This window comes from Colwellia sp. SU-HH01217 (assembly GCF_057543495.1).
In genome coordinates this window covers 1-57,671 of sequence record NZ_BAAJLX010000008.1, presented here as the reverse complement: position 1 = coordinate 57,671, position 57,671 = coordinate 1, and the positions used below count along the sequence as shown (strand labels likewise).

Annotated in this window: 43 protein-coding genes, 10 tRNA genes and 1 riboswitch (1 of these 54 running past the window's edge); of the genes, 40 read left to right on the top strand and 13 right to left on the bottom strand. The window is 36.4% G+C overall.

Annotation, left to right across the window (positions count from 1 at the left end; all coding sequences use genetic code 11):
- Nucleotides 1-636: the 3' end of a DNA polymerase II gene (locus tag AC27G3_RS11310; RefSeq protein WP_487121624.1), read on the top strand. It extends 1,800 nt beyond the left edge of the window; only the last 636 of its 2,436 coding nucleotides appear in the window; its start codon lies beyond the left edge, outside the window; its stop codon occupies nucleotides 634-636.
- Between the two features lie 23 nt (nucleotides 637-659).
- On the opposite strand, the gene AC27G3_RS11305 is transcribed toward AC27G3_RS11310, so the two are convergent.
- Nucleotides 660-1,016, bottom strand: a complete 357-nt coding sequence (locus AC27G3_RS11305; RefSeq protein WP_487121622.1) for a hypothetical protein — start codon at nucleotides 1,014-1,016, stop codon at nucleotides 660-662.
- Nucleotides 1,017-1,573: 557 nt separating this feature from the next.
- On the opposite strand from AC27G3_RS11305, the gene AC27G3_RS11300 reads away from it, so the two are divergent.
- The gene (locus AC27G3_RS11300) at nucleotides 1,574-2,758 is read left to right on the top strand and encodes a cystathionine beta-lyase (protein ID WP_487121620.1); all 1,185 of its coding nucleotides are present in this window, start codon (nucleotides 1,574-1,576) and stop codon (nucleotides 2,756-2,758) included.
- A gap of 71 nt (nucleotides 2,759-2,829) precedes the next feature.
- Here the strand turns inward: AC27G3_RS11300 and AC27G3_RS11295 are convergent, their stop codons facing one another.
- A complete protein-coding gene (locus AC27G3_RS11295) occupies nucleotides 2,830-3,630 on the bottom strand; it encodes a THxN family PEP-CTERM protein (RefSeq protein ID WP_487121618.1) in 801 nt (266 codons plus the stop codon).
- Nucleotides 3,631-4,182: 552 nt separating this feature from the next.
- On the opposite strand from AC27G3_RS11295, the gene AC27G3_RS11290 reads away from it, so the two are divergent.
- Nucleotides 4,183-9,165, top strand: a complete 4,983-nt coding sequence (locus AC27G3_RS11290; RefSeq protein WP_487121616.1) for a tetratricopeptide repeat protein — start codon at nucleotides 4,183-4,185, stop codon at nucleotides 9,163-9,165.
- Nucleotides 9,166-9,389: 224 nt separating this feature from the next.
- On the opposite strand, the gene AC27G3_RS11285 is transcribed toward AC27G3_RS11290, so the two are convergent.
- The 4 genes from AC27G3_RS11285 to AC27G3_RS11270 all read right to left on the bottom strand — a co-directional run bounded on the left by AC27G3_RS11285 (nucleotide 9,390) and on the right by AC27G3_RS11270 (nucleotide 9,883).
- Nucleotides 9,390-9,466, bottom strand: a tRNA-Met gene (locus AC27G3_RS11285).
- A 62-nt stretch (nucleotides 9,467-9,528) separates the two neighbouring features.
- Nucleotides 9,529-9,605, bottom strand: a tRNA-Met gene (locus AC27G3_RS11280).
- A 62-nt stretch (nucleotides 9,606-9,667) separates the two neighbouring features.
- Nucleotides 9,668-9,744: transfer RNA gene (locus tag AC27G3_RS11275), tRNA-Met, on the bottom strand.
- 62 nt (nucleotides 9,745-9,806) lie between these two features.
- Nucleotides 9,807-9,883, bottom strand: a tRNA-Met gene (locus AC27G3_RS11270).
- A gap of 359 nt (nucleotides 9,884-10,242) precedes the next feature.
- Here AC27G3_RS11270 and rlmKL point away from each other — a divergent pair.
- The 5 genes from rlmKL (at nucleotide 10,243) to rmf (ending at nucleotide 16,981) form a co-directional block, all read left to right on the top strand.
- Nucleotides 10,243-12,390, top strand: coding sequence for a bifunctional 23S rRNA (guanine(2069)-N(7))-methyltransferase RlmK/23S rRNA (guanine(2445)-N(2))-methyltransferase RlmL (gene rlmKL, locus AC27G3_RS11265; RefSeq protein ID WP_487121614.1), 2,148 nt, complete (start codon nucleotides 10,243-10,245; stop codon nucleotides 12,388-12,390).
- 28 nt (nucleotides 12,391-12,418) lie between these two features.
- Nucleotides 12,419-12,661, top strand: coding sequence for a glutaredoxin family protein (locus tag AC27G3_RS11260; protein ID WP_487121613.1), 243 nt, complete (start codon nucleotides 12,419-12,421; stop codon nucleotides 12,659-12,661).
- An 82-nt stretch (nucleotides 12,662-12,743) separates the two neighbouring features.
- Nucleotides 12,744-14,657, top strand: coding sequence for an ATP-binding cassette ATPase Uup (gene uup, locus AC27G3_RS11255; RefSeq protein WP_487121611.1), 1,914 nt, complete (start codon nucleotides 12,744-12,746; stop codon nucleotides 14,655-14,657).
- 103 nt (nucleotides 14,658-14,760) lie between these two features.
- Complete coding sequence (locus AC27G3_RS11250) at nucleotides 14,761-16,551, top strand: DUF3466 family protein (protein ID WP_487121609.1); 1,791 nt, start codon at nucleotides 14,761-14,763, stop codon at nucleotides 16,549-16,551.
- Between the two features lie 256 nt (nucleotides 16,552-16,807).
- The gene (gene rmf, locus AC27G3_RS11245) at nucleotides 16,808-16,981 is read left to right on the top strand and encodes a ribosome modulation factor (protein ID WP_487121758.1); all 174 of its coding nucleotides are present in this window, start codon (nucleotides 16,808-16,810) and stop codon (nucleotides 16,979-16,981) included.
- Between the two features lie 76 nt (nucleotides 16,982-17,057).
- Here the strand turns inward: rmf and fabA are convergent, their stop codons facing one another.
- Complete coding sequence (gene fabA / locus AC27G3_RS11240; RefSeq protein WP_487121607.1) at nucleotides 17,058-17,573, bottom strand: 3-hydroxyacyl-[acyl-carrier-protein] dehydratase FabA; 516 nt, start codon at nucleotides 17,571-17,573, stop codon at nucleotides 17,058-17,060.
- Between the two features lie 249 nt (nucleotides 17,574-17,822).
- On the opposite strand from fabA, the gene AC27G3_RS11235 reads away from it, so the two are divergent.
- The 11 genes from AC27G3_RS11235 (at nucleotide 17,823) to putA (ending at nucleotide 26,882) form a co-directional block, all read left to right on the top strand.
- Complete coding sequence (locus tag AC27G3_RS11235) at nucleotides 17,823-18,077, top strand: hypothetical protein (RefSeq protein ID WP_487121606.1); 255 nt, start codon at nucleotides 17,823-17,825, stop codon at nucleotides 18,075-18,077.
- A 150-nt stretch (nucleotides 18,078-18,227) separates the two neighbouring features.
- Complete coding sequence (gene uvrY / locus AC27G3_RS11230; protein ID WP_487121604.1) at nucleotides 18,228-18,872, top strand: UvrY/SirA/GacA family response regulator transcription factor; 645 nt, start codon at nucleotides 18,228-18,230, stop codon at nucleotides 18,870-18,872.
- A gap of 53 nt (nucleotides 18,873-18,925) precedes the next feature.
- Complete coding sequence (uvrC, locus tag AC27G3_RS11225; protein ID WP_487121602.1) at nucleotides 18,926-20,806, top strand: excinuclease ABC subunit UvrC; 1,881 nt, start codon at nucleotides 18,926-18,928, stop codon at nucleotides 20,804-20,806.
- Nucleotides 20,807-20,936: 130 nt separating this feature from the next.
- Nucleotides 20,937-21,521 (top strand): CDP-diacylglycerol--glycerol-3-phosphate 3-phosphatidyltransferase, encoded by a 585-nt coding sequence (gene pgsA, locus AC27G3_RS11220; protein WP_487121600.1) that lies wholly within the window; start codon nucleotides 20,937-20,939, stop codon nucleotides 21,519-21,521.
- Nucleotides 21,522-21,663: 142 nt separating this feature from the next.
- Nucleotides 21,664-21,739, top strand: a tRNA-Gly gene (locus AC27G3_RS11215).
- Nucleotides 21,740-21,782: 43 nt separating this feature from the next.
- Nucleotides 21,783-21,856: transfer RNA gene (locus AC27G3_RS11210), tRNA-Cys, on the top strand.
- A gap of 86 nt (nucleotides 21,857-21,942) precedes the next feature.
- Nucleotides 21,943-22,028: transfer RNA gene (locus AC27G3_RS11205), tRNA-Leu, on the top strand.
- 84 nt (nucleotides 22,029-22,112) lie between these two features.
- Nucleotides 22,113-22,188: transfer RNA gene (locus AC27G3_RS11200), tRNA-Gly, on the top strand.
- Nucleotides 22,189-22,226: 38 nt separating this feature from the next.
- A tRNA-Gly gene (locus AC27G3_RS11195) sits at nucleotides 22,227-22,302 on the top strand.
- Nucleotides 22,303-22,366: 64 nt separating this feature from the next.
- A tRNA-Leu gene (locus AC27G3_RS11190) sits at nucleotides 22,367-22,452 on the top strand.
- Between the two features lie 605 nt (nucleotides 22,453-23,057).
- On the top strand, nucleotides 23,058-26,882 hold the full coding sequence (gene putA / locus AC27G3_RS11185; RefSeq protein ID WP_487121598.1) for a bifunctional proline dehydrogenase/L-glutamate gamma-semialdehyde dehydrogenase PutA: 3,825 nt from the start codon (nucleotides 23,058-23,060) through the stop codon (nucleotides 26,880-26,882).
- 69 nt (nucleotides 26,883-26,951) lie between these two features.
- On the opposite strand, the gene AC27G3_RS11180 is transcribed toward putA, so the two are convergent.
- Nucleotides 26,952-28,094, bottom strand: a complete 1,143-nt coding sequence (locus tag AC27G3_RS11180; RefSeq protein WP_487121596.1) for a cytochrome P450 — start codon at nucleotides 28,092-28,094, stop codon at nucleotides 26,952-26,954.
- Between the two features lie 357 nt (nucleotides 28,095-28,451).
- Here AC27G3_RS11180 and AC27G3_RS11175 point away from each other — a divergent pair, with 357 nt between their 5' ends.
- From AC27G3_RS11175 to AC27G3_RS11140, 8 genes are all read left to right on the top strand, one after another.
- Nucleotides 28,452-29,756: a methyl-accepting chemotaxis protein gene (locus AC27G3_RS11175; protein WP_487121594.1), complete on the top strand. Its 1,305-nt coding sequence runs from the start codon at nucleotides 28,452-28,454 to the stop codon at nucleotides 29,754-29,756.
- A 108-nt stretch (nucleotides 29,757-29,864) separates the two neighbouring features.
- Nucleotides 29,865-30,218, top strand: coding sequence for an HIT domain-containing protein (locus tag AC27G3_RS11170; RefSeq protein WP_487121592.1), 354 nt, complete (start codon nucleotides 29,865-29,867; stop codon nucleotides 30,216-30,218).
- Nucleotides 30,219-30,278: 60 nt separating this feature from the next.
- A riboswitch (TPP riboswitch) is annotated at nucleotides 30,279-30,402 on the top strand.
- 56 nt (nucleotides 30,403-30,458) lie between these two features.
- Complete coding sequence (locus tag AC27G3_RS11165; RefSeq protein WP_487121590.1) at nucleotides 30,459-32,573, top strand: TonB-dependent receptor; 2,115 nt, start codon at nucleotides 30,459-30,461, stop codon at nucleotides 32,571-32,573.
- 136 nt (nucleotides 32,574-32,709) lie between these two features.
- A complete protein-coding gene (locus AC27G3_RS11160) occupies nucleotides 32,710-32,997 on the top strand; it encodes a hypothetical protein (RefSeq protein ID WP_487121588.1) in 288 nt (95 codons plus the stop codon).
- Nucleotides 32,997-33,707: a nicotinamide riboside transporter PnuC gene (gene pnuC, locus AC27G3_RS11155; protein WP_487121586.1), complete on the top strand. Its 711-nt coding sequence runs from the start codon at nucleotides 32,997-32,999 to the stop codon at nucleotides 33,705-33,707. Before AC27G3_RS11160 ends, pnuC begins: the two co-directional genes overlap by 1 nt.
- A gap of 4 nt (nucleotides 33,708-33,711) precedes the next feature.
- Nucleotides 33,712-34,593, top strand: a complete 882-nt coding sequence (locus tag AC27G3_RS11150) for a phosphotransferase (protein ID WP_487121585.1) — start codon at nucleotides 33,712-33,714, stop codon at nucleotides 34,591-34,593.
- A 92-nt stretch (nucleotides 34,594-34,685) separates the two neighbouring features.
- Nucleotides 34,686-35,747 carry a sensor histidine kinase gene (locus tag AC27G3_RS11145; protein ID WP_487121583.1) on the top strand — a complete coding sequence of 354 codons (1,062 nt, stop codon included), beginning with the start codon at nucleotides 34,686-34,688 and terminating at the stop codon, nucleotides 35,745-35,747.
- A 32-nt stretch (nucleotides 35,748-35,779) separates the two neighbouring features.
- Complete coding sequence (locus AC27G3_RS11140; protein WP_487121581.1) at nucleotides 35,780-36,604, top strand: LytR/AlgR family response regulator transcription factor; 825 nt, start codon at nucleotides 35,780-35,782, stop codon at nucleotides 36,602-36,604.
- Between the two features lie 258 nt (nucleotides 36,605-36,862).
- On the opposite strand, the gene pyk is transcribed toward AC27G3_RS11140, so the two are convergent.
- Together pyk and AC27G3_RS11130 are read right to left on the bottom strand one after the other, a co-directional pair.
- Nucleotides 36,863-38,314, bottom strand: coding sequence for a pyruvate kinase (pyk, locus tag AC27G3_RS11135; RefSeq protein ID WP_487121579.1), 1,452 nt, complete (start codon nucleotides 38,312-38,314; stop codon nucleotides 36,863-36,865).
- Nucleotides 38,315-38,429: 115 nt separating this feature from the next.
- Nucleotides 38,430-39,278, bottom strand: coding sequence for a MurR/RpiR family transcriptional regulator (locus AC27G3_RS11130; protein WP_487121577.1), 849 nt, complete (start codon nucleotides 39,276-39,278; stop codon nucleotides 38,430-38,432).
- A 347-nt stretch (nucleotides 39,279-39,625) separates the two neighbouring features.
- Here AC27G3_RS11130 and zwf point away from each other — a divergent pair, with 347 nt between their 5' ends.
- Genes zwf through AC27G3_RS11105 form a run of 5 tightly spaced genes read left to right on the top strand, consistent with a single transcriptional unit; the run spans nucleotide 39,626 to nucleotide 45,349 of the window.
- Nucleotides 39,626-41,095 carry a glucose-6-phosphate dehydrogenase gene (gene zwf, locus AC27G3_RS11125; RefSeq protein WP_487121575.1) on the top strand — a complete coding sequence of 490 codons (1,470 nt, stop codon included), beginning with the start codon at nucleotides 39,626-39,628 and terminating at the stop codon, nucleotides 41,093-41,095.
- 2 nt (nucleotides 41,096-41,097) lie between these two features.
- The gene (gene pgl, locus AC27G3_RS11120; protein WP_487121573.1) at nucleotides 41,098-41,793 is read left to right on the top strand and encodes a 6-phosphogluconolactonase; all 696 of its coding nucleotides are present in this window, start codon (nucleotides 41,098-41,100) and stop codon (nucleotides 41,791-41,793) included.
- Nucleotides 41,794-41,821: 28 nt separating this feature from the next.
- Nucleotides 41,822-43,675, top strand: a complete 1,854-nt coding sequence (gene edd / locus AC27G3_RS11115; RefSeq protein ID WP_487121756.1) for a phosphogluconate dehydratase — start codon at nucleotides 41,822-41,824, stop codon at nucleotides 43,673-43,675.
- A complete protein-coding gene (locus AC27G3_RS11110; RefSeq protein ID WP_487121571.1) occupies nucleotides 43,675-44,691 on the top strand; it encodes a glucokinase in 1,017 nt (338 codons plus the stop codon). The genes edd and AC27G3_RS11110 overlap by 1 nt, the downstream gene beginning before the upstream one ends.
- A 10-nt stretch (nucleotides 44,692-44,701) precedes the next feature.
- Nucleotides 44,702-45,349 carry a bifunctional 4-hydroxy-2-oxoglutarate aldolase/2-dehydro-3-deoxy-phosphogluconate aldolase gene (locus tag AC27G3_RS11105; RefSeq protein ID WP_487121570.1) on the top strand — a complete coding sequence of 216 codons (648 nt, stop codon included), beginning with the start codon at nucleotides 44,702-44,704 and terminating at the stop codon, nucleotides 45,347-45,349.
- Between the two features lie 183 nt (nucleotides 45,350-45,532).
- On the opposite strand, the gene gap is transcribed toward AC27G3_RS11105, so the two are convergent.
- Nucleotides 45,533-46,537: a type I glyceraldehyde-3-phosphate dehydrogenase gene (gene gap / locus AC27G3_RS11100; RefSeq protein ID WP_487121568.1), complete on the bottom strand. Its 1,005-nt coding sequence runs from the start codon at nucleotides 46,535-46,537 to the stop codon at nucleotides 45,533-45,535.
- 271 nt (nucleotides 46,538-46,808) lie between these two features.
- Between gap and gndA the strand changes: the two genes are divergently transcribed.
- The 3 genes from gndA (at nucleotide 46,809) to AC27G3_RS11085 (ending at nucleotide 50,557) form a co-directional block, all read left to right on the top strand.
- Nucleotides 46,809-48,356, top strand: coding sequence for an NADP-dependent phosphogluconate dehydrogenase (gene gndA / locus AC27G3_RS11095; RefSeq protein ID WP_487121566.1), 1,548 nt, complete (start codon nucleotides 46,809-46,811; stop codon nucleotides 48,354-48,356).
- Between the two features lie 45 nt (nucleotides 48,357-48,401).
- Complete coding sequence (gene msrB, locus AC27G3_RS11090; RefSeq protein WP_487121564.1) at nucleotides 48,402-48,776, top strand: peptide-methionine (R)-S-oxide reductase MsrB; 375 nt, start codon at nucleotides 48,402-48,404, stop codon at nucleotides 48,774-48,776.
- 332 nt (nucleotides 48,777-49,108) lie between these two features.
- A complete protein-coding gene (locus AC27G3_RS11085; RefSeq protein ID WP_487121563.1) occupies nucleotides 49,109-50,557 on the top strand; it encodes a glyceraldehyde-3-phosphate dehydrogenase in 1,449 nt (482 codons plus the stop codon).
- A 69-nt stretch (nucleotides 50,558-50,626) separates the two neighbouring features.
- Here the strand turns inward: AC27G3_RS11085 and AC27G3_RS11080 are convergent, their stop codons facing one another.
- The gene (locus AC27G3_RS11080; RefSeq protein ID WP_487121561.1) at nucleotides 50,627-51,874 is read right to left on the bottom strand and encodes an MFS transporter; all 1,248 of its coding nucleotides are present in this window, start codon (nucleotides 51,872-51,874) and stop codon (nucleotides 50,627-50,629) included.
- A gap of 227 nt (nucleotides 51,875-52,101) precedes the next feature.
- Here AC27G3_RS11080 and AC27G3_RS11075 point away from each other — a divergent pair, with 227 nt between their 5' ends.
- The 5 genes from AC27G3_RS11075 to AC27G3_RS11055 all read left to right on the top strand — a co-directional run bounded on the left by AC27G3_RS11075 (nucleotide 52,102) and on the right by AC27G3_RS11055 (nucleotide 55,822).
- A complete protein-coding gene (locus tag AC27G3_RS11075) occupies nucleotides 52,102-52,917 on the top strand; it encodes an AAA family ATPase (RefSeq protein ID WP_487121559.1) in 816 nt (271 codons plus the stop codon).
- Between the two features lie 42 nt (nucleotides 52,918-52,959).
- Nucleotides 52,960-53,547 carry a cytochrome c oxidase subunit 3 family protein gene (locus AC27G3_RS11070; protein WP_487121557.1) on the top strand — a complete coding sequence of 196 codons (588 nt, stop codon included), beginning with the start codon at nucleotides 52,960-52,962 and terminating at the stop codon, nucleotides 53,545-53,547.
- A gap of 13 nt (nucleotides 53,548-53,560) precedes the next feature.
- Entirely contained in the window at nucleotides 53,561-53,803 is a 243-nt protein-coding gene (locus AC27G3_RS11065; protein ID WP_487121555.1) for a cytochrome C oxidase subunit IV family protein, read from the top strand.
- A 187-nt stretch (nucleotides 53,804-53,990) separates the two neighbouring features.
- A complete protein-coding gene (locus AC27G3_RS11060) occupies nucleotides 53,991-54,431 on the top strand; it encodes a c-type cytochrome (RefSeq protein ID WP_487121553.1) in 441 nt (146 codons plus the stop codon).
- 5 nt (nucleotides 54,432-54,436) lie between these two features.
- Nucleotides 54,437-55,822, top strand: coding sequence for a cbb3-type cytochrome c oxidase subunit I (locus tag AC27G3_RS11055; protein ID WP_487121551.1), 1,386 nt, complete (start codon nucleotides 54,437-54,439; stop codon nucleotides 55,820-55,822).
- 58 nt (nucleotides 55,823-55,880) lie between these two features.
- Here the strand turns inward: AC27G3_RS11055 and AC27G3_RS11050 are convergent, their stop codons facing one another.
- Nucleotides 55,881-56,843, bottom strand: coding sequence for an integron integrase (locus tag AC27G3_RS11050; RefSeq protein ID WP_487121549.1), 963 nt, complete (start codon nucleotides 56,841-56,843; stop codon nucleotides 55,881-55,883).
- Nucleotides 56,844-57,671 lie beyond the last annotated feature (828 nt).

Genomic DNA, 57,671 nt, shown 5'->3' with positions numbered 1-57,671 from the left:
GAATTAACACAAAGGTTTAATATTGAAAGTCAGTTGGAAATTGAATTTGAGACCCATTTTAAACGTTTTTTAATGCCTAAAGTTAGAGGAGGGAGCCTTGAGAATGGTGAATCTGTTGGTACTAAAAAACGTTATGCAGGCATCGTTATTAAAGATGAAAAACGGTCGCTTGTCTTTAAAGGGCTTGAAACGGTTAGGAGCGATTGGACGCAATTAAGTAAAGATTTTCAACAAGAGCTTTATAGGCGTATTTTTAATGAAGAGCCTATTGAACACTACATTTTATCTATTGTGTCTAAAACGTTAAACGGAGAGTTTGATGAGCGACTTATTTACCGGAAGCGTATTAGGCGGCAATTAAAAGATTACATTAAAAATGTACCGCCTCATGTTAAAGCAGCACGTATTGCTGATGAAATGAATGCTTCTTTAAATAAGCCACTGAAATATCAAAATAAAAGTTGGGTAGAGTATTTAATTACCGTTAATGGGCCTCAACCTAAAGAATATTTAACGTCAGCATTGGATTATGACTTTTATGTGGACAGGCAGCTTAAAACGGTTGCTAATGACATTTTACCCTTTATCGGTACAAGCTTTGAGAAAATTGTCGATAAACAGTTAGATTTATTCTAGTGATAAAGGTGTAATAAGTCATTTTAGGATTTAGACACGGATTTTACTATACCGTCTACAACGTAAACATATTCAGTTTTAATAAAGGTGCCTTGAATAGAAAGGTAAACAAATTTCTTTTTAGTATTGTTCCATGTAACGACTGTATTAATTTGTGAGTATTGATATTTTGTTTGCATCAGGCATTCTTCACTCATACCTACACGAGCTTCATCATTCGCGGCAACCCTACGGTATTTCCCACAAATTTTGGCCAGAGACTGCACTTTTTCTTCAAATTTCTTTTGCCATTCAGCTGTAGATAAACAACCAGTGGCTAGCGGAATAAGGGTAAATAATATGATTAAATTCAATATTTTCATTAATACGACAAACTTCATTTATAGGTATTAACGATTTCCCTTTTCGTTAACTTATTGGTTAAGCAACCGACTCATTAAAACCGATCATTCAATTCTTGTTTACATTAGCTACTGTAACTTAACGCTAATTACATCGGCTGAGTTTATATTGTGTAACTAAGTACTTTAACATAATTGCAATGTAAGTGGCTTGAGAGTATACCTAAAATCAATTTATCAGGCTAGAATTGAGCAAGTAATTTTAATCAATTATTGTATTTAATGGTAATTAAGCGTCGAAGGTATTACAGGTTTTAGGATTGAAAGCCGACTAACAGCCGGCTTTTTAGATCGGGTGACTTCCATGTCTGAATATCTTCAGTGTAATCTCTTTATTTTTAATGTCTGTTAGTGCTTTGTATTTGTTTGTTATCAAATTGTACTTAGTAGTGCTTTAAGGGAGTCTTTGGGGTTATATAACTATTGCTGAATGAATATATGAAATAGCTAAATAAAGGGTGCATCCAAATTAATTTAAGGTTATAAATAGTTATAGATGGCTAGATGCCTATTTTATTATTCAAAAGTGATGAGTTATGACTAAAAAAGACACAAAAATTGTAACCGCAGGTCGCAAAGCGCAATGGACAAATGGTGTTGTTAATCCAGCTGTTGTTCGAGCTTCAACGGTAGTTTTTGATACCGTTAAAGACATGAATCAGGCATTGGTTAATAAACATAATAATTCGATGGTTTATGGCAGAAGAGGCACAACAACAGCTTTTGCTTTTAGTGACGCAATGGTTGAACTAGAAGGGGGGGCAGGTTGTGCTTTATATCCTTCTGGCACAGCTGCTATTACCAATGCGATTTTATCATTTGTAAAAACGGGCGATCATATTTTAATGTTAGATAGCGCCTATGAGCCAACCCGTGATTATTGCGATAACATATTAGCCAATTTAGGTATTGAGACCACTTATTATGATCCAATGATCGGTGCGGGAATTGAAGCATTGATCCAACCTAACACGCGTATTGTTTTCTTAGAGTCGCCGGGTTCTATTACTATGGAAGTACAAGATGTGCCAGCCATAGCAAAGGTCGCTCATCAACACGATTGTATTGTTATGCTAGACAATACATGGGGAGCAGGGATTAACTTTGACCCCTATCAATATGGCGTTGATGTTTCAGTGCAAGCGGCGACTAAATACATAGTCGGGCATTCAGATGTAATGTTAGGAACGGCAACGGCGACTGAAAAGTACTGGCCACAATTAAGAGATAACAGCTATTTAATGGGGCAATGCACGTCACCAGACGATTTATACTTAGCTTTGCGTGGTGTCCGTACTATGGGCGTAAGGTTAAAGCAGCATCAGCAAAGTGCCATAAAAGTTGCCAAATGGCTGGACACTCGTCCAGAGGTTGAAACAATTCTTCATCCAGCTTTTGACTCTTGCCCTGGTCATGAATTTTTTAAACGTGATTTCACCGGTTCAAATGGATTATTTTCTTTTGTGTTAAACAAAGGTAATAAAGCGGCACTCAATGCATTACTCGATGGCATGTCTCATTTTAAAATGGGCTATTCATGGGGAGGATTTGAAAGTTTAATCTTAGGGATTTCTAATGTTCAATCACTTCGCAGCGTAACTACGTGGCAATATGATTACCCATTAATACGATTACATATTGGTCTTGAAGATGTTGATGATTTAATTGAGGATTTAGAGAAAGGGTTTGACCGCTTTAATCAAGTTTTAGCTAACAACTAAGTGTTAGCTAAAATAAATAATCCATCTTTGTAGAGATGGATTATTTAATATCGTTAAGGTTAATATAAAAGTTAATTTAACCTTCTCGTTAACGCTAATAAACCAATTGCTAGTATTGCTAATGTGCCAGGCTCAGGTACTTGAAAGGTTTCAGTAGTAATATCAAGTGCTATTTGAAAAGTATTGGTTGCCCCTTCTACTGTTGTTAAACCGATACAACCTGCAGCTGCTAATGCTGCTGCACAAGCACTATCTTCGAGTACATCTAAACCAGTAATAAATAACCGTGCATTGTAATTATTACCATCGTAAGCAAAGTTTTGATTTAACGTTTGGTTGATGGGGTTAAAGCCAGCACCAACGACATCAAGTACAAAAATATCATTACAAGGTGTAGGGGATCCTGCTACAGCACAGGGCGCTGAATTAGTTGTTTCGATAAAAAGAATATTAAATATTAGGTTTGGTGGAGCAAAACCTGCTCCAGGTACTGGTAGTTTTGGTGTTAAGAATATTCTATCACTTAGCGTAGCGCTAGTTAAGCCTGCTCCAGCTGCAATGGGGTTGTTGATATGAGTAAAACTAACCGTGTCAACTGACGCGCCATCGGTTTGCAAACTTCCTGTGACGTTTCCGTTGGTGGCTCCACCAACATCAATAGAGCTAGGTCCGCTTCCGCCACTCCCCCAAGAAAGTGTACTCGGTGCAGTCCAGTATCCGTTGTCATTCGACCCTGTTACGCTACCACCAGTAAAACTGGTAAAACCTGAATCTATTTCAAAGTCCCAATCAGTAACAAGTGCTGCTTTGGCTGGCAGTGTGGCAAGTGCGAATATACATAGTATGGACGTTATTTTTCTAAACGATTTCATAGTAAATCTCCTTTTTTAATTCAATTAAATTAAAAAAACGAGGTACATCAATCTCCTTATTTTTCTCATAGAAATAAAGCATATTAAATGCCAAATCGTTAGTTGTTGTTTTTTCGACCAATTTAAATTTGTTTTTTTTTTATTGTAAAAAATACTGACAATTGCGCTAGTTTCATCTAACCGTTAATAGAATATTTATAAATATCCTATTAACGGTTAGATGAACGATGACTTTTTCTTTTAAAATTCGAATTTATATTATAGAGTTTGCCAAATAGCGTTTTGTTCGTAGTATTGAAATACCGATCATAATTTTACTTATTGCTGTTTCTCTTTAAATTGGTGAAATAAATGATTACCTTTACTAACTGTATCGACCTCTTGTAATAATCATAACAATTCACAATTTAATGGATATTACAGAAATTAAAGGAGAGTGTTCTTCAATTTTTATATTACACTTTTGCAATCATCATAATAAATCAGAGGTGCTAAAGTTTTGCCTAAATCATTGTTATCATTTGTTAAATAAACTGATGGAATTATTTTTCAGTGCCTAATCTTAGTTTTGAAACTGTATCTGAAACAGTTCTTAAAGATGTTATTGACGACCTTTGTTTAAGAGGTTTATATACAGACGCATTAACAGAGGCAGAAAATGTTTGGGGTCCTATTCATAGGTGGAATAGCTACGATCAAATCATTATAGCCATTCGTTTGTATATGAACCTAGGTGGCGATAGGTATTCAGACTTTCTATTGTTAAAGCTTTGGAGAAAGCAAAAGCAAAATCCTAACTTATTAAATAAAGTGCTTTTTTATAAGCTTAATAAGCTAGGTCCTATATTAGCTGAAGAGTTTTTAACTCAACATGAGTCAACTATTATAGAAGAGCCACAACTTAAATCTGATTTACTAGGTTTTAAATCAATACTCCAGAAAATATTTAAGAATTACTCTGTAGCAGATAAACTCATTGATCAAGCTATTACGATAAACCCAGATGACAATTGGCTAACGTATTTAAAAATTCAATTGTTAAACGATCAAAATGAACTAATTCTCTCAAAAGAACTGGCAGAACAGCATTTTTCAAACTTTCCATCTCCTGATAATTTACGTGTTTTATCGGAGCTTTTTACACAGTTTTACGGCGTTAAAGCATCGATCACACTGTATGAGAAACACGCTAACAAATACCAGTCCGCTAACGTTTGGTTAGAATATGCTCAATTGCTAGCTAGCGTCCATGATTGGGCAAAGTGTGAGTATGCAATTGAAAGATTTGAAGAATTAAGGATTGTCAAAGATAAAGGAGATGAAAAATTTCTTTTATCTTGGAAAGGGCAAATTGCGATACATAATCAAGAGATAGATAAAGGAATTGCGCTTTTATCTAAAAGTAATAGCTTTTACTGGAAAACGGTAACTGAAAACCTTACCAATGCTAAGGGAAAATTAGAAAGGAAGGTGTTAGATGTACCTTTTTTACGTCAAGAGCATATGACTTGTGCCCCTACAACGTTAGCTGCGTTATGCCGGTACTGGGGGAAAAACTTCAATTCAACTCAAATAGCCGATGAAATTTGCTTTGATGGTACACCTGATACTAAAGAGCGTGAATGGTTAAGAGGTAATAATTTTTATTATCAGGAATTCGAATTGGCAAGTGATTTAGCTTATGCCTTAATTGATAAAAACATTCCTTTTGCTCTTGTCACTACCAGTGGTTTTTCAGCGCATCTTCAAGCAGTTATCGGTTATAATAAACAAATTGGCACCTTGTATGTTATGGACCCATCTCACTCTATAATGCAAGAAATGCTCACCAAAGAAACCATTAAAAGTGAAGCATTTAGTGGTGCTCGTTGTATTGCTTTTGTCCCAAAAGAACAGTCTGACTTATTAGCTGAATTCAACTTTCCTGCTGCAAGTCTTTATCCCTTATGGGATAACTATAGCTGTGCAAAGCAGCAAAGTGACTTTGTTGCTGCTAGAAGTGCGTTAACACAACTTAAACAAATAGATCCAAACCACCGAATTACGCTTCGGGTAGAGCGAGATTTTGCAATTTGGAATAGTGATACTTATAAAACTCTCGAGCTTAATAATAAATTGTTAGAAAGATTTCCCAATGAAACTGTATTACTTAATTCAAAATATTATTGTTTAAGAGATTTGGGTAGGCGTGAAGAGGGGCTAGCTCTATTAAATGATTATTTAAATTTTCATACGAACTTAGATTTGTTGGGAACACTATTTAGTGAAATTTATGACTCTAATGAACATAAAATATTAACACAGCATGTATTAATACAATTAAAAACATTTGGGGGTTACTCAGCTAACGCACATTGGTTGTTAGCTAATTATTACTGGTCGCAGCAAGTCTTCTCTATTGCAACCGAACATTATCTTTATGCCTATTGTTTAGATGAAACAAACAGTCAATATATTGAAAGTTTCTTCAATGCGTCTCGTTATTTAAATAAAGAACAAGAAGCTATAGCGTTTCTTATTGATCGCTTTAACAAATATAAAGTCCGATCTGCCTTACCTGCGATATCGTTATATAAAGCTTATGAATTACTCGATCAAGAACATGTAGGAATAGACTATTTAATTAAAGCATTGGAGCTTCATACAAGCGATAAAGTACTTATAAGTTATCTGTCTAGAAAACTTATCGATAACGGTTTAATTGAACAATTTACTGATATTGAAAAACAGATTGAAAATCATCTCGATAAAAGTGACTTTGAAGAACTTATTGCACGTAAAAATGAACAGATAGGCGATCTTGAATCTGCATTATTATACTTTCATCGAGTTTTTAGCAAAAACCCATTTATATATAAATATGCCAATGGTTATTTTAGACTGTTATTAAAAAGAGGGGATAATTGCCAAGTTAATGATATTTTAGAATCATTATTTCAACAACACCCATCGAATACACGAGTACTCGATTATATTGCCGATTGGCATAGTGATCCTGTTTTTCAAGAACAGGTCTTAATTCAATTTGTTGAATTAAGACCTGATTATGGTGTTATAAGAAGGCAGTTAATCGACGTAAGATTGCGTCTGGGTAAAAATGAAGAAGCATTAGTCCAAGCTCAAGAAACTTATAAAAATATCGTTGGCGAACACATAAATCAAAGTTATTTAGCTAAGTGCCATTTAAAATTAGGTAATCTTAAAGAAGCTATTATTCATTCTAAGCAAGTACTAAAAGTTGCTGTTGATAATGATTTAGCTTTTTCTACTTTAATGGAAGCAAGTATAAGCCGACTTGAAAAAGAGCTTTCGTTAGACTTTGTTTTCTCACAAATTCAAACGCAAATTACTTTTGGAGACTCTGCTTGGAATTATTGGTTTGAGGCTAAATCAATTTTAAGCCAAGACAAGCTTAAAGATTTTATCGATTATCTATTAACCCAGCAAAATCATCTGTGGTATACCTATAGCCTAAGCGCTAATTACTTTAAGCAATATGGTGATTTAACCAAAGCGAAAGAGTTATTGCTCGAGGGACAAAGCAAGTTTCCTTTAACACCACAAATTTATAATGATTTAGGGCAATTATACGAATTAGAAGGTGACATAACACAATCGATACAAGCGTATAGTCAAGCACTTGTGATGAATCCATCTTGGGCCAATGTGACAAGGAGGTTGAGTGATGTCCTTGAGAAAAATGGTGATATTGAAGAGGCAACAAACGTTTTAAGTAATGGGATTAAACATAACCCTAACGATGGTGTTTTACATGGTTATTTAGCCGATTTATTAATAAAACAAGGGCAAAACGAGAAAGCCATAGAGCCACTTAAATATGCGGTCATGAATAATACCAATTATCGATGGGCTTGGAACCAATTGATTAATATCGCAAACGAACAAGGCCAAACCAATTTACCATATAAAATTGCGATAAAACTTGTACAGCAAAGCCCGTATCTTCCTCATGTGTGGCGAGACCTTGCTTATGTAACGGATGATAAAACTGAAAAATTTGAGTTACTTGATAAAGCGATTCAATGTGACAAATATTACGCACCTGTTTATTTTGATAAAGCACAATATTTTGTCCACAAGGGCGAATATAAAAAAGCTCTAGGTGTACTTGATAATACCCCATGGAAAGAAGAACTGCCCGTTGAGCTTACCATTCAAAAGGTCGACTTATTAGTGGCTATTGGCCAAAATAATTTAGCGGCAAAGTATTTAAAACAGGTGTTATTTAGCGTCCATGGTCATGCTTATTTATGGAAAAAACTATTTGATCTCTTAGAATTAGGAGAAAATAAACAAGAGTATTTAGAATGTTGTTACAAAAGCGTAGAGCAAAATAGGTATGATGCTGAAATTCTATGCTACGTTGGTGAGAATATTCTCAAACATGGCAGTGATAACGAAAAAGAAACGGCGCAAAACTTTCTCAAAGAAGCTTTTAAGTTATCGCCTAACGATCAATATATTGTCCTGACCTATGTTGATAATTTAATTGAAACCAAAGATTTTTCAGCCGCTCTGTCAGCATTAAAAGTTTTTGAAGCTAATAAAGTTGTCAATTACGCAAAAGCGCGAGAGGTTAATGTATTATGCCAGCTTGGTAGGGCCGAAGAAGCACTTATTGTTTACCAAGAAGTTATTCTAAATAAAGAATCTGATTACTGGTGTCTAAATCAATCTTTCAACGCACTTAACACTTGCTATACTTTTGATGAGTTGGCTAAATTGTTTTTTAGTAAAATAAATGACTTAACCAGAGAGCAGGCATACTTTTATACGGATAAATGTCTCAATATAACCAATAAAATAAAATACCAACAAGTTTTAAATGATATTAAAAGTTACTCAAATAGTGCTGCTTGGGAAGGCGGTTTTTTAGCGCTCCTGGAGTACTGGAATGACAATAAAATGTCACCGTCAGTTAATATCGTGAACACCTATTTTAAACGGATCATTAAAAGTCCTATATTAATATCAAAGCTTGCCAACGGTTATATAAATGCCAAACTTTATCTTAATACGATTAAATTATTTGAGCATGTTCAGGATATAGAAGAACTTCCTGCCAATGCTTTTTATCATTACCGATTAGCTCTGCAAATGCTTGGCCGTTGGGAAGAAGCAACAAGCATTATTCGTCAAGGCGTTAAACAGCAGCCAGACAGCACAGTTCATAATATGCGAATTTGGTACGCTTACGAATTACATCGAACAAATAAAAACCTAACGTATGAAGATATTGAAGTTATTAATTACGAAGCACTTGATAACACAGAACAATATGTTTATTCGATGTTGATAGTTGTATTAGCTTTAGATAACCAAGTTTTTGAAAGTAAACAGGAAATTTTAGTCCCTTTACTTAAAAAGTGCCAAAAAGATTATCAAAGCGCTCACGTAAAAAAATTAGCGCTAAAAGTGCGAAATTCACTCATCGTGTTATTAAATGAGTCGATAGATACAAGCCAGTTTTTTAATAAATTAAAATTAAAGTGGTGGATAAGGAAGAACGTGTAAGCTAAGTCTTATACCAATCTTAATAACTCTGTGGTCATTTAGACTGATTATAATAACTAACGACAGCGTGATTAAAATGAAATTGATTTTATTTATTGAAATTTCAACTAACAGTAAATTAGAGAAAAACTAACTTGGATACATCTCTGCTTTGAGTAGAAGAGGGAATTAATAATAAGTTTGTAAGCGGTTAAATTGTAGAAAGTAATGAGAAGAAAATAGATTGGTTGCGGGAGCCAGATTTGAACTGACGACCTTCGGGTTATGAGCCCGACGAGCTACCAGGCTGCTCCATCCCGCGTCCGAATGACTTAGATAACTCGAAGAAAGCCAATATTTATTTTAATTCTAATATTAAAGAATTGGTTGCGGGAGCCAGATTTGAACTGACGACCTTCGGGTTATGAGCCCGACGAGCTACCAGGCTGCTCCATCCCGCGTCCGAATGACTTAGATAATTCTAAGAAAGCCAATATTTGTTTTAATTCTAATATTAAGGAATTGGTTGCGGGAGCCAGATTTGAACTGACGACCTTCGGGTTATGAGCCCGACGAGCTACCAGGCTGCTCCATCCCGCGTCCGAATGACTTAGATAACTCTAAGAAAGCCAATATTTATTTTAATTCTAATATTAAAGAATTGGTTGCGGGAGCCAGATTTGAACTGACGACCTTCGGGTTATGAGCCCGACGAGCTACCAGGCTGCTCCATCCCGCGTCCGAATGGTTTAAGAAAATCTTAAACAAGCCACAATAGTTTGTATTCATATTGTAAGAATTATTATCAAAGCACATGACCTTGAAAACGAGGCGTATAATAAGGATACCACTGTAAGATTGCAACCTGTTTTAGTAATTAATTTCTCAATCGCTCAAATGTTCAGCTAAACGATTCAATTACATACTTTTTGATGGATTATTTATCGCGTTTTAGTTTTTTCGCACCGTATCGCTAACTATTAGTCGTCATTTATTAGTTAACTGTTTAAGTGAGCGGTGTCTTTGTTTATAATCGCGCTCACTATTTCTACTATCTTTTGCAGATAATATAGAATCGATTATTTTTCGGAAACTCACATGTATCAATTTTTAGCGTTAACATCACCTGGCATAGAAGTTCTCCTTGCTGACGAAATCAGAGATCTTGGTGGTGACCAAGTGACTCAAAAACCAGAAGGTGTTTATTTTACTGCCTCTCTTGCTAAAGGCTACGCAATTTCATTATGGACTCGCATGGCAACAAGGGTGATGTTAAAGCTAGGCGAAGGGGAAGCGAATAATAAGGATCAATTATATAAAAGTGCAAGTTCTATCAATTGGGCTGAACACTTTTCCCCATTTTCAACCTTTGCCATTGATTTTGTTGGTGTCAGTGAAGAAATCCGTAATACCCAATTTGGCGGTTTAACAGTAAAAGATGCAGTCGTCGATCACTTTACCGAACAAGGGATAGATAGACCTTCTGTAGACAAGTCATCGCCTGATATCCGTTTTCAAGCTCGCTTGTTACGTCAACAAGTGGTTATTTATCTTGATTTTTCTGGTCGCGGCTTATTTCAACGTGGTTATCGGAAAAACTCTGGTGCCGCCCCTTTAAAGGAAAATTTAGCTGCAGCAATTATACAGCGTTCAGGTTGGTTAAAAGACACCAGTAAACCTTTACTTGATCCTATGTGTGGTTCAGGGACTATTTTAATAGAAGCCGTTTCTATGGCGGCAAAACAAGCGCCAGGTATTGAAAGAGACTCTTGGGGTTTTGCTCATTGGTTAAAGCATGATGAAGTATGCTGGCAAGAGCAATTTCATAGTGCCAAAGTGCAATCTCGAAAGGGGTTAAACGAACTCACAAAAGTTAAAGTTTTTGGTAATGATATTGACAGTCGAGTCATTAATACTGCTCAACAAAATACTCGCAATGCTCAGCTACAGCAGTTTATTGAATACTCTTGCAAAGACATTAACACCTTAGATAATAATTTTGGTAAATCAGGCACGATATTATTTAACCCTCCTTATGGTGAACGGATTGGTGAGTTACCTGAACTTGTGGAAAATTTTGTTGTGTTTGGACAAACCCTTAAATCACAATTTTTAAATTGGCGTTTAGCTATCTTAACCGCGAATGTTGATATGTTAGCCATGTTGAAACTCTCTAGTTTTAAACGTTATAAGTTTAAAAATGGCCCCTTAGATTGTCAGTTTGCTTTATATGAAGTCAATGATAAACAGTTAGCCAAGGATGCAGTAAACCCTAATACTGATTTTGGTTTACAACAAGATTCAGATTTTGCTAACCGCTTAGCGAAAAACATTAAAAAATTAATAGGTTGGTTAAAGTCTGAACAAATCGAGTGTTATCGTTTATACGATGCTGATATTCCTGAATATAATGTCGCAGTAGATATTTATGGTGACTATGTTGTGGTGCATGAGTACGCCGCACCATCGAGTATAGATACCGATAAAGCTGCAAAACGCTTACAAGAAGTTATTTATTGGGTGCCTAAAGTGCTCAATATTGCCACGGACAAATTAGTTTTAAAAACTAGACAAAAACAAAAAGGCAGTAATCAATACCAAAAAGTTGATAAATCGCAACAATCGATTGTCGTAAGAGAATACGGTGCGCAGTTAAAAGTTAACTTATGGGATTACCTTGATACAGGCTTGTTTTTAGATCACCGTAAAACACGTCAAATAGTGGCGAAAAAGGCAAAAAATAAATCACTGTTAAATATGTTCGCTTATACAGGCTCAGTTTCTTTACAAGCTGCTTTGCATGGCGCAACCTCTGTTACTACTGTAGATATGTCGAATACATATCTAAACTGGGCACAAGATAACTTTACGTTAAATAAACTGGTTAGTCATAAATATCAATTTGTCCAAGCCGATTGTTTACAATGGTTAAAGGACTTTGATGCCAGTAAAAACACACCTTTTGATATCGTTTTTATCGATCCTCCCACGTTTTCTAACTCAAAGCGTATGGAAGATAGCTTTGATGTGCAACGTGATCATGTTGCATTAATAACTGATGCATTAAATGCTTTAGCGGAGAAGGGTGAGATAATTTTCACCAATAATAAACGTAATTTCAAAATGGATATGGAAGCTATGAATAAGTTAGGTTTAAAAGTAAAAGCAATGTCTGAACAAACCCGAGATAAAGATTTTGCGCGCAACAAACATATTCATAATAGTTGGTCTTTGGTTAGATCTTAACGTATAGCTCACTCAATGGATAATATTAATGAAAGTACATTTTAATTTATACAGTAGCGAAGGGTGTCATTTGTGCGAACTTGCTTTAGCAATTTGTCAATTGTTAATTCCAGATGAACAGCTTCAAATTATTGATATTGTTGAAGATGACAAGCTAGTAGAATTATATGGTGTCCACATTCCTGTGCTTGAATGCGTTAACGAAAGTGAAGAAAACACCCAATTATTTTGGCCATTTACTGCTGAACAAGTAAGCCAGCTAATAAACTAAACACGCAATATTTAATTGAAAAAGTTACCAACAGTTCAAGCTATTTTAAACGTTTGAACAATAAAAGAAGTTAATTATATTTATGGAATTATTAAGAATTACCAATGCAGAACTTGCTTTTGGTGAAGATAAAATTTTAAACAAAGCTGAATTAAGTGTGCAAACAGGTGAGCGTATTTGTTTAGTTGGCCGAAACGGTGCGGGCAAGTCTACTTTAATGAAAATATTAATGGATAGACAAACCTTAGATGATGGTCAAATTTTAAAATCTAGTACAATGCAAATGGCGATGCTAGAGCAAGATCCACCAGAATCTTCTGAAATGAGCGTTTTTGATTATGTTGCTGAAGGTGTTAAAGAAAATGCTGATTTAATACGTCGCTATCACGCCATTATTCATGATGTCACTCAAAATCCATCAGAAACAAACCTTAATAAACTGAGCAAGGTTCAAGAGCAACTCGAACAAGCCAATGCATGGCAAGATGAACAGCGGATTGAGCAAGTAATGAGTACATTATCATTAAATGCAGAAGCGAAAATTTCAGATTTATCCGGTGGATGGTTAAGAAAATTGGCTTTAGCTAAAGCATTAGTCACACAACCTGACATTTTGCTGCTTGATGAACCGACCAACCATTTAGATATTGAAAGTGTCTTGTGGCTTGAAAAATTTCTAAAAGATTTTGCTGGTACGATAATATTTATTAGCCATGACAGGGCATTTATCCGCGGGTTATCAACACGTATCCTTGATTTAGATAGAGGCCAGCTAAAAAGCTATCCTGGTGATTACGACTTATACATTGAACAAAAAGCACACGATTTACAGGTAGAAGAGCAACAAAACGCACTATTTGATAAACGCTTGGCAGAAGAAGAGGTTTGGATCCGTCAAGGTATTAAAGCTAGAAGAACCCGTAATGAAGGTCGAGTAAGAGCACTTGAAAAACTTCGTTTAGAGCGAAAAGCACGACGAGAAGTAAGAAATCAAAGTACGATGAAGATCACCCAAGGGGATCGCTCAGGAAAATTAGTCTTTGAAGCAGAAGATTTATCTATTGCTTTCGATGGTAGAACCATCATCGAAAAACTTAATTTATTGATTACTCGTAATGATCGCTTAGCACTTATTGGTGGTAACGGCACAGGTAAATCAACGCTAATCAAATTAATAATGGAAAAGTTAAAACCTACCAGTGGGAAAATGCGCTCAGGGGTTAATCTTGATATAGCCTATTTTGATCAGCACAGAGAAGCACTAGATCTTAATCAAACCGTTCAAGAGATAGTAGGTGAGGGGAAACAAGAGGTCATTGTTAATGGTAAGCCACGTCATGTACTTGGCTATCTTCAAGATTTTCTGTTTAGCCCTAAAAGAGCACGTACACCAGTAAGAGCTTTATCCGGTGGTGAGAAAAACCGACTATTGTTAGCCCGACTGTTTTTGCGACCAAGCAATTTACTTATTCTCGATGAACCGACTAACGATTTGGATATTGAAACTTTAGAGTTACTTGAAGAAGTTGTTGCAAATTATGCTGGAACCGTTATTTTAGTTAGCCATGATCGAGACTTCGTTAATAATTGTATTAATACCTGCCTGTACTTTGATGGAACAGGTCAAATTAATCAAATAGTTGGCGGTTATGATGATGTTGATAGTTATCTAGCGCAAAAAGCGCAACAACGTAAAGCACTTGAAGACGGTGCCCTTGAAAAAGCGAAAAAAGAAAAGCAACAAGTTCAATTGTCAAACAATACAGTTACTCAAAAGAAAAAGTTAACATTTAAAGAAACTAAAGAGCTAGAAACACTGCCAGATGAAATAGACGCACTGGAAACGTTAATAGAGTCACTACAAGATCAAGTTAATCAAGGTGATTTTTTCAGCCAAGATGAACAAGTAACTAAAAAAATATTGAACCAGCTACAAGAAAGTGAGTCAAAGCTCGAAGTCACCTACGCAAGGTGGCAAGAATTAGATGAGCGGTAAAATCATTACAACATTTAAAAATACGCAGTGTTAGTGGTAAGTTATCAAAATATCACTAACACCATTAATACCAAGTATTACGCAATAAAGAGTTAAGAAGTTAATGAATAGATTTGTAAAATCGATGTTGGCACTCTCAGTAACCAGTGCTATGACCATGTCTATGGTAAACGCCGCAACATATAAAGTAATTGATAAAGGGGTTGCTAGCGTTAAGTATACTTATGCACAACATGCCAATAATGCAGGTGATATGGTACTGTCTGGCACCAATGTATATAATTTCCCTGTTCAATTTCAATATCTTACTGAAAATGATTTTATCAGTATTGTTAACTATGCTTTTGTTAATCAGTTGGTTGAGCACGAGTTAGAACCAATTGAAGATTATGATGCACTTGTTGCTGGGAACCCAACACCCAATGATTTAGCATGGACGGTATTGTGGTTAACAACTAAGAATGGCAATTACCTTTATCAAGAAGTTGAAGGTACTGTGGTGATGTTAAACTCTGGTGATACAAGTGAAGAGATCCCAATTTTTGACGTACCTTTTGCTGGTGAAGATAGCCCAACTCGATCAACTTACGATGTAGTGAAAGGTATAACTGGTAGTAGCTGGATATACGGCACGGCTTCATCTCCTTATCTTCCTCAAGAATTCGTCAACAGTAATGGTGACACTGTTACCTATTGGGGGAGTGACTTTTCTAGCCGAGGGTTTTATTCCCCAGACAGAGGAGCAAGTGTCTACTCAATTATCCCACCGAGTGAACAAAACTCAGATCCTACTAAAAACTATGGGGGAGTTTCAGGTATTTTAGATGCAAGCGAAACACAAATTGTGGTTGGCTTTATGAGTACAGAAATGAACCCAAATATTCAAGAAAACCTTGAGTCTGAAACAGATTCGAATGGGTGTAATAACCCTGATGTTCTTGATGATGTTCCTAAAAACATTTGTGCGCAAACATACCGCGATGACGGTAATACGAGTGCATATCAAGTGAGAGCGTTTCAAGCGACCATTAGTGCAAGCGGCGAAACATTAACTGAAAATTTAGGTTTATTGGTGACTCCTCACGAAGATGACCCACGTTCTTATGAAAGTTATGCCCAAGCGGTTAACGATGAAGGGGTTGTGGTTGGTTATTCTCATGGTTGGGTAGATGAAAAAGAAACTGATCCATCAACCAATCAAGGAAGAAGTTTGTACGCTGTGTTATTTAAAGATGGCAAAGTCACTTCTTTTGCTAAAGATCATAATACTGATTTTGACTCACGTGCGTATGATATTAACAATGCAGGTATAGCAACAGGTCATGTCACCAAAGCCATTAATGGTAAGTTACGTACTAAGTTCTATTATATTGATACTACAAATCCTGATGAAATGGAGATGGTATTCCCGACAGACTTTTTCGACAGTTCATCAAGTACCGCAAGAGCAATTAATGAAAGTGGCTTTATTGTTGGTGAAGGTGAGGTAGAAACTCACACTGATAATTCGTCAAACCCACGAAGAACTCACGCTTTTATTTATGATATTAATAACGATGTTTTTACGGATGTTAATGACTTATTAACCTGTGCGAATCCATACAGCATTATCGAAGCCAGAGACATTAACGAAGATAATGTTATTTCAGCTTCAGCTATATATAAAGTGCAACGTCGTGATGCTACAGGGGAGTTAATGGTTGATGATAAAGGTGATCCATTAATGGAAGATGTGGTACGTGCTGTAACTCTTGAGCCTATGCCTGATGATGGTGTGGTTTGTACACCTGAAGAAGAAGGTAAGGTTGTTCGTCAAGGTGCAAGTCTTGGATGGTTGTCATTATTCACTTTATTTGTTTTAGGCGTTAGCAGACGTTTTAGAAAACGTAATTGATATGCTTAATTTTGGCGTTGCCAAGTTTTATTCATGACAACCTTATTTAGGACGGGTCATTGTTAGGAAACTAAAAAAGTACGCTATGCGTACTTTCTTTTTATTTAAATTTATCGCTTGATCAATACCTTAATTATTTCGGCTTATTTTGTTATTGCAATAACGTAATCTGTTGTCTATTTGTTAGTAGTGCAAGTTGATAACAATGGGTTGTTAACTTGTTATTTTGACCGAACAAATGGAGACAATAGCAATGATGAAGAGGCAAAAAAGAGATCGTCAAGATAGGGCGCACTCAAAAGGTTATCGAGCTGGAATTTCAGGACGTTCAAAAGATCACTGTCCATATCAAAATTTAGAAATAAAATCAGAATGGTTAGGGGGATGGCGAGAGGCCATTGAAGATAGGCAGCAAGGCTTAATTAAATAAGAAAACTTAATAATTGTATTATTAACAAATAAATATAAGCTCGATACCTTAAGTGTACCGAGCTTTTTTTATAAGATTAAAAGCTAGATGTATCAGTAAATAAACCTACTTTTAAATCAGTCGCTGTATAAATAACACGACCATCTACAGATACTGTACCATCGGCAATACCCATGAAAAGCTTACGCTTAATCACACGTTTAAAAGTAATATTGTAAGTCACTTTTTTAGCTGTAGGTAATATTTGTCCTGAAAATTTCACTTCGCCTACGCCAAGTGCACGCCCACGACCTGGACCACCAGACCATGCTAAATAAAAGCCGACTAATTGCCACATGGCATCTAAACCTAAACAACCTGGCATTACCGGATCACCTTTAAAGTGACAGTCAAAAAACCATAGATCGGGAGTAATATCTAATTCTGCAATGACTTCGCCTTTACCAAATTCACCACCGTTTTCATTGATAGTCAAAATTCGGTCCATCATCAACATGTTGTCAGAAGGAAGCTGGCTATTGCCAGGGCCGAACATTTCACCTGTGCCTGCTTTGATAAGATCTTCTTTTGTGTACGCGTTCTTTTGTTCCATTATGGGTTCCAAAAAGTTATTGCTGTAAGCTTAATTACCATTAGCCGATTCCCAATAAATAAGATTATCAGCTAATAAGAAAAATTTAAGAAGGCTACTTTAGCGAACACTTGTACACTAAACAACTCCGAACAGTTAAAAACTCATACTTTTATTGATATATATAGCTGAATATAGGTTTTTATTGCTATTATTTTGGTTATGCGTAACCATATTAGTTAACAGTAACTACTATTTGAGGAAATATTGATGACAGAGAAAAAAGTAGCAATGACCAATGCAGAAAAACAAAAAAAATACCGAGAACGCCAAAAAGAACGAGGTATGAAAGAAATGCGCGGTTATTTATCTGAAGAGGCATTAGTATGTTACAAGTTAATAGCCGAGCAAACTCAATGGTCTGACAGTGTTATTTTAAGTAATGCCGTTAGGTTAACTTACGCGGCCTATAAAAATGGTCAAATTGGTTTGCTTAATTCATGGTTAAATGACAATAAATATTAATTCGTTAAGTTTTTAATTCGATTGTTTTAAAACACAATCCACTATATTCTAGCGTTTGATTAGCCTGATGCTAATAACACTTATTTATTTGCGCTTAGTTATTATTTTCCAATGCAGATGTATTTTTCCAAAATTTAAGGTGATATTTCATTGATAAATGTTCTTTTAGTTGATGATCATGAATTAGTTCGTACTGGTATTCGTAAAATACTTGATGAAGTTAAGGGCATGAAAGTCATTGGCGAAGCAAAAACCGGTGAAGATGCGGTTAAGTTTTGTCGCCAATGCGAACCTGATATTGTGCTAATGGATATGAACATGCCGGGTATAGGTGGCTTAGAAGCCACTAAAAAAATTATTAGATATTCTCCAGACATTAAAGTTATTGTATTAACTGTCCATAGCGAAGATCCTTTCCCTACAAAAGTAATGCAAATGGGCGCGTCTGGCTATTTAACTAAAGGTACAGGCCCTGACGAAATGGTTAATGCTATTCGCGCAGTTAATAGTGGTCAACGTTACTTACCAGCAGATATCGCTCAACAAATGGCGCTTAATCAGTTTAAGTCTGCTGAAGATAACCCTTTTAACGATTTGTCAGAACGTGAACTGCAAATTATGTTAATGATCACTCGGGGTGAAAAAGTACCAGATATTTCGGTGCAACTTAATTTAAGCACTAAAACTATTAATAGCTATCGATATCGTATGTTTGAAAAACTTCATGTGGGAAATGACGTCGAATTAACTCACCTAGCTATTCGACATGGTATGTTAAATACAGAAAAATTATAAATTAATGCGTAGAGACTTTGTCTATGCATTATCTCAAAATATGAGTGCTTCCATTGGCTGAACAAGAAAAACCATTATCTCCAGTATCAACCCCTTCTTTTGATCACCAAGCTTTTCTTCAATCGGTTACTCACCATCCTGGTGTTTATCGAATGTTTGATCACAAGCAAACTGTTATTTATGTTGGTAAAGCAAAAGATCTTAAAAAGCGTTTAACAAGTTACTTTAGAAAAGATGTATCGAGTGTTAAAACGAAAGCGTTAGTTAAACAAATTACCGCAATTGATGTCACCGTAACGCATACAGAAGGTGAAGCATTAATTTTAGAAAATAATTATATAAAGCGTTATCAACCTAAATATAATATTTTATTACGAGATGATAAGTCATACCCATATTTATTGATTACCGATCATCGTCATCCTAAATTAGGCTTGCATCGAGGTGGTAAAAAAATCAAAGGGGAGTATTTTGGCCCTTATCCTTCGGTTGGTGCTGTTTGGGAAAGCCTTCGTTTAATGCAGAAACTGTTTCCATTACGCCAATGTGAAGATAGTTATTATCGTGCTCGAAGTCGTCCTTGTTTACAGCATCAATTGGGCCGCTGTTCAGCACCTTGTGTCGATAAAATTACAGTAGACGATTATCAAGAACAAGTTAAATTAGCTAAATTATTTTTAAGAGGTAAAAGCTCAAACGTTATCGATGTACTTGTTAACAATATGGAGCAGGCAAGCAAAACTTTGGATTTTGAAAAAGCCGCGAAATATCGTGATCAAATTTCAACCTTGCGTAAGGTGCAGCAACAACAATTTGTTAGTGGCTTAGCTTCTGAAATGGACGTTGTTGGTTTTTACCGTTTTAAATCTCAAGTTTGTATTCATTTATTGTTTATTCGTGATCATAAGATATTAGGCAGTAAAAGTTATTTTCCAAGTATCCCAAGTGAAACCAGTAACAGCGATTTGATTGAAGCTTTTATTGGCCAACATTATTTGGTTGACGATACATTACATGGTGCAATTCCTAAAGAAATAGTCATTCAAGAAAACTTTGAGCAATTAAATTCACAAGCTGCCTTATTAACAAAACAAGCAGAGCATGAGGTAAAAATATCCGTTAATGTTCGCACAGAACGAGCACAATATTTAAAATTAGCTTGCACAAACGCTGAAACAGCATTGGTGTCTCGTAATAGTCATAAAGAATCTATGCAAGCAAGATTTGTTGCACTTAATGAGGTTTTTGAACTGTCTAACGGCATTAATCGTATTGAATGCTTTGATATAAGTCATACCATGGGACAACAAACTATTGCTTCTAATGTGGTCTTTAATCAAGAAGGTCCGTTAAAAAGTGATTATCGCCGTTACAATGTTCACGGAATAACCCCTGGCGATGATTATGCTGCCATGGATTTTGCTTTAAACAAACGCTACGGCAAGTTAGGTAAAGATAGTAATGTAGAGGCAGATGATAAATTACCTGATATTGTTTTTATTGATGGGGGGAAAGGTCAATTAGCTAAAGCTGAAACATTCTTTGCTGAATTAAATTTATCTCGAACACCTTTATTAGTTGGTGTAGCGAAAGGGGAGTCGAGAAAGCCTGGACTGGAAACCTTAATATTAGGAGGTAGCCATCAATTAATTTCATTACCAGGTACTTCTCCGGCATTGCATTTAGTTCAGCATATCCGTGATGAGTCTCATCGCTTTGCTATTACAGGCCATCGAGCTAAGCGACAAAAAGCGAGTAAAAAATCAACACTTGAATCTATACCTGGAATTGGTGCAAAAAAAAGACAAGCATTATTAAAGTATTTAGGTGGGTTACAAGAAGTACAACAGGCTGATCGCGCAACCTTAGAAAAAGTTCCTGGTATTAATAAAGTGTTGGCAGAAGTTATTTATGATGCATTACACGATAATTGAGCATGACAACTAACAATGAACCTGTGTAAAATGTCTTAAAAAGGTTAGGCACTTTATTCTGGGTTCATTGATAATAAAAAGAATTAATGAATATACCTTAACCATCACTAAAAATAGTAGTTAATCACCTATGTGGACAATTCCAAATCAAATTACCTTATTTCGGATTATTTTAATCCCAATCTTTATCATTGTTTTTTACTTACCTGTTTCTTGGAATCACTTTGGTGCATTTTTAGTTTTCTGGTTAGCCTCCGTTAGTGATGCCCTCGATGGTTACCTCGCGCGTAAACTTAATCAATCTTCTTCTTTTGGGGCTTTTATAGACCCCGTGGCTGATAAATTAATGGTAGTAGCCGCATTAATTATTATTGTACAAGATTATCAGGTGTGGTGGATTTCAATTCCTGCGGTATTAATGATTGCTCGAGAAATTTTCATTAGTGCCTTACGAGAATTTATGTCTTCTAGAGGCAAAAGAAATGAAATTGCCGTTTCTGATATGGGAAAATATAAAACTTTTGCACAAATGTTGTCTTTACAAGGTTTAATTTGGCACCCTGATTATGATATTCCTTTAATTTTGTTTGATTTGCCTTATGAAATTTTAATGGGACTGGCATATATTTTATTTTTTGTTGCAACAATCCTCACTATTTGGTCGATGTTATCTTATTTTAAAGTCGCATGGCCTGAACTTAAGGTTGAAAAATAAGCAAAAAAAGCCTTTGTCAGCTAAAAAATAAGCAAATTAGATGCTTTTTAAGCAGTCAAAATAAAATTGATATTTAAGTGTTGACTCCCAAGTATATCAATGTAAAATGCGTTTCCAGTTGGCAGGGAGTCAACGCAATAAAGCGGCTGTAGCTCAGTTGGTAGAGCATCACGTTGCCAACGTGAATGTCACGAGTTCGAGTCTCGTTAGCCGCTCCATTTTTTTAGTCTATGATTTATCATAGGCAATAATAAAATGAACGGCGGGTTGGCAGAGTGGCTATGCAGCGGATTGCAAATCCGTGGACCTCGGTTCGACTCCGGGACCCGCCTCCATAATTTATTTTGTGGATGTAAATGGACTTAGTTTCAAGACTAAGAAGTAGGAAACCAATTTCTACTATAAAAAATAATTATCCGATGCCCGGGTGGTGGAATTGGTAGACACAAGGGATTTAAAATCCCTCGCTCATAGAGCGTGACGGTTCAAGTCCGTCTCCGGGTACCACTTATATTTATAACGTTATAAGTTGGATAATGAATGTATGTTGGCACATACAGGTAAATAAAATTTGTATTAAGTTAAAATGAAGCGGCTGTAGCTCAGCTGGTAGAGCATCACGTTGCCAACGTGAATGTCACGAGTTCGAGTCTCGTTAGCCGCTCCAATCTTTACTTTTTATTAATTTAGTTATAACTCTACGAAGCGGCTGTAGCTCAGCTGGTAGAGCATCACGTTGCCAACGTGAATGTCACGAGTTCGAGTCTCGTTAGCCGCTCCATTTTTATTATTTGAAATAATAAAATCAGTAGGTACCAAGCCTACTATAAAAATACTTATCCGATGCCCGGGTGGTGGAATTGGTAGACACAAGGGATTTAAAATCCCTCGCTCATAGAGCGTGACGGTTCAAGTCCGTCTCCGGGTACCATCTTTAATTTTTATTGATATTTAGCATTTTTATAAAGATTAACGTATTCGTAAAAATTCATAAAAATCCCTTACCAACTCAAATTTATTGATACTTCTTATTTACATGTAAATAAGCCTATTCCAAATAGCCAATCGCTCGTTTAAATTGAGTATTATTTTTTCAGGTATTATTTCACTGATATTAGAACAAATTTTTCATATTCATTTACTTTCAACAATCTATTTATCTTTCTGTTTTATCAATATATTTTTTTAATAAATTTATTCTATTGGTTAAAGTTTTACCTAAAGCGACTCACATTGCTCACAGTGAAATTGCAATGCCTTACAAAGGTATGATAAAAGTGCTTATCGTCATCATTAATTCAGAATAAATATATTTTAGCTTTTTATCTGTGGTTAATTAATGTGCAGTTCTAGCTAGGTTTACATTAATAAAAGTAAAAATACTGTTACTTATGATTAATTCCGAAATAAATTCTGTTTAAACGGAATATTTAGTAGGACATTCAGTAATTATTGGATTAAGATGCGCAAATAAATTTCATTGTAATTAACTCAAAATAGTAACCATTACTATTTAATTATTATTAGGGCAAGCACATGCTTTTTACTGGTTCGTTTATTACCGATTGCACAATCCGTCAAAAAATTCGTGAATTTTATCGTATTGATGAAAATATAGCCGTAGATCATATTCTACCTTTAGCTGAAGTTAATGTGAGTGCCAGAAGTAGGGCTTGGGAAAGAGCTCGTAAAATGGTACTGCAAATTCGCCAAGACCAATCAGGTAATGGTGCAATTGATGCTTTATTACAAGAGTATTCTTTGTCGAGTGAAGAGGGTGTTGTATTAATGTGCTTGGCAGAGGCACTTTTACGTGTACCAGATAAGCATACTCAAGACGCATTAATTCGTGACAAAATATCTCAAGGTCAATGGAGTAGCCATTTAGGTAGTAGTGAATCATTATTTGTAAATGCATCGTCTTGGGGATTACTGATCACTGGCTCTATGGTGAAATATAGTGATAGACGTGCAAAAGACAGCTTTGGTTTATTGAAGAAAACTATTGGTCGTTTAGGCGAACCAGTTATTCGTAAATCGATGAACTATGCCATGAAAATTATGGGCAAACAGTTTGTTATGGGCGAAACAATTGTTGCAGCAACAGAACGTGCGGCAACCAAAGAACAACAAGGTTATGTATACTCTTACGATATGTTAGGTGAGGGCGCGCGAACTATGCGTGATGCCGAGCGTTATTTAAAAGCATATCAAGATGCAATAGAAACTATTGGTAAGGTATCATTAGCCTCAGGTAAAAATAATCCGCGTAAAGTGCCGGGTATTTCAGTAAAGCTTTCAGCGATTCACCCACGTTATGAATTTAGCCACAAAGATCGTGTTATGGCTGAAATTGTACCGAAACTTAAAGCACTGTGTTTACAAGCTAAAAAATATAACATCGGTTTAACCGTTGATGCAGAAGAGTCTGAGCGTTTAGATATCTCTTTGGATATTATTGAAGCGGTATTTAGTGATAAAGATTTAGGAGACTGGGACGGTTTTGGCATCGCCTTACAAGCGTATCAAAAACGAGCTATTTTTGTTGTTGATTGGTTGCGTGATTTAACAGTACGTGTTGATCGTAAAATGATGATCCGCCTAGTAAAAGGTGCTTACTGGGACAGTGAAATTAAAAATGCCCAAAAAGATGGCCATCAGCATTTCCCAGTCTTTACCCGTAAATCGTCAACGGATGTTTCATACCATGCTTGTGCCAATAAGTTATTAGAATACCGAGACACGATTTATCCGCAATTTGCGACACATAATGCCTATACTGCAGCGACAATTGTTGAATTAGCTGGTGATGATAAAGAAGGGTTTGAATTCCAGTGTTTACATGGCATGGGAGATTCTTTATATGATCAAATTGTGGCAGGTGAAGGCATTCAATGTCGTATCTATGCACCTGTTGGTCAGCATGAAGATTTATTAGCTTATTTAGTACGCCGCTTATTAGAAAATGGCGCTAACTCATCTTTTGTAAATGCTATTGTTGATGAGTCTCAACCTGTAGAATCACTGTTAGAAGATCCCGTTGAAAAAACTCAGCGCTTAAAAGACAAATACAATAATCAAATCATTAAACCTATCGCTTTATATCATGACGCTAAAGGGGAAGGACGCGATAACTCTAAAGGACTTGATTTAACAGACATTAATGTGATCACGCCATTAAAAGAATCACTCGATAATTGGTTTACGGAGCATCAATGTAATGTTAATGACATTCCAGCAGATGCAAGTGCGGTTAAAAACCCGGCAAATCATAGTGAAATAATCGGTTTCCATCATCACCATGATAATGACCAAATGCTGACGATGATCGAGTCCGCGCAAAATGCTTTTGCTTCTTGGTCTGCTACGCCTGTATCTGAGCGTGCTGCTCTATTATGTCGTGTTTCGGATATATTAGAGCGCCATACTGATGAGTTAATTGCTATTTGTATTAAAGAAGCAGGTAAAATTGCTCAAGATGGTATTGATGAAGTAAGAGAAGCGGTAGATTTCTGTCGTTATTATGCACAAAAAGCGATTGATCTTGAAGCAGATGAACGTTTGGAAGCTCGTGGCGTTGTTTTATGTATCAGCCCATGGAATTTCCCATTAGCAATATTTTTAGGACAGATAGCTGCTGCGATATCTACAGGTAATACAGTAATTGCAAAGCCTGCTGAACAGACAAGTTTAATTGCCTTGCGCACCATTGAATTAATGAAGTCTGTAGGTTTACCTGAAGGGGTTGTACAAGTTGTTATCGCTCGTGGCTCACAAGTTGGTAGCGTTATTATCCCTGACGAGCGGATTCAAACGGTGATGTTTACAGGTTCAACAGAAACAGGCACTGTAATCTCGCAAACCTTGGCGGAACGTGGCGGTGACCAAGTACCATTAATTGCTGAAACCGGCGGCCAAAATTGCATGATTGTTGACTCGACTGCTTTACCAGAGCAAGTAGTTGACGACGTTATTTCTTCAGGTTTTCAGTCTGCTGGTCAACGTTGTTCAGCACTGCGAGTATTATTTTTACAAGAAGATATCGCTGATAGCGTAATTACTATGCTTAAAGGCGCATTAGCAGAGTTGCACGTAGGTAATCCTGAAAATTTAAGTACGGATATTGGACCGGTTATCGATCAAAAGGCACTTGATGCACTTAATGCTCATAGTGAATATATGCAAGATAACGGTAAGTTGTTATATCAATGTGAAATTGCCTCAGATGTATTAACCAATGAGCAATTCTTTTTTGCGCCACGGTTGTATGAAATTGCTGATATTAGCGTATTGAAAAAAGAAGTATTCGGTCCGTGTGTTCATGTTGTTCGTTTTAAAGGTAGTGATATTGAAAACGTTATCGACGAAATTAACGGTACAGGCTTTGGTTTAACTATGGGTATTCATACTCGTATTGAACAGCGTGCGTTTGATTTAGCAAAATTATCACGCGCAGGTAATATTTACATCAACCGAAATATGATTGGTGCTATTGTTGGTGTACAACCTTTTGGCGGTCGAGGACTTTCTGGCACAGGACCTAAAGCAGGTGGTCCAAATTATTTAAGTCGTTTAGTTAAGGAAAAAGCGACACCAGATGCCGAACAATTTAATTTACTTCCCTCACAAGTAGAAGCCTTAGATGGTGGTGAGCAAGTTGAGATTGAAGCCACTCTGTTTATGAACAGAGCCAATGCGGCAGAAAAAGATTGGCGCTTAACTGAGCTAAACACACGTATTTCTAGCGTACGTCAACTATTAGCCAAAATTGCACATGTCGATATTGTTGATGATTTAGCTGACGATTTAAATCGAACGTTAACCTCAGCTCGTTCACAATTAATTAGTATTGAAAAACGTTTGAAAAAACCGACATTTTTGCCGGGTCCAACGGGTGAGTCAAATGTTCTGTATTTAGAAAATCGCGGTACTATTATTTGTTTTGCGGATAAAAATGTATCTTTTCACTTCTGGTTACTCTCTATTGTAACGGCTTTAGCAACGGGAAATACGGTCATTACTGTTGTTTCAGATCTGTTTTATGAAGAAGCAATTGCCTTTAGAGATAAGTTTTTAACCACTGGACAAGATGAAAACGTGTTTCAAGTGGCTCGCTTGTGCCACTTATCAACGATGTTAGTTCATCCATCTTTGTCGGGTATTGTTGTTGATAGTTTATGTGATCGTAAACACTTCTTCAGCGAAAAACTGGCAGAGCGTCAAGGCGCAATACTACCTGTCATTAGTTCAGAGTATATGGATAATTTAATTCAACGTTTATTAACGGAAAAAACCATTAGTGTGGATACCACAGCCTCAGGTGGTAATACTTCATTAATGACATTAGTGGAAGAAGATTAACGACCATTAAAGAAGTTTTAATTACTTAATATGTGATAAAACAGGGCATTTAATGCCCTGTTTTTTTTGCTAACTAATAATTATTGGTACTTGGTTGTAACCGCCTACCGGTGCAACTTCTCTTTGAAATGCTTGTTCATCTGAACAATGTATTGACTGAACATTTGCAAGTAATGCCTTTAACGCAATTCTTAATTCCCAAGTTGCGAGCAACCGTCCGGGGCATACATGTTTTCCAATACCATAAACAAGGTTATTAGAGGCATTATTGTCAGGATCAAACTTGTCTTGCTCGAACACCGTTTCGTCTCGGTTAGCAGAGGTCCAATTTAGTTTAACTGTTTCACCACTTGGGATGTTATGTCCAGCGATGTTTACTGGACAAGTGGTAATGCGCCGATTATTAACAAAGGGATCGTCAAGGCGTAAGATCTCATTAATGATTGCATCTATTTCATCGTTTCCAGCTGTTCGTAGTTTGACTGTTATGTCTGGATTATTTGCTAGAAAGGCTACAATTACCCCAACACACAATGCTATCGAGCCTAAATCTCCTCCTGTCCAATTACGTAAAATAGAAATTAATTCAGCTTCACAAATTAGTCGGCCATTGATTTTCTCTCGGCAAAGCTGACTCGTTACATCATCACTTCCTTGATAAGTTTGTTTTCGTCTAGGCTCAATAACGCTACGGATAATATTATCAAATTGTTCAGCCACATTTGCCATTAATGCTTTATCACCAGAACGAGTTGCGGCGTGATTTTCCTTCATCCAAACTAAGAGCTCTGGTTCTAATGTTTTGGGCCAGCCTAACCATGCGCACTGAGCACGAACAGCGAATACTGCGCCAATATCGGTTACTGCATCAAGCGTCTTATTTTTAGGTAATCCTTGCATTAATTCTTCGGCTGTTTCTTCAAAGGCAATAATATAGGGGAGTAAAGCATCATGTGTTAAATACCGATCAATAATTTCCCTAAATTGACTATGCTCCTCACCGTCTAATCCATTAGGTATTTGTAAGTAACGAGAAACATTACTAGAAAAGCTATAGTGATCAAGGGCAGCGATAACAACATCAGCGTGCTTAAGTAACACCCATTCATTGGCAATATTTTTAACGATGGCATGTTTGTGCCTTAATTGATCCGTGTATTCGCGTAAGTCTTGGTTTTTGGGGCAAATATCATCTGGTATTAAGTCTGTCATGTTTTATTCCTTTATCATTAAAAGAGTATTTATATAAACAAGTTAAATAAACTAAATACTATAAATGTATCAACTATAGTTAATTTGAAGATGATTAAAACATAATAGAAAAAAATCAACTGTGATCTGTCGCAAGTAACGATTAAATGTTTATCAAATTTATGATAATAATTTATTTACATTGGTGAATATATAACCTATTTTAAAATTGTATATAAGTACAAAAGTGAACAGTTTTATTGTAAATCTCTAAATATAGGTTAATGTATTTATTGGAATATATTTTTATGGACTTAATTACTAAGTTTAATTAACAGTCTGTCACCACCAACCACATTTTTAAAACAAGGATGATTTATGGGCTACTTTTTTAATAAAGCTGTTGTCGATAATACTTGCTCAGTTCAACAACAAAAAGAGAACAATTCCTACCATATATTTGAGAGTTTAAAGCAAACAGAAGCATTTATTGAGTTTACCCCTGAAGGCATTATTTTAGACGCCAATGATAACTTTTTAACTACCGTAGGATATACCCTCGAGGAAATTAAAGGTAAGCATCATAGAATTTTTTGTGATGAAAAATACAGTAAATCGAGTGAATATCATCAATTTTGGCAGCAGTTAGCATCTGGACAATCGGTTAGTGATCGTTTTTTCCGTATAAAAAAGGATGGCAGCCCACTTTGGCTTGAGGCTAGTTATAACGTAGTTAGAAACGATGACGGCGATATACATTCTGTGGTAAAAATTGCCACGGATATTACTGATTTCATTGAAAAATCTAACATTCAAAGTGGTATTTTAAAGGCGCTAGATCGTTCAACTGCAATTATTTCTTTTGAATTAGACGGCACTATTATTGAAGCTAATGATAACTTTTTAAGTACTACAGGCTATCGTTTAAGTGAAATTCAGGGAGGCCATCATAAAATGTTTTGCTCGCCTGAGTTGGTAGCAAGTCTTGAATATAAACAACTGTGGCTTAAGTTAAATCATGGTGACTTTGTACAAGGCTTGTTTGAACGAAGAGATGCTCATGGTAATGTATTATGGTTAGAAGCGAGTTATAACCCTATTGTTGATATTAATGGTGAGTTAATTCGTATAGTCAAATTTGCCACGGATGTTACAGAGCGTATCTCTGATATTAAAAATGCATCGGAAGCTGTTCACTCTACTGTCACTGAAACTGAGCAAGTATCCGAGCAAGGCAAAGAAGTGCTAGCACAAAGCGTTTCAATTATGGATGAAATTAGCCAAAATGTTGAAATAGTAGCAAAAGATATTTCAGCGATAAATGAGCAATCCGTTAAAATAAGTAATATGGTTAATACTATTTCTGCCATTGCCGATCAAACTAATTTATTAGCATTAAATGCTGCAATAGAAGCTGCCAGAGCAGGTGAACAAGGCAGGGGGTTTGCAGTTGTAGCTGATGAAGTAAGGCAATTAGCAGCTAGAACCAGTGCTTCTACCTCTGAAATTACGGAAGTCGTTAAAAATAATGCGGCTTTATCTAGCGCACTTTCTAAAAATATTGTTGAAACACAACAAAAGTCACAAACAGGTACAGAACATATTTCACATGTCGATGGGATCTTTTTAGAAATTAATCAAGGAATGAAAGGGGTTGGCAGTGCTGTAGATAGGCTTAAATAAAGGCATATAATTTTAATGACTGAACCCGACAAGTATTAAATTTTTACTGTGCTAATTGATATTAATCGTTAAACTAACCCTATTACACTTTTTTATTAAAGATTACCTATGCCAGAAGAAACTATATTTTCTAAGATTATTAGACAAGAAATTCCCACTCAGTTGTTATTTCAAGATGATTTAGTCACTGCTTTTCGTGATATTAGTCCACAAGCTAATAGCCATATTTTAATTATTCCTAATAAATTAATACCTACTATTAATGATGTTACCCAAAATGATGAACTTTCCCTTGGGCGCATGTTCACCGTAGCTAAAAAATTAGCGAAAGAAGAAGGGATTGATGAAAGTGGATATCGATTAATAATGAATTGCAATAAAGATGGTGGACAAGAAGTTTATCATATTCATATGCATTTAGTCGGAGGAGAACCTTTAGGCCCTATGTTAGCTAAGAACTAGCATAATAGGGCTAAATCGACGATTTCTTTTGTACATTGGTTTACTTGTTGCTAGAATTTGCCGCGAACCAAGGGGTGTGAATTTTTTTATCTAAGGATAGAAATAATAACTCACTGAGATGCTTAGCAAACCCTTTGAACCTGAACCGGATAATACCGGCGTAGGGATGGTGAAAAGCGTAAACTAGCCTCCGTGTGCCGGATCCCTAATTATTTTCAATTTTGAAATATAGAGATCTAGATGAATTTTGTAAAAAGCCCCTTATCATTTGCTATTGCCTCTGCCTTAATTTTGTATTCAGCACATAGTGTTGCCGAAGAAGTTAATGAACAAGAAAACGAAACTGATTATGAAGTGATCGTTGTTTCCAGTGACTTTCGTCAACAAAATTTGCAAAAAATCCCCAGTTCTTTATCTGTATTAAATGCTGATGATATCAAAGAGCGAAATGCGCAAAACTTAGAAGAAATTATTGCAGTCACCCCAAATGTTAATTTTGCAGGTGGTACACAAAGAGCGCGTTACTATCAAATACGCGGTATTGGTGAACGTAGTCAATTTCAGGAGCCGATCAACCCCTCTGTTGGTTTAGTGATTGACGATATCGACTTTACCGGGATTGGCAGTATCGCTTCCACTTTTGATGTTGCACAAACCGAAGTTTACCGTGGTCCACAAGGGACACGATTTGGCGCGAATGCCATGGCGGGATTAATAAATATTACCACGAATGCTCCTACTGATGAATTTGAAAGTTCATTGCGATTAACTGCAGGAAATTACGGCAGTATAGGCGGTGGTATTGTTTTATCTGGACCTGCCAATGATGCTATTAACTACCGTGTCGCTATTGAACAATACCAAAGTGATGGTTTTATCGAAAATAGTTATTTAGGAAAAGATGATACCAATAATCGTGATGAATTAACGATGCGCGGTAAGTTGGCAATTCAAGCTAGTGATAACTTAACCATTGATCTTGCCTTAACACATTTCAACTTTGACAGTGGTTACGACGCCTTTTCGTTAGATAACACACGTGAAACACTTTCAGATCAACCAGGTTTTGATCGTCAAGAAACGACAGCTTTTAGTAGTAAATTTACTTACGATGCGTTTAATCAATTCGAGTTAATCGGAATTATCAGCTACGCCGATTCTGATTTAGCTTACGGCTATGATGAAGATTGGAGCAATGAAACGCTTTGTCAGATAAATGATTGCCCTTACGGGGATTATTCATCTACTGATTACTATTACCGAGATCGTGAAACTGTAACAGGTGAAGCGCGTTTAGTTTCAAAAGCTAATCATAATATTTTCAACAATACTACCGCCTGGACAGTTGGCTTATACGCCAAACAAGATAATGAATCTTTATTACGACAGTATACTTATTTTACAAATGATTTTTCATCTGACTTTGACACTAATACTTACGCAGCCTATGCCCAATTTGACAGCCAGTTAACCACTAAACTGAGCTTAATTTCGGGTGTTAGGGTTGAACAACGTGAAGCCGATTATTTAAATTCTGAACAGTTAAGTTTCGACCCGACAGATACTATGGTTGGCGGAAAGCTTGTATTGTCTTATCAATTGAATAACGATAATTTATTTTACGCGTCTATCAACCGCGGTTATAAAACAGGAGGCGTTAATACTGATGGCAGTTTGCCTGATCATTTACGTGAATTTGAACCGGAATTTGTTATTAATTATGAAGTCGGCTATAAAGTTAACTTATTAAATAACAAAGCCTATTTACGCACGGCTGTTTTTTACATGAACCGCGAAGATGTTCAAGTTAAAACATCTTCAACCAATGTCCGCCCTGATGGTAGTGCTGAGTTTATTGACTATTTAGGCAATGCTGCCAAAGGTGTTAATAAAGGCGTTGAAATTGATGGTGCTTGGAATATTACAGATAATATTGAATTGTATGGCGCATTAGGCTTACTTAATACTGAGTTTACCGATTTTATCAATGCTGAAGGTGATAACTTATCAGGACGAGAACAAGCGCATGCGCCAAACTATCAATTTAATTTAGGCGTTAACTATTATGTTACAGAGCAATGGTTAGTTAATTTAAGTATTGACGGCAAAGATGAATTTTATTTCTCTGATAGCCATAATCAAAAATCTGACTCAGTTACTTTAGCTAATGCTTCAGTTAGTTATATGCAATCAAACTGGCAAATTAGAGTGTGGGCACGTAATTTATTAGATGAAGATTATACTAATCGCGGCTTTTATTTTGGTAATGATCCCCGTGATGGTTATACAGCTAAAGGTTATCAGCAATATGCAGAGCCTATGGTCATTGGTGCAACTCTAGATTATCAGTTCTAGTTTTCTAGTAAACATAAGTGCGAGCTTGTTTTAAAACGTACAGATGTCATTAATTGCATAGCCACAAGGAGGTGGCAACACAACCCAAATTATTCACTAGGGATTAGTTAACGTATTGAATAGGTGAAATATTCGCATGAAAATATCAATTGAAATAAGTTTATACCCTTTAGCGCACGAGAAGTTTAAAACTGAAATCTGGGCTTTTATTAAAAGATTACGATCTGTTAATGGGCTACAGGTGGTCACAAATGGCATGAGCACTCAAGTATTTGGCGATTATGATCTAGCCACCAATCATGTAATGGCTGAAATTAAACAAGTTCATCAAAGTTTAAACGCTGCGGTTTTTGTGTGTAAATTTATTGGTGGCGACCGCAGTGAAGTGCAAAATGAAGAAGATTGTATAAAAGAAGAAAGTTAATGACAGAAACCTTTACCTATTTTAGCCAGTTACCACTGGTAGAACTGATTGCTGTTTTTATGGCTTTAATGTATGTCATTTTAGCGGCAAAAGGTAATATTTGGTGCTGGCCAGCTGCTTTTATTAGTACCATATTATATACCGCGATCTTTTATGATGTGTATTTATTGATGGACAGCCTTCTGCAAGTTTATTATATGGTTATGGCTGTTTACGGCTGGTATTGTTGGCAACAAGCTACCAATAGCAATAAGGCTAATAAAGTCTTACAGATAGATAATGATACCAATGCGTCTTCTCAGAAAAACCTTAATGATAAAAATAAAACACCAAACAATACGATAATTATCGAAACTTGGGCACTACAAACCCATGTTTATATTATTGTTTTATTGTCAGTTACATCCTTACTGCTCGGTTGGTTAATGGCAAATTATACGCAGGCTGACTTCCCTTATTTTGATGCGGCAACAACCGTATTTGCAGTATTTGCGACATTTATGGTCACTAAAAAAATACTTGAAAACTGGCTATATTGGGTAGTGATTGATTTCGTATCAATATATATTTATATTGAAAAAGGGTTAACTCCCACTGCGGTATTGTTTGGTTTGTACGTGGTATTAGCTACTTACGGTTATTTTCAGTGGCGTAAAAACTATCAGCAGCAGCAACTTCCCCTTTGTCAGCAAGGGCAAGATACCGCTTAGCCATATGCCAACAATTATTGATGAACTTAATTGCTTACCTTGCTTAAATAAAATTATTTCTTTAGAAAAAATAGAGCAAGGTTATAGCCACGAATGCTATAAAGTCCTAGATGAGAAAGGCACTTTTTTTGCCAAACGTTTAACAACTTATCAGCATAATGAAACGATTACAGACGGCTTTGATGTTTCGAGTATTTTAAAAAACACCCCCCAATTAATTTATAACAGCCATCAATGGCAAATTTATGAGTATTTAGAGGGGCAGTCGTTGTTAACTGCGAACATCTCCATTGAAGAAAAGGTGAAATACAGTATTGAATTGATGGTTCAATGTCATCAACAATTACATCCTGATTTGGTGCCTGCAAGCCTTACAACCTTAAAACCACAAAATATTATAAGCCCTTTGCTTAGTCATTTACCCTCTGAACAACAATGCCTTATCCAAAAAATTATTGAACAACTCAGTCAAGAGTTACACATTGGCTCTTCAACGGTTTGTCATGGTGATATTAATTTTTCCAATATTATATTAACTGACAAACCGTGGATAATTGATTTTGAATGTTCATGTTTAGCGGATGCTGAGTTCGATATTGCGATGATGATTGCTGTTAACGAGTTAACTTTAGCAGCAAATAGTAGCGGTAAAATAATTGATAACTGCCTTAAAATTTACCAAGAAAAGCATACAGAAAGTGTATGGTTATCATTAGATTTAGTTACGCGTTACTTGTTGTTATGTTTTATTATCAATGGGTTATGGTATTTAAAAGAGGGGGTTCGTAAACAAGACAGTCAGCTTGTCGAGAAAGCTTATCAACAGTTTATTGGCTTTGATAAACTGCATTTTGTTAGCTATAGCCTAACAAGTAAAATGAGATAGACCGCTGAAATCTCACGTTTAAAGGTGATGCGCTATCCATTATGTTAGCTCATACTTATCATTGAAGTTTAATAAAGGTAATGGCTGTATTTGTGAATTGGAATAGCTTAATTGAAAACAGAAATCGTTTGTTCTGGCTGGTGCATACTGCCGGCTGGTTGGGATTTGCTTTTGTTCACTATCTTGGTTCTTTATTACATGAGCTAAGAGATATTTTCGTTGTTATTATATTTTTGAATGCTTATGCCGGTTGGTTGCTTACGGTGCCTTTGCGCTATATTTACCGAAAAATATGGAATTATCCCCCCTTAAAAATGGCGATTATTGTTGTTATTACCTCCTATATTACAGGGGTATTATGGCAAATTGTTAAGAATATTAATTATTGGGAAATTTATAAACACGGCTATAAGCCTGAGTTTTTGTTGTATTACACTAAATCGAGTGTTTGGTCTTTTTATATCATTTTAAGCTGGAGCGTACTGTACTTTGGCTTTAAGTATTATCAAATGCTACAAAAAGAAAAACAAAACGTGCTAACTGCCAACGCTGTAGCTCATCAAGCACAATTAAAAATGTTGAGATATCAGCTTAATCCACATTTCTTGTTTAATACCCTCAATGCAATTTCAACGCTCATCTTAATGAAAGATAATACAGTTGCTAATGGCATGGTGACTAAATTAAGTGAATTTCTTCGGTATTCTCTAGATAAAGATCCTATGAAGAAAGTCACCCTTGAGAATGAAATTCATGCTTTAGGGCTTTATTTAGGTATCGAAAAAGTCCGTTTTGAAGAGCGATTACAAGTTAAAATTGAAGTGCCTGAAAATTGTAAACAGGCATTAGTACCGAGTATGTTTTTACAGCCCATTGCTGAAAATGCCATTAAATATGCGATTGCTGTACAAGAATCAGGTGGAACCATTACTATAAGGGCAGATCATTTTGGTCAAGATTTATTAATTGAAATGAGTGACAATGGCCCCGGTGCTGAAATAAAAGAGGGTAACTTACACCGTAAAAATGGTGTTGGCTTAGTTAACTCAAGAGAGCGATTAGAAGCTTTATACCAAGAAAATTTTTCATTAGTTGTTTCCCATAATAGTCCATCTGGTGTTAAAGTAAGTATAAGAATGCCTTACGAATTATAGGTGTTGTTATTACTTTCTAGAGGGAATCAACCATGGTCAATTCACTATCAACAATCATTGTTGATGATGAACCCTTAGCGCGCAAAGGCTTAGCAATACGATTACAAGCCCATCCTGATATTAATATTGTTCAATTATGTTCGAACGGTAAAGAAGCGTTAACTGCAATTAAAAACCAGAACATTGAACTTATGTTTTTGGATATTCAAATGCCAGGCTTAAATGGCTTTCAAGTGATCCAAGAAATTATTGATCAACAACTTAAAATGCCAATGATTATATTTGTGACGGCTTTTGATCAATATGCCATTAAAGCTTTTGAAGTTCATGCTATCGATTATTTATTAAAGCCTGCTGACGAAGCGCGTTTAGCACAAGCGGTAAATAAAATTCGACAAGTGTGCCAAAACCAAGCAGACAGCGTTCATAAGTCTAAATTAGTAAGGCTTATGAGCGATGTTACAGGCAACGACAGCGCTCAAATATTAAGTGAGCTGGCTAACAACGAAAACCTGAGTTTGTCCGCTTATTCCGATATTTTAGCAATTAAAGATGCGGGCGCTGTAACACGTGTTCCAGTTAAAACAATTGTCTGGATTGATGCTGCTGGCGATTACATGTGCGTTCATACTAAAGATCAAACCCATATTTTACGTAAAACAATGAAAGAGCTAGAGCAGGACTTAGATCCAAAATTATTTATTCGAAGTCATCGCTCGACCATAGTCAATAAAAACTACATTGAAAAATTTTGTAGTCAATTAAATGGTGAATACTATTTAGTATTAACCAATGGGAAAGAATTAAAAGTCAGCAGAAGCTATAAAGACAAGGTTAAAAGTGTTATCAACCAGTAAATTTAAGTAGGGCGTGTTAATCTTTCAAGTTAATCTTTCAAGTTAATCTTTGCTGACGCTATTTTTTCTCCAACAAGCCATAAAGAATGGCTAATAGTTGTTCGCGGCAATTGCTCTGCCTTCTGTATCCATGCAGTCTCACTTGAAAGATCAACACGCTCTAATCAATTACCATCAAAAAAGGCAGCCTGAGCTGCCTTTTTAATATCAATAGTAGATAACTGATTATCAACTAAATCCTAACAATAACTATTAAGCTTAGCTTAAGTGAGCTTTAGTAACTTTAAGTGCTTTTAACGTATTAGAAGCGCCTACCGTTTCCATTAAATCACCATGGGTAAGAATAACTTTATCACCCACTTTCAAATTACCTTTTTTACTAACCTCAGATAAAATATCATTCGCTAAACTTTGATCACTTGTTTCTGTTGAATCAAATAATACTGGGTAAACACCACGGTATATTGCTGTTTTACCAAGAGTTTTTTGATGGCGAGATAAAGAGTAAATAGGTAAACCTGAAGAAATACGCGACATTATCTTACTTGTTTGGCCTGACTCTGTTAATGAAATTATCGCCTTAACACCATCTAAATGGTTAGCAGCATACATGGCAGAAAGAGCAATGGTTTCTGATACTTCGTTAAACACTTTTTCAAGTCTGTGGTTAGAGGTATTAACGATACGTTGTTTCTCAGCACCGATACACACATTAGCCATCGCCTTAACAGTTTCAACAGGGTATTTACCTGCGGCAGTTTCAGCTGAAAGCATTACGGCATCTGTACCATCTAATACGGCGTTTGCCACATCCATAACCTCAGCACGTGTTGGCATAGGTTGCTCAATCATGGTTTCCATCATTTGTGTTGCTGTGATCACGACACGGTTTAATTGACGAGAGCGTAAAATAATGTGCTTTTGTTTACCCACTAATTCTGCATCACCAATTTCAACACCTAAATCGCCACGTGCTACCATAACTACATCAGATGCTAGAATAATTCCGTCTAGTACTTTATCGTCGTTAACTGCTTCTGCACGTTCAATTTTTGATACCAATTGAGCATTACAACCAGCTTCTTGTGCTAATAAGCGTGCTTCGCGCATGTCACTGGCATCGCGCGGAAAAGATACCGCTAGAAAATCAACATCAATTTTAGCAGCAAGAATAATATCTTCTTTATCTTTTGCAGTTAGTGCAGGGGCTGTTAAACCACCACCTTGACGATTTATCCCTTTATTGTTAGATAAAGGGCCACCTACAGTAACTTCAGTAAATACAGATGTTGCAGACTTACTTAATACTTTTAATTGTACGCGGCCATCGTCAAGCAATAAAATATCGTCTTTCTCAACGTCTTGAACGAGTTTTTTATAGTCGATACCAACTTTTTCTTGGCAACCTTCGCCTTTTTCTAACGTCGCATCTAATTCAAATTTATCGCCAATGGCTAGTTTAATTGGTCCATTTTTAAAGGTAGATACACGAATTTTTGGTCCTTGTAAATCACCTAAAACACCAACATATATCCCTAACTCTTTTGCTATTTCTCTCACATTATTTGCGCGATCAATATGATCTTGTGGAATACCATGAGAAAAATTAAGTCTAACTACATTTACACCGGCGGCTAATACTGCTTTAAGCGTTTCTCTGTCATCAGTTGCTGGGCCTAAAGTTGCAACAATTTTGGTTCTTCTAGACATCTAAATTCTAACCTTTAATTTATTATGGAAATGGTTCAACTATTTAATTGTTACTTTGCTCAAACATTTGACAGAACATAAACGAATAAATAGCTAATGTTTTATATACTATTTATTAATCTTTACGTTCAAAGCGTGAGCTTCTTAAGCTATCTTTTACTTTCTTTAAGTTATCTCTAAATTTTGTTCCTCGGCGTAAGGTAAAACCTGTAGCGAGTACATCAATCAGTGCCAATTGTGCTATTCGCGAAGACATCGGCATGTATAAGTCAGTGTCTTCTGCAACATCTACTGATAAAACAATATTACATTCTTTAGCTAAAGGAGAGCTTGATGTTGTAATGCCAATAACCGTTGCATCGTTTTCTTTTGCTAAACTAGCGACTTCAACTAATGATTTAGTGCGTCCTGTGTGAGAAATAACAATGACAACATCACCTTGACGGCTATTTATAGCACTCATACGTTGCATTAATATGTCATCAAAATAAACAACAGGAACATTGAAGCGGAAAAACTTATTTTGGGCATCGTGGGCAACTACGGCGGAGGCGCCTAAACCAAAAAATGAAATTTTATTGGCTTGAGTTAGTAAATCTACTGAACGGTTAATCACACTGGTGTCTAAATTTTTACGAGACCGCTCAAGACTGGCCATCGTTGATTCAAATATTTTATCAGTATATTCATCAGCAGTATCATTTTCATCAACATGTCGATTTACATAGGGTGTACCATTAGCCAAACTTTGTGCTAAATGAAGCTTAAAATCAGGATATCCTTTGGTATCTAATCTTCTACAGAATCGATTCACCGTCGGTTCGCTTATGTTAGCTTGTTTGGCTAATGCCGCTATACTTGAATGAATGACGGTGGCGGGCTGAGAAAGAATAACCTCGGCAACTTTACGTTCAGACTTACTAAAAGTCTCCAGTTCATTAGCTATTTTTTCTAAAACATTCATGATGATTGGCCTTAAAGCTATGTTGATATCATGCTGTGGATGACTAACTGTAATTTATTTTCTCGTCAAAGCACAGCTGCAATGAAATTTTATTTCATAATTCTTGTAATATATGCCAAAACAGATCAGATTTGCAAATCTTTTCATCACTGAACAAATTTAGTTATAAAATAAATTGTCCTTTAGCCTAGATTAAATATAAAAACACAACTAATGTTGTAAAATTACAAAAAGTTCTTTACTGCGACGCTTCCAAAGGATAAATTAGGGGGAAATGTAGTTTAGTTACAATAATAACTGGATAAAAGATAGCGTCTTTTATCAATAAAATACTCGAGATAATATATATGAAACAAATAGATTGTCAGTCAGCCAGCGAAATAGTGTTATTTGGTGCGCTTGGAGATCTCTCTCGTCGCAAATTATTACCTGCTTTATATCAATTGGAAGCTTGCGAACTTATTCATAAAGATAGCCGTATAGTTACTGTTGCTCGTCAATCTATGGATTTAGCAGAATTAAAAGCATTAGTATTAGAAAACTTAACAAACTTTGTTAAAGAAACTTTAGATGAAACTACACTTGAGCGTTTTATGGCGCGATTGGTTTATCAGCAGTTAGATTTTAAAGACACCCAGTCATATAAAAAGCTTGATGAAACATTAAAAAGTGGCAATAAAACCCGCGTGTATTATTTTTCAACATCACCAGTAATTTATGGTGATATTTGCGATGGTTTACATCATTCAGGTTTAATTACACCAGTTGATCGCGTAGTGATGGAGAAACCAATCGGCCATTCACTAGAGTCTTCTAAAGCCATTAATAATCAAGTTTCACGTTATTTCAAAGAGAATCAAATTTACCGAATCGATCATTACCTTGGTAAAGAAACCGTATTAAATTTATTAGTATTACGTTTCGCTAACTCATTGTTTACCACTAATTGGGATCGCGACAGTATTGATCATGTTCAAATTACCGTTGCTGAAAGTGTTGGTATAGAAGGGCGTTGGGGCTTCTACGATGAAGCTGGCCAAATGAGAGACATGGTTCAGAATCATTTATTACAAATTTTATCGCTACTTGCGATGGAACCACCAGCTGATTTAAGTGCCGATAGTATTCGCGCTGAAAAACTTAAAGCAATTAAAGCGCTAAGCCCAATTAACAAGCAAAACGTAAAAGATAAAACTGTGCGTGGTCAATATGCAGATGGTTACCTTGAAGGGCTTGCCGTACCGGGTTATTTAAATGAAGAAGGTGCTAACGAGAACAGTAACACGGAAACTTTTGTTGCGATAAAAGCTGAAATAGATAACTGGCGTTGGGCTGGAGTACCATTTTACTTAAGAACGGGTAAAAGAATGCCTAAAAAGCATAGTGAAATTGTAGTTCACTTTAAACAGCAACCCCACAATATATTTAAAGACAGTTACAGCGATTTACCTGCTAACAAGTTAACAATTCGTTTACAGCCTGATGAAGGCGTTGAACTGCAAATGATGAATAAAATTCCTGGTATTGCTTCACAAATGCACATCCAAGAAAACAAATTAGATTTAAGTTTTTCAGAAACATATGACAACGAACGTGTTGTTGATGCTTATGAACGATTAATGCTTGAAATTCTTAATGGCAACCAATCTTTATTTGTTAGCCGTGATGAAGTTGAAGCGGCTTGGACGTGGGCTGACGGAATTATCGATGCTTGGCAGTCAACTAACGAACAACCTAAGCCATATGCAGCTGGTTCTTGGGGACCTGTTTCATCAATTTCTTTAATTGCGCGTGATGATCGCCAGTGGGTTGAATAACTATGTATACCATGAATGAGTTCTCAACAAGAGAAGCACTTGATGCTCAATTAAGCGATCAAGTTGCTGATATATTAACTCAAGCAATTAAACTTAACGGTAAAGCAAGTATTGCTGTTTCTGGTGGTTCAACACCTAAAGGTTTTTTTACAGCGCTTTCTAAAAAAGAATTACCGTGGAATAAAGTTACCGTCACACTAGCAGACGAACGTTGGGTAAATCTTGATAGTAACGACAGCAATACCCGTTTAGTGCATGAAAACTTATTACAAAATAACGCTAAAAAAGCTATTTTCTTTCATTTAAAGCAAGGCGAAGCCTTGTCTGATGAAACATTAAGCGACTTAAATTTAGCTGCGAAAAACAGTTTATTGCCATTAGATGTTCTTATTTTAGGTATGGGAGAAGACGGTCATACTGCTTCTTTATTTCCTTGTAGCGATGAAATTGAAGATGCGTTATCTGTCGGTAATCCGAATGCTTTGATGAAAGTCGTGCCTAAAACAGCGCCTCATCAACGGATCACATTCAGTTTCGCGAGTTTAATTACTAGCAAAAACACCTTTTTACACATCAGTAGTTCAGCAAAAAAAGCCGTATTAGAAAATGCATTAAATGGCGATGACCATTTCGAAATGCCGATACGCGCATTTTTGCAACACGACACAGTTAACACCCAAGTTTATTGGGCGGAGTAAAATCATGACAACTCAACATACAGTCGAAATGAATAAAGACGTTGTAGCGATTACTAATCGCATTATTGAACGCAGTAAAGCGACTCGTTCTGCTTATTTAAAAAAAATTGATGACGCTAAATCAACCACCGTACATCGTGCCAGTTTATCTTGCGGCAATTTAGCCCATGGTTTTGCGGCTTGTGGTAAAGAAGACAAAGCTGCACTTCGTGGTATCAATCACTCCGATGTTGCTATTATTTCAGCGTATAACGATATGCTATCAGCACATCAGCCTTACGAAACCTACCCAGGAATTATTAAAGAAGCGGTAAAAGAAGCCGGTGGCGTTGCACAATTTGCAGGCGGTGTGCCAGCAATGTGTGATGGCGTTACTCAAGGCCAACCTGGTATGGATCTTAGCTTAATGAGCCGTGATGTTATTGCTATGGCGAGTGCTGTGGGCTTATCACACAACATGTTTGACGGCGCTTTAATGCTTGGTATATGCGATAAAATTGTTCCAGGCTTATTGATTGCTAGTATGACCTTTGGACATTTACCTACCGTCTTTGTTCCTGCAGGTCCTATGCCTTCTGGTATTCCTAACAAGGAAAAAGCGCGTGTACGTCAACAATTTGCACAAGGTGAAGTAGATGAAGAAGCACTGCTTGAAGCGGAGTCTGCCTCTTATCACTCTGCTGGTACTTGTACTTTCTTTGGTACTGCAAACTCGAATCAATTAGTGGTCGAGGTAATGGGTTTACATTTACCTGGTGCATCTTTTGTTGCACCTAATACCGAGTTGCGAGAAGAATTAACGAAAGCTGCAGCTCGTCAAGTAACTCGATTAACTCAGCAATCAGGGAATTATTTACCTGTAGGTCGTATGGTTGACGAGCGTTCAATTGTTAATGCGATAGTTGCGTTATTAGCAACGGGTGGTTCGACTAACTTAACTATGCACATTATTGCTTTTGCTCGTGCGGCAGGCATCATTATTAACTTTCAAGATTTTAATGACTTATCGCATGCTGTACCTTTAATTACTCGTATATACCCTAATGGACATGCTGATATCAACCACTTTGAACAAGCAGGTGGCATGGCATTATTATTTAAAGAACTTATCGATGCAGGGTTAGTACATGAAGATGTAGAAACAATCTGTGGTCGTGGTTTATCACGTTATACCAAAAAACCAGTCCTAGAAAATGGACAACTTGTTTGGGTTGATGGCGCTACAACGTCGGGCGATGACGAAGTTATTGCCACGGTTAAAAAACCATTTAAAGCCGATGGTGGGCTAAAAACAATGAAAGGGAATTTGGGGACGTCTGTACTTAAAACCTCATCTTTACGTGAAGGTAGTTTTGTTATTAAAGCACCTGCGGTTGTTTTTGAAGATCAACATGAATTAGACGACGCTTTTCACCGTGGAGAGTTAGAAAAAGACTTTATCGCTGTTGTTCGATTCCAAGGCCCGAAAGCTCGTGGTATGCCTGAACTTCATAAATTAACACCACCTTTAGGTGTGTTACAAGACAAAGGCTTTAAAGTGGCTTTGGTTACTGACGGTCGAATGTCAGGTGCCTCAGGTAAAGTGCCTGCAGCAATACATCTATGCCCCGAAGCATTAGACGGTGGTTTGATCGCCAAAATTAAAACCGGCGATATGTTATTACTCGATGGTGAAAACGGCGAGCTATCGCTATTACTTAGTGATGAAGAAATTGCGCAACGTGATAATGCAATATTCCAAGTCAATGGTCATCATCAAGCCATGGGACGAGAACTTTTCGGCTTTATGCGCCGTAATTTAAGCTCTGCTGAAACAGGTGCGTGTTCTTTATTTGATCAAGATATTGAGCAATCAGGTAATAAGACAAACGGAATCAGCTAATGACTTCACAAGTAATTAATTTAGTTGCGGATATTGGCGGCACCAATATCCGAGTCGGTTACTTTGTCACGGATCAAACAACGGGACTGGCTTCAGAGATTCTCGAGTTGCAAGTATTTAAATGTGCAGAGTACCCAAGCTTAGCTCTTGTACTACAAACCTATTTAGAAAAAGCAGCAGTCCAGAATCATGTCATTAATGTCTGTTTAGCCATTGCTTGTCCAGTTGAAAACGACTTAATTACCATGACCAATCTACCATGGGAGTTTTCACAAAAAGAGCTGAAAGAGCAACTAAATTTCAATAGCTTGTATTTGATTAACGACTACACGGCAATAGCCCATGCTGTCCCTTTTTTGAAAGACGATCAAAAAGTAAAAATTGGTGGTGGCTCAGCTGTTAATGAAAAACCTATTGCTATATGTGGTCCAGGAACAGGGTTAGGTGTTGCTAATGTTGTTTTTTCTCAAGGTAATTGGGTGAGCCTAGGTGGCGAAGGAGGGCATGTTGATTTTGCTCCGATTGATGACACTGAGATGAAAATTTTATCGTTTTTATTAACCAAGTATCAGCATGTTTCTTACGAACAGCTTTTATCAGGGTTAGGGCTCGAGCAAATTTATCAAGCTTTATCACATTTAGCAGGCAGTACCGACAATTTAAATTTAAATTTAACGGCTCAACAAATTTCTGAAAACGCAATAGCAAAAACCTGTACAAGGTGTGAACAAACCTTGTCTCAGTTTTGCAAAATCTTAGGTAGTTTTGCCGGAAACCTTTCATTAACCATGTCTAGTTTTGGTGGTGTATACATAGCAGGTGGTATTGTCCCTCGCTTTGTTGATTACTTTAAGAACAGTGATTTTAGAACAAGATTTGAAGAAAAAGGGCGCTTTAAAGGTTTTAATAGCTCAATACCTACTTATGTAATTACTGAATCACAACCAGGAATTTTAGGTGCAAGTGCTTTTCTTCAGCAACAACTAACGAAAGACCAAACTCTTTATAAAAATTAACAGGAACATTATGAGTGTATTAAAAAATTGGCAAATTATGCCAAAAGAACTTTTTTCAATGGGACCCATAGTTCCTGTGCTAGTTATTAAAAAAGTAGAAGATGCTTTACCGATTGCCGAAGCACTATTAGCTGCTGATGTGAAAGTATTAGAAGTCACGTTAAGAACGCCAGCGGCGCTTGATGTAATTTCAACCATTGCCAAAGAATTACCTGAAGCCATTATTGGTGCAGGCACGGTAACTAACCGAGAGCAGCTACAACGTTCGTATGATGCCGGTGCAAAATTCGCGATTAGTCCAGGATTAACTAAAGACTTATTACAAGCAGGTAATGAAGGTAATATCGCGCTTATTCCAGGAATATCATCAATTTCTGAGTTAATGGACGGAGCTGATTATGGTTACGATCATCTTAAGTTTTTCCCTGCGGAAGCTTCTGGTGGTGTAAAAGCCATTCAATCTATTGGTGGCCCATTCCCTGATATTCGTTTTTGTCCAACAGGTGGCATAAACATTAATAATGTTAGAGATTACTTAGCCTTGTCTAATGTGGCATGTTGTGGCGGTTCGTGGTTAGTTAACGATAAAATAATTGAGGCGAAAGATTGGTCTGCAATTACTCAACTTGCTAACCAAGCATTAGAACACGTTAAATAACCGTTCTGTAAGTTTTAGATCAAAAGCCAAACAATCGTTTGGCTTTTTTGTTGGCGCTATTTGATCATTTATCTACATTTATCAAAAAATATCAGCAATTTCACACAAAAAAAAGCCAGAAATCATCTGGCTTTTTCGTATTAATTGACTGACCCGACAGGCTTAATTTACATAAGCGATGATTTATTTGTCGTAACTTACAATATAAGCAACTAAATCAAGAACCTTGTTCGAGTAACCAATTTCATTATCATACCAAGAAACGACTTTCACAAACGTATCGGTTAAAGCAATACCAGCATTTGCATCGAATACAGAAGTGCATGTTTCACCGATAAAATCGTTTGAAACAACTTGATCTTCGGTATAGTCTAAAATACCTTTTAACTCGCCTTGTGAAGCGTCTTTCATTGCTTGACAAATTTCTTCATAGCTCGCAGGTTTTTCAAGGTTTACCGTTAAATCGACCACAGAAACATCTGGGGTAGGAACACGAAAAGCCATGCCAGTTAATTTACCATTTAATGCAGGAATAACTTTGCCAACGGCTTTAGCTGCACCTGTAGAAGAAGGAATAATGTTTTGACCGGCACCACGGCCACCGCGCCAATCTTTTGCTGACGGGCTATCGACAGTTTTTTGTGTCGCAGTTGTTGCATGAATTGTCGTCATTAAACCATCTTTAATGCCCCAGTTGTCATTCAATACTTTAGCAATAGGTGCTAAACAATTGGTTGTACAAGAAGCATTTGAAACAATGTCTTGTCCTAAGTAATCAGTTTGGTTAACACCACAAACAAACATTGGTGTATCGTCTTTAGATGGAGCCGTTAATACCACCTTTTTAGCGCCTGCGCTAATATGTTTACGAGCCGTTTCGTCTGTTAAGAATAAACCGGTTGATTCAACCACTACATCGGCGTTTATAGCATCCCACTTCAAGTCTGCAGGGTTACGCTCTGCTGTTACGCGAATAGTGTTACCATTAACGATTAATTGTCCGTCTACTACTTCAACTGTGCCGTTGAAACGTCCATGAGTCGAGTCATATTTTAATAAATATGCCATGTAGTCAACGTCAATCAAGTCGTTAATACCAACAATTTCAATGTCAGTTCTTTGGGCTGCAGCTCTAAATACAAATCGGCCGATACGGCCAAAACCATTAATACCTACTTTAATTGTCATGATATAAACTCCTATAATTCTTTATGTAGTAAAATTACATCATTTTGAGAATATTACAAGTGAAATATCGGTTGTGCTGGCTTTTAATCGCACTTATTGAGCTTTTATTACGTAGGTTTACTAAAATATTAATTATTACACCCGAATGATATACAAAATTGAATGAATTAGATCTTTTTGCATGGTAGAATGCCGGCAATCTGTAATCAATTTTAATACGTTTACATTCGTTAAACGGTTAGCTTTTATCTTTATAAATTGGAATTTAACTATGACACAAGAGAATAGTTTGTGTGACATTGGCTTTATTGGCTTAGGCGTAATGGGCAAGAACCTTGTTTTAAATCTCGCTGATAATGGTCATAAAATAGCTGCGTTTGATTTAAATAGTGAAAAAATCGATGAAGTTATCGAACAAGACCTTACTGAACAAATAAATTTAGGCGAAGGTGAAGCTAAAAAGCGCGTTCATGGTTGTTCTTCTTATACGCAGTTACTTTCTCAACTAAAATCCCCACATTTAATTGTATTATCTGTACCTGCAGGTGCTCCAGTTGATCAAGTATGTGAAAACTTGATTGGCGCAGGTATACAGCCTGACGATATTGTTATTGATACAGGTAATAGCCTTTGGGTTGACACAGTAGCTAGAGAAGCTAAATATAAATCTAACTTTATTTTATTTTCATCAGCAGTTTCTGGTGGAGAAGTGGGAGCCAGATTTGGTCCTGCATTAATGCCAAGCGGCTCTCCTTATGCTTGGAGTCGAATTAAACCGATATGGGAGTCTATTTCAGCTAAAGTTGACTCTGCTACAGGTAAGCCCTTAGAGCGCAAAAAACCTGGTGAAGTAATCAACCAAGGTGAGCCATGTACAGCCTATATTGGTCCAGCAGGTGCTGGTCATTATGTAAAAATGGTACACAACGGTATTGAATATGCGGATATGCAAATAATTTGTGAAGCCTACCATATTTTAAGGGAGGGACTTTCTTTAAGCCCTGATGAAATTGCCGATATATTTGAACAATGGAATTTAGGTCCACTAGACAGTTATTTAATGGAAATTTCCGTGGAGGTCCTTCGTCATAAAACCACAGAAGGTTTACCGCTAGTTGATGTCATTCTCGACAAAGCTGGACAAAAAGGGACAGGTTTATGGACAGCGATGAGCAGTTTAGAAGTTGGATGTCCGGCACCTACAATTTCGCAAGCCGTGTATGCTCGCTCTATTTCTTCCTTTAAAACATTACGTCTTCAAGGTGCTGAATTACTTGCAGGGCCTTCCAGTGAAAACTTTAGTCAAGATGAAAAGCAATTGCTGATTGATCAAGTACATGATGCCATTTACTGTTCAAAAATTTGTGCTTACGCCCAAGGTTTTCAATTAATGAAACTAGCAGGTAAAGAACATGGTTGGAGTTTAGATTTCGCTAGTATTGCTAAAATATGGCGTGCGGGCTGTATTATTCGTGCCGCCTTTCTGCAGTCTATTACAGATGCTTTTGAGCGAAATGACGATCTTGAGAACCTATTATTAGATGAGTTTTTTGCTAAACAAATAAGTCAAAGTCAAACCAATTGGCGTAAAGCGGTTGCTCAGTCAACTTTACTTGGCATTCCAACGGGGGCTTTATCTTCGTCTTTAGCTTATTATGATTCAATGCGAAGTGGCGTATTACCTGCAAACTTGTTACAAGGACAACGCGATTATTTTGGTGCCCACACCTTTGAAAGGCTAGATAAAACACCAGGCAAAAAATATCATGTTCAATGGTCAACACCATCACGTGATATGATAGCTTTAAAGTCAACGTAAATAACGAAGTAACAGTAGCTACATTATGTAAATAAGGCGCTTACAATGAATAATGATGATTATAAAGACAAATTAAGTGAAGAGGCGTTCAAAGTGTGTCGGTTAGCGGCAACAGAGCGCCCGTTTACAGGGATTTATAATGATCATTGGCAAGTAGGGACATATCATTGTGCTTGCTGTGAGCGGCCTTTATTTAATTCTGCTGATAAGTTTGATGCCGGTTGTGGTTGGCCAAGCTTTAGTGCTTCAATTGAGAATCAAATTAACTATTTAGTCGATAACTCTTTAGCAATGCAACGCACTGAAATTCAGTGTAAACATTGCCAATCTCATTTAGGCCATGTATTTAATGATGGCCCACACCCAACAGGGAAACGCTATTGCGTTAATTCTCTTAGTTTACATTTTGTTGCGGGTTAAAAAGCTTTAATACTGTTTTATTACCAATAACAATTCGTAAGTCAATTAACAGATTGTATTTATCTTTTCTACCGTGCCAATGCCTAACCTTTGCAAACCATTATTTTACCTGTCATGCGTTCAATCATTTTTATTAAGTAAAAAATTTTATCGGTAAAATAACTATTTTTTTATCAGAATTATTAAATTTATAATCTGTAACTGCTGGCGAAACATTACAGCTTGCATTACAATATGCGCCGCATCTAAGTATCACTGTTTCCAAGCAAGTAAATTTAATATACATTGGTAACAGATTCTCGTTCAATTGACTGAAATAAAAGGTTTATGCAATGACTTCTCATCTCGAGGAACAATATCAAACAAGCTGGCTAGAGCGTCAAACTTTCGCTGAAAATATGTTACCTATTATCGGCCAACTCTTTAGAAATAATGGAATTGAAATTTCTATCTATGGTCGCCCAATGGTAAATGCTTCTACTATCGACATTATTAAAGCGCACAAATCAGTTGCCTTACATGAAGATAATAAACTTCGGTTACGTGAAAGCTTTCCATTTTTAGCCGCGTTAAACAAAATGAGTTTAGCCCCATCACGTATTGATATTGGTAAGTTAGCTTACCGTTATTTGTTTTTAGGTGAAGCCAATGGTTTATCAATTGAACAATACCTAGAAAAAGAACTTTCTGACATTACCAAAGATGATAAAAAACAAGAATCTCAAGATGTTGTTCTTTATGGTTTTGGTCGAATAGGGCGCTTACTTGCTCGTTTACTCATTGAACGTACAGGCCCTAGTAGTCAATTAAACTTGAGAGCGATTGTACTGAGACCTGGCAAAGGTGAAGATTTAGAAAAACGTGCTAGCTTATTACGTCGTGATTCAGTTCATGGTGCATTTAACGGCAGCATTACCATAGACAAAGAAAACAATGTAATAAAAGCTAATGGTGCTTTTATTCAAGTGATCTATGCAAAATCACCTTCTGAAGTCGATTATACGGCTTACGGTATTAAGGATGCGTTGCTTGTTGATAATACCGGTATTTGGACTGATGAAGATGGCTTAGGTCAACATTTACAGTCAAATGGAATTGCTAAAGTTTTATTAACAGCCCCAGCTAAAGGTAGCATTAAAAATATTGTTTATGGTGTTAACCAAGACATGATTTTAGCTGATGATAAAATAGTTTCAGCGGCAAGTTGTACAACTAACGCGATAACGCCAGTTTTAAAAGCAATAAACGATAAGTTTGGTATTAAAAACGGTCATGTTGAAACAGTACATTCTTATACCAATGATCAAAACCTGATTGACAACTACCATCCTGCGCCGCGTCGTGGTCGAAGTGCACCTTTGAATATGGTTATTAGTACTACTGGTGCAGCTAAAGCGGTATCAAAAGCATTACCAGAATTAGAAGGGTTGTTAACAGGTAATGCTATTCGAGTACCTACACCAAATGTATCTATGGCGATTTTAAACCTAAACTTAAATTCACCAACCGATGCCGATGCATTAAATGACTATTTACGTAGCGTGGCATTAAAGTCTGATTTACAAAATCAAATTGACTACACTGCTTCAACCGAAATTGTTTCAACTGATTTAGTTGGCTCTCGTTATGCAGGTGTTGTTGATTCTCAAGCGACAATTGTTGATGGCGATCGTACAGTATTGTACGTTTGGTATGATAACGAGTTTGGTTACAGCTGTCAGGTAGTTCGTGTTATGCATGAAATGTCTGGTATTTATGTACCTACTTTGCCTGCTCAATAATTATTAAATTGTTTCACGTTTAAAAAAAGACGCATCAGCGTCTTTTTTTGTTTTTAGTATGCTATTTTGTTACTGCTTTAGCTTTTCTAAACGATAATAATAGAAAGTTAGCGCAAATAAAGCGACAACAAAAGGCAAACTAGACCATACAACAAACTGCCAACCTGCTTTATATAAAACCCATCCTGCCATTAATGAGGCAAATGCTTGAAAGCCAAATAATATAAAGTCATTCAGCGCTTGTACTTTATGTCGTTCGCTACTGTTATAGCTTAAAGGTAATAAGGAAGTGCCAGTTAAAAATAAAAAATTCCAACCAATGCCTAATAGTATTAGCGCCCACCAGTAATGCATCACCTGTTGACCAGATAGGGCAATTAACGCGACACTCCCGTAGATGCAGGTTCCTGCTAATAATAACACTTTCAAACCTAGTTTTTTTACTAACCATGCGGTAAATAATGACGGAAGAAACATGGCTGCAATGTGACTTTGAATTACCCACTTTGTTTCTTCTAAGCTATGCCCATGTAAGGCATGCATGCTAATCGGCGTTGCGGTCATTAAATAACTCATTAAGGCATAACCAATAGTTGCTGCTAAAATAGCAACAATAAATATGGGCTGTTTAATAATTTCAGCCATCGCACGAGGATTTCCTGTGTGTTGTACATCATCCATTTTTGGGTTGTTAAACCCGATCATCACAATCATTGATAGAACAACTAAGGCCGCTAAAACAAGAAACGAACCCGAATAACCAAAGGGTGAAGGGATTAAATCTTTGGCAGCTAACGCAACTTCAGGGCCGAGAAAGGCGGCAAATAATCCACTAAGCATTAAAATAGACAGCACTTTGGGAATATCATCACTGCTTTGCGTGCTTTCAATCGCGGCAAACCGAATTTGTTGGGTGAAAGCTGTACTAGCACCAAAAAGAAGGCTAGCAAAAACAAATAATTCAAAGCTCGCTATCTGGCTCGAAATAAATGCACATATTGAAGCAACAAGTGAGCATGAAAAACCAGTCAGTGTGGCAAATTTTCTTCCTTTGCGCTTAGCAAGAAGTGCCGCAGGAATTGAAGTGCTCGCTACTCCTAAAATCATGACGGTAATAGGCAAGGTCGCTAATGAAGGATCGTCGATCATTTGAGTCGCTAAAATCGCGCCAATAAAAACAATCACAGGAGAGGCTGCCATTGCTAAAGGTTGTGCGACAAACAGTAGCCATATATTTCGAGGTAAATTGATAAATTTAGACAAAAATAATGGGGTAATTAACAAGATACCCAGTGTGATAAAAATATGTGAAAACATTCAATGAGCCAAAGTGTAATTACTAGACTGTTATGTTAATACAATAATTAAAGTACTGATAGCTCAATGCGTTATTAGCGTAAAGTACAACACGTTAAGTTAAAATAGTGAAGGAAGTCGTTGATCTTTATCAAAGAACGACAAGGAGTGTGTTGCAACCGAGTAAATTAACACGTAGTTTACCGATAATAATCTATTTATTAAATTAGCCAAATAAGCGAATTAATATGAGCACAGACGATATTCAAACTACCATGAATGATGATTCAGCAATCTATTACGAAGAACAAGGAAATGAAGTTTCTTTATTCGAATATGCTTTTCAAAACCAATTTCCTGTCTTAATTAAAGGTCCTACTGGTTGTGGAAAAACACGCTTTGTTGCTCATATGGCAAAAAAATTGAATAAACCATTATATACAGTTTCTTGCCATGACGATTTAACCGCTGCTGATTTAGTGGGGCGGCATTTAATTGGGCCAGAAGGTACATACTGGCAAGATGGGCCTTTAACTCGAGCCGTTAGAGAAGGCGGAATTTGTTATTTAGATGAAGTCGTTGAAGCAAGAAAAGACACTACAGTAGTTTTACATCCGTTGGCAGATGATCGTCGTATTCTCCCTTTAGAGCGCACAGGTGAGCTTATTGAAGCTGCTCCTGGTTTTATGTTAGTCGTGTCGTACAATCCTGGTTACCAAAATTTATTAAAAGGTATGAAACCCAGCACAAGACAAAGATTTGTTGCGCTTCGTTTTGATTACCCCAGTAAAGAAGTTGAACAAGAGATTGTAATTAAAGAAACAGGAGCAGATCCCCATTTAGCTTATCAATTGGTAGAGCTTGCTCAAGCGTTACGTAGATTAGAACAAAATGATTTAGAAGAAGTTGCCTCTACCCGGTTGCTAATTTATGCAGCTCGTATGATAAAAAGTGGCATGAACCCGCTGGATGTTTGTCGTTGCTGTCTTGCAGAGCCATTAACTGATGATCCGCAAACAGTTAAAGCATTAATGGATGTTGCACGCATATATTTTGATGACTAAATTGTTAATTAGTAAATATTACGAACTAACATGAGAGGAACTATGTCTTCAGAGCTAACATTGAGCGATAACATGGCTAAAAATAAAAAACTGCCTGGTGATTTAGCCATGTGGTTTTTTATTTTAGCTGAGTTGTCCGTTTTTGCGGTGTTTTTTATAGGGTTTGCTGTTGCAGAGCAACTAAATGTCGAATTGTTTAGAACATCTAAAGATCAGCTTCACCCAATTGCTGGCTTAATTAATACCCTTGCATTAATTACCAGCAGCTTTTTTGTGGCACTTTCGCTAATCGCTATCAAAAAGAGGCAATATAATGCGTGTGTCAGCCATTTAGTACTCGCGCAAGTTTTTGCACTTGTTTATATCGTGGTAAAGCTAACAGAATATCAATACCTGTTTGATGCCGGTATTGATATAGAAACGAACACTTTTTTTACCTTATATTTTTTAATTACCGGCTTTCACTTAATGCACATATTATTAGGCATGGTCATTTTAACGTATATGGCAGTAAAAGCCTTTAAAAAGTCATATAACCAAGAGTTTTCAGGGTTTGAAGCTGGTGCGAGTTATTGGCACATGGTTGATATGTTATGGATTATTTTATTTCCCCTTATTTATATTATTTAAAGCAGCAAAAACTATGCATATATATTTGAATTGGTTTTGGTTAATCTCACTCACGTTATTGTCTGCTTTTATTGGACATTTTATTGATAATCAATTTATTTTTATTGTCAGTGTTTTATTTATTGTTTTTTTAAAAGGCCAACAGATTGTTGATGTTTTTATGGAGTTAAAGCACGCACCTAATAAATGGCGTTGGTTAATGCTCAGCTACGTTATTTTGTTACCCGTAATTATTGGTTTTATTTATTTGGTTTAAGATTTTTAACTAGCAATTTTTAATAGCCAATTAACTATTTTGTTTTTAATGTCGTTATATATCTAGTCTGCAGTTACATTTTGATACATATCCCTAAAAATTTGATTTCTATCAAATAGTTTTTATTTTATTAGTCTACTATGTAAGTGTTCAAACATTTATATATCAACTGAGGGTAGATAACACTATGTCAGAGAGTTTTACTAAGGGTATGGCTCGAAATATTTATTATGGAGGAAGTGTTTTCTTCTTTTTAATATTTTTAGCGTTAACTTTTCATACAACCAAAGAGATGCCCAAGCGGGATCATAGAGAAAATATTACAGAGTCTGTTGCCCGAGGCAAAGCCTTATGGGAAGACAATAATTGCATTGGTTGTCATTCGTTAATTGGGGAAGGCGCATATTTTGCTCCTGAGCTAGGCAATGTATATAACCGTCGTGGTGGTGAAGCTGGCTTTAAAGCTTTCTTTAATGGCTGGATGAAAGCACAACCGCTTAATATTCCAGGACGTAGGCAAATGCCTAATTTTCATCTTGACGACCAAGAAATTGATGACTTAGCAGAGTTTTTGAAGTGGACTTCAGAAATGGATACTAATAATTGGCCACCAAACATAGAAGGATAGGGTAGATGAACACTTTAAAATATCAATCTCAAGCCGTAGCAAAACCTTATTTTATCTTTGCGTTGGTTTTATTTGCAGGTCAAATTTTATTTGGTTTGATCATGGGACTTCAGTATGTTGTTGGTGACTTTTTAGCCGGCGCAATTCCATTCAATGTTGCACGTATGGTACATACCAATTTATTAATTGTTTGGTTACTGTTTGGTTTTATGGGAGCCGCTTATTATTTAGTTCCTGAAGAATCTGAAACCGAATTATATAGTCCTAAACTTGCCATTACACTTTTTTGGATATTTGCAGTTGCAGCTGTAACTACTGTGTTAGGTTACTTGTTAGTGCCTTATTCAACGCTTGCAGAAATAACTTATAACGATTTGTGGCCAACCATGGGCCGCGAGTTTTTAGAAATGCCAACGATTACTAAAATTGGTGTCGTTGTTGTTGCTTTAGGCTTTTTATTCAACTTAGGTATGACTATATTAAAGGGAAGAAAAACGGCCATTAACATGGTATTAATGACCGGTTTAATCGGCTTGGCTGTTTTTTTCTTATTTGCATTTTACAACCCAACTAACTTAGCGCTTGATAAGTACTTTTGGTGGTTTGTTGTTCACCTTTGGGTAGAAGGTGTATGGGAATTAATCATGGGTGCTATTTTAGCTTATGTATTAATTAAAATTACCGGCGTAGATCGCGAAGTTATTGAAAAGTGGTTATATGTTATTATTGCTATGGCTTTAATTTCAGGTATTTTAGGAACTGGGCATCACTTTTATTGGTTAACAACACCAGAGTATTGGCAATGGGTTGGTAGTGTATTCTCGGCTATAGAGCCTCTGCCATTTTTTGCTATGGTATTATATGCCTTTAATATGGTTAATCGCCGCCGCAGAGAACACCCTAATAAAGCGGCAACGCTTTGGGCGCTTGGAACTGCTGTAATGGCATTTTTAGGTGCAGGCGTATGGGGGTTTTTACATACATTAGCCCCAGTAAATTATTACACTCATGGTACCCAAATAACCGCTGCGCATGGGCATATGGCATTTTATGGTGCTTATGCCATGATTGTAATGACCATTATTTCATTTGCCATGCCTAAAATCCGTGGTATTGGAGAAGCGAACTGTAATAAAGCACAGGTTGTAGAAATGTGGGGCTTTTGGCTAATGACCGTTGCCATGGTTTTTATTACTTTATTCTTAACTGGGGCAGGTATATTACAAGTATGGTTACAACGACTACCTGAAAATGGAGAAGCCTTAGGTTTTATGGCAACACAAGATAAGCTAGCTATATTTTACTGGTTGCGTGAAGTCTCTGGCGTTGTATTTTTACTTGGATTAATTGCATATTTATCGAGCTTTTTTGTAAAAGAAAAAGCAGCATAAGTTAACTCACTAACTAATAAAACCGCAGTTATTTACTGCGGTTTTTTTGTTTAATCGGTTATAAATCACTTAACGGGCTTCGCACACCATTAGCTCCTGCTTCGATTACATGCGTATAAATTTGGGTAGTTCGTAGATCACTATGTCCTAACTGCTCTTGAACTGTTCTAATATCTGCACCTCTTTGTAATAAATGGGTAGCAAAAGAATGTCGTAAAGTATGACAAGTAACGTTTTTTTCGATGTGGGCATCGACAGCAGCTTTTTTCACCCACTTTCGCAAGCTTGTTTCATCTACATGATGGCGTCTTAGTTTATTACTCTCGGGATCTGTACTTAACTTAGCAGCAGGAAATAGATAATGCCAAGATAACTCCATTGCGGCAAACGGGTATTTTTTAGCTAATGCATTAGGCAACCAAACACCTTGATAATAGCCGTTTCTTATATCTTGTTGATACAGAAGTTTTACAGTAGCAATTTGCTGTTTTAAAGGCGTTACCAACTCTTTAGCTAATGTGACTCGACGGTGTTTACCGCCTTTTCCATGCCAAATCATTAGGCAAAGGTAATCAAAATCAATATCTTGCACCCTTAGCCTTGCCACTTCCATTAATCGAAGGCCGCTACCATACATAAGTTTACAAGGAAGTGCATGACTCGATCTTACATTTTTAAGAAGTGCTGATATTTCTGCTACTGTAAGCACAACAGGGAGTTTGGGTTGTGCGGTACTTTTATTAAAGCTTAAATTTAATGTTAATGGGGTTTGTAATACCTCACGATACATAAACACTAAAGCATTTAACGCCAGAGCTTGTGTTTTTGGTGCAACATTTAGCTGAGTAGTTAAATAAGTAAGGTAGAGCTCAACCTCTAAATCATGGCATTGTTGAGGGTGCTTTTTACCATTAAAAATAATAAAACCTTTTATCCAATAAAGATAAGTTTCAATCGTCCTTTTGGCGTATCGCTTAGTCCACATTTGTTCTTTTACATATGTTAAAAATACTGATTTCATGGTAAATTCCTTTTTTATAATGACACTGTGTTTATATACAGTGTAGGTGGTAAATAGTCATTTTGCATGAAATAATGGTAAAACCACGTTTTTACACATCAACCAGTTAAGTGAATAATTTTTAACTGATTGATAAAAATAAAAAAGCAATGTATTGTTCATATAATTAAAAAACATGAAAAAAGGGTAAAGCCCGTGTTTAAACACTGGTTTTACCTAACTAATAAGCTGTTAGTTTGCTGTTAAGTTTTACTAGAGAAAGTGGTTTCGAATTCTGGTGAGTTTGTTAATCGAAGTGGTTCATCACAGGAAGTGTCTAGGTTTTACCAGTCGCGTTTAGCGTTCAAACTTCCATGTAATGTAAATCCCTTTAATTCTTAACTTTTCAATAGTTTGTTGGTAATGTTGCGTTTACAAAATTTACGGTTGTTTGTTTAAGTAAAGTGGGGCGGTCAAGCCGCATCAACACCGCATAACTAACAAGCAATTTAATAGGACAAAAAACAGTTGGCTTCGCTTCGCGATTATAGCCAACCATTTTTCGCCCATTAATTGAGGCGTTAGTTTGCTATTAAGTTTTATTAGGGAAAGTGGTTTCAAACTCTGGTGAGTTTGTTAATCGCAGTGGTTCATCACAGGAAGTGTCTAGGTTTTACTTGTGCGTTTAGCGTTCAAACTTCCATGTAATCTCAATCACGTTAAGCCTTAACTTTTCAATAGTTTGCTGATAATGTTGCGTTTACAAAATTTACGGTTGTTTGTTTTAGTAAGGTGGGGCGGTCAAGCCGCATTAACACCGCATAACTAACAAGCAATTTAATAGGACAA

What these genes read in the sequence shown, in the direction of transcription:
- AC27G3_RS11305 (WP_487121622.1), bottom strand. Translation starts at nt 1,016, where the DNA reads ATGAAGTTTGTCGTATTAATGAAAATATTGAATTTAATCATATTATTT.
- AC27G3_RS11300 (WP_487121620.1), top strand. Translation starts at nt 1,574, where the DNA reads ATGACTAAAAAAGACACAAAAATTGTAACCGCAGGTCGCAAAGCGCAA.
- AC27G3_RS11295 (WP_487121618.1), bottom strand. Translation starts at nt 3,630, where the DNA reads ATGAAATCGTTTAGAAAAATAACGTCCATACTATGTATATTCGCACTT.
- rlmKL (WP_487121614.1), top strand. Translation starts at nt 10,243, where the DNA reads ATGTATCAATTTTTAGCGTTAACATCACCTGGCATAGAAGTTCTCCTT.
- AC27G3_RS11260 (WP_487121613.1), top strand. Translation starts at nt 12,419, where the DNA reads ATGAAAGTACATTTTAATTTATACAGTAGCGAAGGGTGTCATTTGTGC.
- uup (WP_487121611.1), top strand. Translation starts at nt 12,744, where the DNA reads ATGGAATTATTAAGAATTACCAATGCAGAACTTGCTTTTGGTGAAGAT.
- AC27G3_RS11250 (WP_487121609.1), top strand. Translation starts at nt 14,761, where the DNA reads ATGAATAGATTTGTAAAATCGATGTTGGCACTCTCAGTAACCAGTGCT.
- rmf (WP_487121758.1), top strand. Translation starts at nt 16,808, where the DNA reads ATGAAGAGGCAAAAAAGAGATCGTCAAGATAGGGCGCACTCAAAAGGT.
- fabA (WP_487121607.1), bottom strand. Translation starts at nt 17,573, where the DNA reads ATGGAACAAAAGAACGCGTACACAAAAGAAGATCTTATCAAAGCAGGC.
- AC27G3_RS11235 (WP_487121606.1), top strand. Translation starts at nt 17,823, where the DNA reads ATGACAGAGAAAAAAGTAGCAATGACCAATGCAGAAAAACAAAAAAAA.
- pgsA (WP_487121600.1), top strand. Translation starts at nt 20,937, where the DNA reads ATGTGGACAATTCCAAATCAAATTACCTTATTTCGGATTATTTTAATC.
- putA (WP_487121598.1), top strand. Translation starts at nt 23,058, where the DNA reads ATGCTTTTTACTGGTTCGTTTATTACCGATTGCACAATCCGTCAAAAA.
- AC27G3_RS11180 (WP_487121596.1), bottom strand. Translation starts at nt 28,094, where the DNA reads ATGACAGACTTAATACCAGATGATATTTGCCCCAAAAACCAAGACTTA.
- AC27G3_RS11175 (WP_487121594.1), top strand. Translation starts at nt 28,452, where the DNA reads ATGGGCTACTTTTTTAATAAAGCTGTTGTCGATAATACTTGCTCAGTT.
- AC27G3_RS11170 (WP_487121592.1), top strand. Translation starts at nt 29,865, where the DNA reads ATGCCAGAAGAAACTATATTTTCTAAGATTATTAGACAAGAAATTCCC.
- AC27G3_RS11165 (WP_487121590.1), top strand. Translation starts at nt 30,459, where the DNA reads ATGAATTTTGTAAAAAGCCCCTTATCATTTGCTATTGCCTCTGCCTTA.
- AC27G3_RS11160 (WP_487121588.1), top strand. Translation starts at nt 32,710, where the DNA reads ATGAAAATATCAATTGAAATAAGTTTATACCCTTTAGCGCACGAGAAG.
- pnuC (WP_487121586.1), top strand. Translation starts at nt 32,997, where the DNA reads ATGACAGAAACCTTTACCTATTTTAGCCAGTTACCACTGGTAGAACTG.
- AC27G3_RS11150 (WP_487121585.1), top strand. Translation starts at nt 33,712, where the DNA reads ATGCCAACAATTATTGATGAACTTAATTGCTTACCTTGCTTAAATAAA.
- AC27G3_RS11140 (WP_487121581.1), top strand. Translation starts at nt 35,780, where the DNA reads ATGGTCAATTCACTATCAACAATCATTGTTGATGATGAACCCTTAGCG.
- pyk (WP_487121579.1), bottom strand. Translation starts at nt 38,314, where the DNA reads ATGTCTAGAAGAACCAAAATTGTTGCAACTTTAGGCCCAGCAACTGAT.
- AC27G3_RS11130 (WP_487121577.1), bottom strand. Translation starts at nt 39,278, where the DNA reads ATGAATGTTTTAGAAAAAATAGCTAATGAACTGGAGACTTTTAGTAAG.
- zwf (WP_487121575.1), top strand. Translation starts at nt 39,626, where the DNA reads ATGAAACAAATAGATTGTCAGTCAGCCAGCGAAATAGTGTTATTTGGT.
- pgl (WP_487121573.1), top strand. Translation starts at nt 41,098, where the DNA reads ATGTATACCATGAATGAGTTCTCAACAAGAGAAGCACTTGATGCTCAA.
- edd (WP_487121756.1), top strand. Translation starts at nt 41,822, where the DNA reads ATGAATAAAGACGTTGTAGCGATTACTAATCGCATTATTGAACGCAGT.
- AC27G3_RS11110 (WP_487121571.1), top strand. Translation starts at nt 43,675, where the DNA reads ATGACTTCACAAGTAATTAATTTAGTTGCGGATATTGGCGGCACCAAT.
- AC27G3_RS11105 (WP_487121570.1), top strand. Translation starts at nt 44,702, where the DNA reads ATGAGTGTATTAAAAAATTGGCAAATTATGCCAAAAGAACTTTTTTCA.
- gap (WP_487121568.1), bottom strand. Translation starts at nt 46,537, where the DNA reads ATGACAATTAAAGTAGGTATTAATGGTTTTGGCCGTATCGGCCGATTT.
- gndA (WP_487121566.1), top strand. Translation starts at nt 46,809, where the DNA reads ATGACACAAGAGAATAGTTTGTGTGACATTGGCTTTATTGGCTTAGGC.
- msrB (WP_487121564.1), top strand. Translation starts at nt 48,402, where the DNA reads ATGAATAATGATGATTATAAAGACAAATTAAGTGAAGAGGCGTTCAAA.
- AC27G3_RS11085 (WP_487121563.1), top strand. Translation starts at nt 49,109, where the DNA reads ATGACTTCTCATCTCGAGGAACAATATCAAACAAGCTGGCTAGAGCGT.
- AC27G3_RS11080 (WP_487121561.1), bottom strand. Translation starts at nt 51,874, where the DNA reads ATGTTTTCACATATTTTTATCACACTGGGTATCTTGTTAATTACCCCA.
- AC27G3_RS11075 (WP_487121559.1), top strand. Translation starts at nt 52,102, where the DNA reads ATGAGCACAGACGATATTCAAACTACCATGAATGATGATTCAGCAATC.
- AC27G3_RS11070 (WP_487121557.1), top strand. Translation starts at nt 52,960, where the DNA reads ATGTCTTCAGAGCTAACATTGAGCGATAACATGGCTAAAAATAAAAAA.
- AC27G3_RS11065 (WP_487121555.1), top strand. Translation starts at nt 53,561, where the DNA reads ATGCATATATATTTGAATTGGTTTTGGTTAATCTCACTCACGTTATTG.
- AC27G3_RS11060 (WP_487121553.1), top strand. Translation starts at nt 53,991, where the DNA reads ATGTCAGAGAGTTTTACTAAGGGTATGGCTCGAAATATTTATTATGGA.
- AC27G3_RS11055 (WP_487121551.1), top strand. Translation starts at nt 54,437, where the DNA reads ATGAACACTTTAAAATATCAATCTCAAGCCGTAGCAAAACCTTATTTT.
- AC27G3_RS11050 (WP_487121549.1), bottom strand. Translation starts at nt 56,843, where the DNA reads ATGAAATCAGTATTTTTAACATATGTAAAAGAACAAATGTGGACTAAG.